The following is a 57,671-nucleotide window of genomic DNA, read 5'->3' as shown; positions in this document are numbered from 1 at the left end:
GCAGGTGCCGGGCGCTATTTTTTGATGGGGAGAGAGCAATGCCGTGTGTAGAACCTGAACTGGTCTGGGATTATATCAAAGCGGAAGCGCGGGCTCTGGCTGACTGCGAACCGATGCTGGCCAGTTTTTACCACGCTACGCTACTCAAGCATGATGACCTGGGCAGTGCGCTGAGCTATATGCTCGCCAACAAACTGGCCAATCCAATCATGCCCGCTATCGCTATCCGTGAGATTGTGCAGGAAGCGTATAAGCAGGACCCTTCAATGATCCAGTCCGCTGCCTGTGATATTCAGGCGGTACGTCTGCGTGACCCCGCCATTGATAAATACTCAACGCCACTGCTCTATCTTAAAGGCTTTCACGCGCTTCAGGCTTACCGTATTGGCCACTGGTTGTGGAATGAAGGTCGTCGCGCGCTGGCTGTCTATCTGCAGAATGAAGTCTCCGTCTCCTTTGCCGTAGATATCCATCCGGCAGCCACCATTGGCCGTGGCATTATGCTGGATCACGCCACCGGAATTGTGGTGGGTGAAACCGCAGTGATCGAGGATGACGTTTCTATCCTGCAATCCGTCACCCTGGGCGGCACCGGAAAAACCAGCGGCGATCGCCATCCTAAAATTCGTGAAGGCGTAATGATCGGCGCTGGAGCAAAAATTCTGGGTAATATTGAAGTGGGGCGCGGAGCAAAAATTGGTGCCGGGTCAGTGGTTCTGCATCCTGTGCCACCTCATACCACTGCTGCTGGCGTGCCCGCACGCATTGTCGGCAAACCCAACAGTGACAAGCCCTCGATGGAAATGGATCAGCACTTCAATGGTATGGTACCCGGCTTCGAGTTTGGCGACGGGATCTGATCAGCTTTTTACTACTGCGCCAGCATAGTCCAGCTGGCGCCAGGCCTCGTACACCACCACTGAAACAGCATTAGAGAGATTCATGCTGCGGCTGTCCGGCTGCATCGGAATGCGTATCTTTTGCTGCGCAGGCAGCGCCTCAAGGATCTCTTTCGGTAACCCACGCGTCTCAGGCCCAAACAACAGATAATCTCCCGGCTGATAGCTCACCGCGCTGTGCGCAGGCGTGCCTTTGGTTGTCAGGGCGAACAGGCGTTGTGGCGCTTCTGAGGCCAGGAAGGCGGCATAGTCCGCATGATGTTTGATTGCGGTGAATTCGTGATAATCAAGTCCGGCACGACGCAGGCGCTTATCATCCCAGGCAAAGCCAAGCGGCTCGATCAGGTGCAACTGAAAGCCCGTGTTGGCACAGAGGCGAATGATATTCCCGGTATTAGGGGGGATTTCTGGTTCAAATAAAACAATATTCAGCATCGGCTTCGGCCCTCATTAACGAGGGCCGAAGCATAGCAAACAATCAGGCTTTGCTGGAATAGAGCGGCAGCCAGATTGTCAGCCGCAGTCCACCCAGTGGGCTGTCATCCGCTCTGACCCAGCCCCGATGCTGCTGAATGGCGGTTTCAACAATCGCCAGCCCCAGCCCGGTGCCACCGGATTCCCTGTCGCGTGCTTCATCAGTGCGATAGAAAGGGCGGAAAATCTGTTCGCGATCTTCTTCGCTCACACCCGGACCATCATCATCAACATGAACTGTAATACCCTGTTTATCCACTGAAAAACTGACCGAAATTTTCGAGTAAGAGTAGCGCAGGGCGTTACGCACGATATTTTCCAGCGCGCTGTCCAGAGCACTTGGATTGCCATACAGCGGCCAGGGACCCGGTGGGTAAGGGACTTCCAGCGTTTTCCCCATCTGCTCGGCTTCAAACTTCGCATCATCCAGCACGCCAGACCAGAGTTGATTGGCTTTCATTGCCTCACTGACCAGCGCATTTTTATGCTGGGTCCGTGAGAGCACCAGCAGATCGTTGATCATGCCATCCAGACGCTGGGCTTCCATCTCAATGCGCTGCAGCTCCTTGCCTTCGCCCTGACGTCGCCGCATCAGCGCGGTGGCGAGCTGCAGACGGGTCAGAGGCGTACGCAGCTCATGGGAGATATCCGACAGCAGGCGCTGCTGGCCGGTCATCATCCTTTCCAGCGCGCTGACCATCTGGTTAAAGCTGGCTCCGGCGGCCAGGAACTCCTGGGGTCCGGCTTCCAGTTCAGGACGCTGGCGCAGATTACCAGCTGCCACATCATCGGCGGCATGTTTGAGTTTACGGGCTGGTTTAGCCAGGCTCCAGGCGAGCCACAACAGCAGCGGGGAGCTGATCAGCATGGTGACTATCAGCAGCAGCAGCGGACGGTCAAAGAGCAGATTGATAAAGTCCAGCTGCGAACTGCCAGCCGGGCGAATCAGGTAGAGCTGGTAATTATCTTCCCCGTCGCGTACCGAGAAAGGCCCCACCATTTCGACCCGGCCATACTTCTTTTTCTGCGGATGATCGGAGTTATCGGACTGGCCGATAAAATTACGGATCACCTGCATTTCATTGTGCTGTGCGCCGATCACCCGTCCTTCGCTGGTGACCAGCAAGAGACGCTGACCGGGCGGTGCCCATTTGTCGATGGCACGGAACAGCCTGCGCCACCACATCAGGTCGTTGGGCGGATCCTGCGTCAGTTCCGCCTCAACGTGCTGCTCAATCATGGTGCCCTGCCGCTGCTCGTTATCCAGCAGCGGCGTCATCTGGCGCGTATCCAGTTTTGGCACCATCAATACCAGCATCAACACCAGCGCCAGGGTGAGCCAGAAAATGGCGAAGATGCGGGTTGTCAGGCTTGAGATCATGTAGCAGAAACCATCAGATAGCCGCGGCCACGCAGGGTTTTAAACCAGGGGTGACCATCTTTGCGATCCGGCAGTTTCCGGCGCAGGTTAGAAATATGCATATCGATAGCGCGGTCAAACGGCGTCAAACGTTTCCCCAATACTTCCTGGCTGAGATGCTCACGGGAGACCACCTGTCCAAGATGCTGGGCGAGCAGATAGAGCAGAGTGAACTCGGTGCCGGTCAGGTCGAGCGTCAGACTGTCAAAGCTGGCTTCCTGACGGCCAGGGTTCAGCCGCAGATGATCCACTTCCAGCGTCGGTGAACTGTTGTCATGCTGTTGCTGCTGCTCGCTCCAGTTTGAACGACGTAAAATAGCGCGTATACGGGCCACCAGCTCACGATCGTTAAAAGGTTTAGGCAGGTAGTCATCTGCACCCAGTTCCAGCCCCAGAACGCGATCCAGCTCGCTTCCTCTTGCGGTTAACATGATAACCGGGGTCTGATGCTGCTGACGCAGCTCTTTCAAAGTATCAATGCCATTTTTCTTTGGCATCATCACGTCAAGTAACAGGAGATCGATTGTATTATCCAACACAGCCAGAGCCTGTTCACCGTCACCGGCGACCAGTACATCAAAGCCTTCCATTTCGAGTAATTCTTTCAGCAGCGAAGTCAATTCGCGGTCATCGTCAACCAACAGGATTTTATTCATTTTTATTGCCCTCCGCAGGCAAAATACCGTGAACGAATGCTGTCATTCCATGACTTTACGTAGTTTTACACCGCCTGACGCATGTTTGCAGCTGGCCCCGTAGACTGGCTCTCGTTGAATCAAAAAATGGAAACCAACCTGGGAGTTAACGATGCGCAAAGTTACCGCCGTCGTTGTGGTTCCGGCGCTGATACTCAGTTTCTCCGCCGCATGGGCTGCAGAGGTGACGACGACTGACGAGATGCATCAAGATAACGCGGCGACACGCAGTATGGCGCAAATTCCGCAGAGTCACATGTTTGATGGCATCAATCTCACCGAACAGCAGCGTCAACAAATGCGAGATCTGATGCAGCAGGCACGACATGAGCGTTCTCCCATAAGTATTAACGATTTAGAACAACTGCATGAACTGATTATTGCAGACAAATTTGATGAAGCGGCCTACAAATCGGAGCTGGAAAGAATTGCACAGGCGGAAGTGGCGCGGCAGATTGAGATGGCCCGCGTACGCAACCAGATGTATCACCTGTTAACACCAGCCCAGCAGGACGTTTTGAACGAGAAACATCAGCAGCGCATGAGTGAAATGCGCAAGCTAACGAACATGCAGCAGGCGTCATCGCTGCAGGCAGTGAGTAGTACCGGCAGTAACCAGTAACATAGTATCCCTGTTTTTCCTTGCCATAGACACCATCCCTGTCTTCCCCGCCATGATGGCGGGGTTTTTTTTGCCTGAAATCCAGTATACTTACGCTCTCAACTAAGAGGAGCGGGGCATGGAACAACACTATGCACGCCTGGTCAACCGGGCTGCGCTGGCGGCAACCATGCTGGCATCACTACTGCTTCTGGTGAAAATTTTTGCCTGGTGGTACACCGGATCGGTCAGTCTTCTGGCGGCGCTGGTTGACTCACTGGTTGATATTGCGGCCTCTCTCACTAATCTTTTCGTTGTCCGCTATTCCCTGCAGCCTGCCGATGCAGAGCACACGTTTGGCCATGGCAAAGCAGAATCTCTCGCTGCGCTGGCGCAAAGCATGTTTATCTCAGGCTCGGCTCTGTTTCTGTTTCTTACCGGCTTACAGCATCTGGCCTCTCCCAATGAGTTGCGTGCCCCAATGGTCGGAGTTGTGGTCACTCTTATCGCCCTGTTCTCCACTCTGGTATTGGTGGCTTTCCAGCGATGGGTAGTAAAACGAACCCGCAGTGTGGCAATTCGCGCTGATATGCTTCACTACCAGTCCGATGTGATCATGAACGGCGCAATATTGCTGGCGCTGGGGCTGAGCTGGTACGGTTTCAAACGGGCAGACGCGATGTTTGCGTTGGGGATCGGAGTGTGGATTCTGTACAGTGCGCTAAGAATGGGATACGAAGCGGTTCAGGCGCTGTTGGATCGGGCTCTGCCCGACGAGGACCGGCAGATTATCATTGATATCGCCTCCAACTGGCCTGGCGTTCAGGGAGCCCACGATATCCGCACTCGTCAGTCCGGGCCGACCCGTTTTATCCAACTCCATCTGGAAATGGATGATGACTTACCGCTTTATCAGGCACACAGGATGGCAGATGAAGTCGAGAAGGCGTTGCTGGCCCGCTTCCCAGGTTCGGACGTCATCATTCATCAGGACCCCTGCTCGGTTGTGCCGCTGGAGCGTCAAAACAGCGTTAAGCTATAATTCCTGCCTGAAATAAAGGCGTTAGCATAATCATTGTAAAAAACGTGACAGGGCGCAAAAAAAATAGCTGAATGAGCAGTGACCTGAATCAATTCAGCCCAGAGGCTTTGATATACTATTGCCATCATTAGTCGGTAAGCTCGCCCTCATGCGTCGACCTTCCACGGCGTCGAAAATTCCTAATTTGCATCAACAAGTTCAGAGGTTGTCATGATTAAAAAAATCGGTGTACTGACAAGTGGCGGTGACGCTCCGGGTATGAACGCAGCCATCCGGGGCGTGGTACGTGCCGCTCTCAGTGAAGGCCTGGAAGTGTGTGGCGTTTATGATGGATATCTGGGTTTGTACGAAGATCGCATGGCTAACCTGGATCGCTATAGCGTGTCCGATATGATCAACCGGGGCGGCACTTTCCTGGGCTCAGCGCGTTTCCCTGAATTCCGCGAAGAGTCGGTGCGGTCCGTCGCCATTGATAATATGAAAAAGCGCGGTATTGATGCGCTGGTTGTCATTGGCGGTGACGGCTCCTATATGGGCGCCAAACGCCTGACCGAAATGGGTTTCCCCTGTATCGGTCTGCCGGGCACCATTGATAACGACGTAGCCGGAACTGACTACACCATCGGTTACTTCACCGCGCTGGAAACCGTTGTTGAAGCCATTGACCGCCTGCGTGATACCTCTTCTTCTCACCAGCGCATCTCGATTGTGGAAGTGATGGGACGTTACTGTGGCGATCTGACGCTGGCAGCGGCCATTGCCGGAGGCTGTGAGTTTATTGTCCTGCCTGAAATTCCTTATACCCGTGAAGAGCTGGTGGAAGAGATTAAAGCGGGCATAGCTAAAGGTAAAAAGCACGCAATCGTGGCAATTACCGAGCACATCTGTGATATCGACGAACTGGCCAAATATATCGAAGCGGAAACCAAACGCGAAACCCGTTCTACGGTGCTGGGGCATATCCAACGTGGTGGCGCGCCAGTAGCCTATGACCGTATTCTGGCCTCCCGCATGGGCGCCTACTCAATTGAGTTGCTGTTGCAGGGCTACGGTGGACGTTGTGTCGGCATCCAGAATGAGAAGATGGTGCATCACGACATCATTGATGCCATTGAAAATATGAAGCGTCCTTTCAAAGGTGACTGGCTGGATACCGCCAAAAAACTCTACTGATTATAAAAGGCTGTAGAGCTTTAATGATTAAAAACAAGGCGCTGCAATCCAGCGCCTGTTTTATGCAAGGCTATATTCCATACGGTTATTAAAGCTGTTTTTTAATTCTTTAATTCACGATTCACTTTGTGTCAGGCTCTCTTACAGCGAAAAACCTTTGGGAGAGTGTGATGAAGAAGTGGAGTGTGGGATTAACCTTATTACTGGCATCAACCAGCGTGCTGGCGAAAGATATTCAGTTGCTGAACGTCTCTTACGATCCGACCCGCGAGCTGTATGAACAGTATAACAAAGCCTTCAGCGCGCATTACAAGCAGGAAACCGGTGATAACGTGGTCGTTCGTCAGTCTCATGGTGGCTCCGGCAAACAGGCCACTTCTGTGATTAATGGCATTCGTGCTGATGTGGTTACGCTGGCGCTGGAATCCGATGTGGATGCCATTGCTCAACGTGGCCGTATCGACAAAGACTGGATCAAACGTCTCCCTGATAACTCCGCGCCCTACACTTCGACTATTGTTTTCCTGGTACGTAAAGGTAATCCGAAACAAATCCATGACTGGGGTGATTTAATTAAACCAGGCGTGTCCGTGATCACTCCTAATCCTAAAACCTCCGGTGGCGCTCGCTGGAACTACCTTGCAGCCTGGGGCTGGGCGTTGGATCACAACAACGGCGATCAGGCAAAAGCTCAGGCCTATGTGAAAGCGCTGTTTAAAAACGTTGAAGTGCAGGATTCAGGCGCGCGTGGTGCTACCAACACCTTTGTTGAGCGGGGATTGGGCGATGTACTGATTGCATGGGAAAACGAAGCCTATCTTGCCGTGAATAAACTGGGTAAAGATAAGTTTGATATCGTTACGCCAAGTGAATCGATCCTGGCTGAGCCTACGGTGTCCGTAGTGGATAAAGTGGTGGACGAGCGTGACAGCCGTAAAGCGGCCGATGCTTACCTGAAATATCTTTATTCTCCCGAGGGGCAAACCATCGCCGCACAGAACTACTATCGCCCTCGCGATCCCGCTGTAGCGAAGAAATTCGCCAGCACCTTCGCGCCGGTAAAATTGTTTACCATCGAAAACAAGTTTGGTGGCTGGGCTAAGGCGCAGAAAACCCACTTCACGGATGGCGGCACCTACGATCAGGTGATGAAGCCTGAGTAATAAGATCGACCTGACTGATAACAGATGAACACTGAACTGCACTTTCAAATGTCGGACGAATGTCGGGCACTGAGGGTGCAGTTTTTTTTGACGGAAGGAATGCAGGCCCACGCCCAGGCAGAAGAATGGCGACTTAACCGCGATTTAACAGAAAGTATGCTGAATGATCGCCAGGATGGATGAATTGACATGATTTTCATCACCTGTTCGTCTACATTACGAGCACTTGATGTCCAGAGGTTTCGATCATGCAGGGGCGAAAGCGTATCCTGATTGTAGTTGCGGTAATTGGGATAATTGTGACGGCCGGTTGTGCCTCAATGGCGTTAAATTACCAAAAAAATTCAGAGGCACTGTGGAAGACTGTCAGTGAAAAATGTGTGCCTGACCAGATGCAGAACAATGATCCGACACCCTGCCGTCAGGTTGACCTGCGCAATGGCTATGTGGTCCTGAAAGATCGTAATGGTCCGCTGCAGTTTTTATTGCTGCCCGTTGAAAAAATCACCGGTATTGAAAGCCCCGCCTTGCTGAATCCTGCCACGCCGAATTTCATGGCTGAGGCCTGGCGTTCACGCCATTTTATGGAAAATAAGCGCGGTAAGCCGATTGAAGATAGCGCCTATGCTCTGACCATCAATTCCCGGTGGGGAAGAACGCAAAATCAACTGCACATTCACATCTCCTGCCTGCGGCCCGATATCCGCAGGCAGCTGGATGGCATGGCCCATTCACTGACTTCGTTATGGCAATCTGAGCAGCTTGGGAAACATGAATATCTGGTGCGTGCAGCAACGCGGGATGACATTAAAAAAATGAGCCCGTTTATCCGGATTGCCAACGAATTGCCGGGCGCGCGCGAAGAGATGGGCAATTACGGTGTAGCGGTTGCGGCGTTACCAGATGGCCGCCGTGCGTTGATGGTGATTAAACGTAATTTGCTGCTGCTGAACCGCGGCTCTGCCGAAGAATTGCAGGATCACAGCTGTAGTATTCTGAAATCGTAAAGGGCAACAGGTGTTGCCCTTACGGTCATTGCCCTAAGGCGTGGGAGGAATCTGCTGTTGGTCAGTCTTTGAATTGACAGGTTTATCATCCTTGTACTTCGCTGTGGCAATCCAGGCCGCACAAAACAGCGTCAGCCGCGCGAAGAAGTAGAAAAATGCCATCAGTCCCAGTACCGAACCAAATGCGGCTCCGGACGGGGAGGAGGCGAGTTTCGGCAGCGTCAGCGTCATAATAAATTTAATTACTTCGAAGCCAATAGCCGCCAGCAGAGTGCCACGGAACAGCGCTTTTTTGCGCGGCTTATGGCGCGGTAATATCCAGAAAATCCACAGGAACAGGAGATAGTTGGCCATGATTGAAATCGACAGCGCAATCAGCGTCATTGCCGGTCTCAGCCATTCAATGCCTTCAAGCCCCAATGCCCGGACTATCGAAGCCTGAGCGGCCCCCGCTATCGAGGTCAGTGAAAGCGTGATAATCAGCGCCAGCACCAGCCCCATCAGGGAGATCAGATCGCGGGAGTATTTGAACCAGATTTTCTCTTTGTCCTGTTTGTTACGCTCCCAGACATCGCGGAACTGGGCACGGATGGCCTCACGCAGATTTCCCATCCAGCTGATGCCGGAATAGAGAGCGATAAACAATCCGGTCAGGCCTACGGTAGTGCGCTGTTGAACTGCCGTGTTCACGGTGTTTTTAAGCGTTGAAGCCAGCGTGGGATCGCTGATGTTATTAACGATCTTATTGATCAGCTCCGTCAGCAAATCCTGATTTGAAGCCAGCACAAAACCCACGGCAGCAAACGACACCATCAGAATGGGGATCAGCGAGAGAAATGAGAAATAGGTAATGGCCGCGCCAAACTGGCTCCCCAGACGGTCATTGAAGCGTTCGCCGGCGCGGAGAAAATGCGCCACCGTCGGAATCGCCTGGAACCAGCTTATCAGCCGTGAAACCCTGGTGATGGATTTATCGACGGTGTGATTGCCTGTTTTAATGTTGATCAGAGGTTTTTCAGTTTCGCGTTGAGCTTCAGCTGGTTGATTTTCCTTCATGCACCCTTCTTTATGTCCTTTGAATGAATGTACCTGTCTGAAATTATAGCCACGCACTCAGGCTATGTACTTTTTCATTGCCTGAGTGAGCCATTCCATAAAAACATGCACGCGACGCGCAAGGTTGCGGCGGTGCGGATAGATGAGCGAAACGGGCATAGGTCTGGCCCGGAAATGCGGCAGAATCTCAACCAGGGTTCTCTCTGCCAGAAGCTGTTTCATTCCGGACAAAGGGACCTGGATGATACCCAGTCCTGCCGTACAGGCCGCCCGGTAAGTCTCGGTATTGTTGACGGTAATGGTCCCCCCGGTCTGAATTAAGCGGGCCGTTTTACCGTCCCAGAATTCGAAACCTTCCGGGTGGCCGCCCAATTGCTGGCTGTAATGAACCATAGCGTGCTGAGCCAAATCGTCCAGGGTGACAGGCGTGCCAAAACGCTCCAGATAAGCCGGACTGGCGCAGTTAATCAACGTCAGCATGCCCAGAGGCCTGGCGATCAATCCGGAATCTTCCAGCACGCCAGCGCGAACCACACAGTCAAATCCTTCGCGGATGACATCGACACGCCGGTCACTGCTACTCAGTTCCAGCTCTATACCGGGATACTGCTGCAAAAAATCGGGTAACAGGGGCAGGATATAATTGCAGGCGAGGCTGACGGACATATCTACACGCAGCCTGCCGCTCAGCGTGGCAGGATCGTGCTGAAATAATGAGTCCATCTCCTCCAGCGTAGCCAGCACATCCCTACAACGTTCGTAATAGACCAGACCATCCTGCGTGAGCTGTACCCGACGTGTCGTGCGGTGTAGTAAACGGGTACCCATGGCATTTTCCAGGGCCTGTAGCTGCCGTGAAAGACTGCCTTTAGGCAAGCCTAAATTTTCTGCAGCCCGGGTAAAACTGTGGAGTTCAGCTACCCTGACAAAAACCTGCATTGCTTGAATTTTATCCATTTAAGCGGCCATTGTTGTTTGTAATGAAACAGTGAAGCGTCTTTGAAGACATTTATAGATGATGATGAAGGTAATATCCTGTTTTTTGTCCACAACAAACAGTCAGGAGAAGCAAATGAGCCATAAAATCGCACTTATCACCGGCGCAAGCCGTGGTTTAGGGGAAAATGCCGCCCTGAAGCTGGCAGCCAGAGGCGTAGACGTTATTTTGACTTACCGCAGTAAGCAGTCGGAAGCCGAGCAGGTCGTGAAGCGCATTGAAGAGCTGGGTGCCCGTGCGGTGGCCCTGCCGCTGGATGTTGGCGACAGTCATTCCTTTGATTCTTTTGCCGCGGAACTTAAGACGCAGCTAAAAGATCTCTGGCAGCGTGATACCTTTGATTATTTAGTAAACAATGCGGGCACCGGTCTGCATGCGAATTTTGATGAGACTACGGAAGCGCAGTTTGATGAGATGGTGAATATCCATTTCAAGGGCCCTTTTTTCCTGACCCAGAAGCTGTTGCCATTATTGGTCAACGGCGGACGTATCCTCAATATCTCCAGCGGACTTGCCCGCTTCAGCCTGCCAGGCTCCAGCGCCTATGCATCGGTCAAGGGAGCTATGGAAGTGCTGACCCGCTATCAGGCCAAAGAGCTGGGCGCGCGGGGAATTTCAGTCAATATCCTGGCGCCGGGTGCGATTGAAACAGATTTCAGCGGCGGGATGGTACGGGATAACCCGCAGGTGAATGCCTTTGTAGCCTCGCAGACGGCGTTGGGCAGGGTAGGGTTGCCGGATGATATCGGCAATGCGGTGGCACAAATCCTCAGCGACGAAAGCGGCTGGATCAACGGCCAGCGCATTGAAGCTTCAGGCGGTATGTACCTCTGAACCCATTCACCTGCAGGCTCCAACGGGTGAACGGATGCCCACCCGGAAGATTCACCTGTTGATACGGGTGATGACGCTGATAAGTAGCAAAGAAATCTGGCAACAGCCCTGAACGCGTCAGACGTTCAGGGTGCCGTCGATGACCGTCACCGTCTGGCCGCCAATCCATACGCCACCGGCGCTATAGGTCACGCTGAGGCGACCTGCACGCTGCATGGCGGTGCCCTGACGGACGCGGTAGTCCAGCTCAACACCCTGAGCCTGGAGATAACGGGCCAGGCAGGCATTAGCGCTACCGGTAACGGGGTCTTCAGTGAAGGAGCCCTGTTCAATTAGCAGGCCGCGCACTTCATATTGTTCTTCCTGGCCATCAAGCGGGCCAAAAGGCATGACGCCATTGACCTGCGCTTTGTTTAGCAGCCGCTCAAACTCGACAATATTGGGTTTGATGGCCAGCACCGCTTCGGCAGATTTCATCGGCACCAGCAGCCAGCGAATACCCATATCAGCAATCATCACCGGCAGCTTCGTTTCCAACTCATCGCTGTTTAAGGCGCTGCTGAGCGGAGCATCGCTGAACCCGGTCAGCGTCGCTTCCGGAGCAGCGAAAGCCAGAGCACCCTCCGCGGAACGTTTAATTTTTACCAGCCCCAGCCCACACTCCTGCACCATATGTCCGGCATTTTTCGGCGTAAGGCCGTTTTCAAGCAGAGCATGCGCGGTGCCTAACGTGGGATGGCCGGCAAAAGGTAACTCAATATCAGGCGTAAAAATGCGAACTCTGTAGTCGGCCTGCGGATCCTCAGCGGGCAGGACAAAAGTGGTTTCCGAAAGATTAGTCCAGCGTGCAATGGCCTTCATCTGTTCATCGCTGAGGCCACTGGCGTCCAGAATCACCGCCAGAGGATTGCCGTTAAGCGCGGATGAGGTAAAAACATCAACCTGTTTAAAAGAACGTAGTTTAGTCATAGCGAAAGTCCCTCCTGTTATGCTCCCTTCAGCGTACCCGGAATTTTTCCAGCTGAAGCGGCTGCTGCTCACAATGTTCAGGCTGGCACGGTTTAGCCATTGTCAGCCTGGCAGAATATCGGTATTAATAGGCCAGACCTGACCAAAAAAGTGACGTAATTATGCTGAAAATATTGGGAAGAGCCTCGTCGATTAACGTCAGAAAAGTACTCTGGGTTTGTGACGAGCTGGATATTGCCTTTCACCGTGAAGACTGGGGCGATGGGTTCAAATCTCCTAAAGAAGCGGCGTTTAAAAGACTGAACCCGAATGCCCTGATCCCGGTTATTCAGGAAGGGGATTTCATCATGTGGGAGTCCAACGCCATCATTCGCTACCTGGCAAATGCCTGGGGCGGCGGCTGGCTTTATCCCGAAGATCCCCGTGCCCGTGCGCCTGTCGACCAGTGGATTGACTGGCAGGCTACCGAACTGAACACCTCCTGGCGTTATGCGTTTATGTCGCTGGTTCGTCACTCTCCGGCGCATCAGGATCCCCGCCTGCTCGCCGCCGCCTGTAAAGGCTGGTCGCACACGATGGGCATCCTGAATACACAGCTTGAAAGCACAGGGGGATATGTTGCCGGGAGCGCTTTCTCTCTGGCGGACATTCCGGTAGGGCTTTCGGTGAACCGCTGGTATGAAACCCCCTGGATCACCCCGATCTTCCGGCAGTGCGCGCCTATTATGAGCGGCTTACCGAACGTAAGGGTTATGCCACCTGGGGACGAAACGGTACGCCTTAATTTCATGCCATCCCGGCTTCGGTACCGCTGATTTCACAGGCCAGTGCGCCGGTTCTTTTCAGTGCGTAGGTGTAGCGTTCGTTAAACGGGTAGCAGCAGGAGAGCCGGAGTGCGCTGTTACCCCGCTCGCTGAGGGTATAAAGCGCGCCTGGCGTCAGGCAAATTTTCTCCTGCAGCAGCCGGTGAAACAACGCCACGGTGTCGACGCTGGCAGGCAGTTCGACCCAGAACACAAACCCACCGCTGGGTTGAGTAGCCTGAGTCCCTTCAGGGAAGTGACGGGCAATGATGCCACGGGCCTCATCCAGTTGAGCTGCATAGCGTCGGCGCAGCGTACGCAGATGATGATCGTAGCCTCCCGACTCCAGAAAGTGCCCGAGAGTTTCTGAAAGCAGACGAGATTCTGCCAGCGATGAGACGGATTTGAGCCTCGCCAGCGCCTCGCTGAAACGCCCTGCGGCTATCCAGCCGAGATGAAAATCGGGCGTCACCGTTTTCGTAAAGCTTGAGCAGTACAATACCCAGCCTTCCGTATCGAATGCCTTAACCGCCGGAGAGAGCGGCCAGCAGAATTGCAGTTCCCCGTACAGGCCATCCTCAAGCAGCGGGACCTGATAGCGGTTAACCAGCTTCGCCAGCCGTTTTTTATCCTCCAGCCTCATACTGCACCCCAACGGGTTCTGCACGTTAGGCATGGCAATCAGCGCCTGTACCCTTTTTTCCTGCAATAACAGCTCCAGGGCATCCAGAGAAAGCCCGTGCTGCGGGTCAGTGGGGATCTCCAGCACTTTCAGGCCCAGGCTTGCCAGCAGAGGGAAAAGGTAAAAATAGGTGGGCGTTTCAAGCCCCACGCAGTCACCCGGTTTCGTGACCGCCCGCAGCGCAAGCTGGAGAGCTTCCATGCAGCCGTGGGTCAGGGTGATGTTGTCAGCCGTCAGTGCCATGCCCAAATCCATCGAGCGACGGGCAATCTCCCGGCGTAGTCGCTGGCTACCGGGCGGCAGGGCATAACTGGCAATCAGATCCGGCTCGCGTCGCAGCAGCGAAGCCATAATCCGGCTGATTTTGGCGCTGGGGAAGAAGTCACTGTTTTGCGGACAGGCCAGCGAGATATTGGTGTAATCGGGGTGATTCTGAGCGGCAAAGACTGCCTCAATCAACTCCAGCTTTTCACTCCCTGGAGAACGCACTTTTGCCAGGCGATCGCCGCTGGTCTTGACCGATGGCAATACGCTCCGCACGTAGTAACCCGATTGCGGGCGGGCTTCGATCAGCCCCCGATCCTCCAGGATCCCGTAGGCCGTCAGCACAGTATTGATGCTGACGTTATGCAGGGTGGCGCAGCGTCGCAACGCGGGAAGGCGTTTACCCGGCGCAAAAGTGCCGTTATGAATAGCTTCTGCCAGCGTTTCGGCCAGCTGGTGGTAAAGCGTGCTCTCTTGCGGTTCAACAATGGACACAGTCGCCTGCCTGGGTGATGGGTACAATAATTGTTATTACTACTTTGTACTCATAACAATAGTGCATTTCTGAATCTGTTACCATTGTCCTGTCGGTTCTACTATGAAGGTCTTATCCGCTAACAGGAAGCCGACCATGCTTGATCCCTCTTTCTTCAGTTATGTCACCGTTATGTCTATCACACCAGGTCCGAATAACCTGATGCTGGCGACCTCCGGGGTGAATTTTGGCATACGTCGTACTATGCCAATGATGCTGGGCATCATGGTGGGTTGTGCCATTCAGACCGCCATTGCGGGGCTGCTGCTTGAGGTTTTGCTGCAATGGATGAGTGCCATCCGCCTGCCGTTAACCTTGCTGGGCGGCGCATATTTGCTGTGGCTCTCCTGGAAGATTTTTCGCGCTGGTGCGCCGGAACTGCGTGAAAAAGCTCAGCCGATGACGCTGGTGGGGGGCGCACTGTTTCAGGCTGTGAACCCGAAGGCCTGGCTGATGGCAACCAATGTGGCGCTGATGTATACCGCCAGCAGCGGCATCCTGACGGTGATGATCGGCTTTATGGCGTTGAATCTGCCCTGCATTCTGGTCTGGGCCGCTATGGGCGACCGGTTGGGGAAACATTTGCAGACGGCCTGGAAGCTGCGGGCATTCAACGCCGTCATGGCGCTGTCGCTGGTGGCGACAACGCTGTGGATGCTGATTGAGGCTTTCCAGATGTAAGCAGGCCGGGCGGCACTCTTCCGCCCGGCTGCTACGCAGGTATCAATCCGGGCTTGCTGACCATTTCCAGTTAAGTACTTCAGGCATATCTTCGCCGTGTTCCCTGACCCAACTGTGATGTTCTGCCAGTTTGTCTTTAAGCATTTGCAACACTTCGGGTGCTTTTTCCGCCAGACCCGGCACGCGCATAACGGCTTCCTGCGCCAGGTGGTAGCGATCCAGCTCATTCAATACGGTCATATCAAAAGGTGTGGTGGTGGTCCCTTCCTCAATAAAGCCCCGCACGTGGAAATTACGGTGGTTATTTCGCTGATAGGTCAGACGATGGATCAGCGCCGGATAGCCGTGGAAGGCGAAGACCACAGGTTTATCAGGCGTAAACATCTCATCAAAAACCGGGTCTTCAAGCCCATGCGGATGTTGATCCCGAGGTTGCAGCGCCAGTAAATCGACCACGTTCACTACCCGGACCTGCAAATCGGGCAGCCATTTTCTCAGCAGGTCAACCGCCGCCATCGTCTCCAGCGTCGGGACATCACCGGCGCATGCCATCACCACATCCGGTGAACGTCCAGCCTGTTCATTTCCAGCCCACGGCCAGATCCCCATCCCTTTTTCGCAATGCACCACGGCCTCATCAAGGGTCAGCCATTGTGGCTCAGGCTGTTTGCCGGCAATGATCACATTGATGCGGTCCCAGGTGCGCAGACAGTGATCGCCAACCCAGAGCAGCGTATTGGCATCGGGTGGCAGATAGATCCGCACAATGTCGGCTTTCTTGTTGGCAACATGATCGATAAAGCCCGGATCCTGATGGCTGAAACCGTTGTGGTCTTGCCGCCAGACATGGGAAGAAAGCAGGTAGTTCAGCGAAGATACCGGTTTACGCCAGGGAAGTTTTCGCGACACCTTGAGCCATTTTGCGTGCTGATTAAACATTGAGTCGACAATGTGAATGAAAGCCTCATAGCAGGTAAACAGACCGTGCCTGCCGGTCAGCAGATAGCCCTCAAGCCAGCCCTGACACTGATGCTCACTCAGCACTTCCATTACCCGGCCATCGGGTGACAGCTGCTCATCATACTCTTTGATCTCTTCCATCCAGCTGCGGTCAGTGGTCTCGAAAACTTTCCCCAACCGGTTCGAAGCGGTTTCATCCGGGCCAAACAGACGGAAGTTGTCCGGGTTGCTGCGGAAAATGTCACCAAGATAGCTGGCAAACACCGCCGTGGACTGTTCTTCCGTCTCGCCGGGTTTTTTAACCTCAACGGCAAACTGCCGGATTTCCGGAACAACCAGCTCTTTACGCAGGCGACCTCCGTTGGCATAGGGGCTGGCACCCATCCGTTTATCACCTTCCGGGGCCAGAGCCTGCAATTCAGGCATCAGCCTGCCCTGGTCATCAAACAGATCATCTGGCCGGTAGCTTCTCAGCCAGGCCTCAAGAATATGCCGGTGGCTTTCATCTTCACGGCAGGAAGAGACCGGCACCTGATGCGCGCGCCAGAAGCCTTCCACGCGCTTACCATCAACAATTTTCGGTCCGGTCCAGCCTTTGGGGCTGCGAAGAATAATCATTGGCCAGCGTGGGACATTTTTCGCTGCTACCTCACTCCGGGCTTCCTGCTGGAGCTGTTGAATGCGGTCAAATACCCGATCAAATGCCGCCGCCATCTGCACATGCATCAGCTGTGGGTCGTCACCGGTAACAAAAAGAGGATCGTAGCCGTAGCCGTTGAACAGCTGGCGAAGGTCATCATCGCTGGTGCGGCCATGCAGGGTGGGACTGGCAATTTTGTAGCCGTTGAGATGCAGGATCGGCAACACCGCGCCGTCGCGGGCGGCATTAAGGAATTTTATGCCGTGCCAGCTGGCTGACAAGGGGCCGGTTTCAGCTTCACCATCACCAACCACGCAGGGCACAATCAGATCGGGATTATCGAACGCGGCCCCAAAAGCATGGACCAGGGAGTAACCCAGTTCGCCCCCTTCATGAATAGAGCCCGGTGTTTCGGGTGCGGCATGGCTGGGGATGCCGCCGGGAAAGGAGAACTGCCTGAAGAGCCTGCGCATTCCTTCTGCGTCAGGGCTTATCTGCGGATAAATGTCACTGTAGCTGCCTTCAAGCCAGGTATTGGCTACCATCCCTGGCCCGCCGTGTCCTGGCCCACAAATATAAAGCAGATTGAGATCGCGTTGACGGATAAGACGGTTCAGGTGCACATAGATGAAATTTAAGCCGGGCGTGGTTCCCCAGTGGCCCAGCAGACGTGGTTTGATGTGCTCCGGCAGAAGAGGTTCTCTGAGCAGCGGGTTATCCATCAGGTAAATCTGTCCGACCGAAAGATAGTTAGCTGCCCGCCAGTAACGGTCCAGTAATGACAGCTCGGGCTCAGTAATCGGCTGCGGTGATGATGTTTCCATCCTGCTCCTCCTTAACAACGGGTCAGCTAAAAGCATAGACCCTTGCAAAGATCTGGAGGTCACTTACCGATAACTGACGCCTCTGCATCCGCTGCTTCATCGTTAGCCGCGGAGACTGGCAGGTAATCCAGCTTCAGGATCCGGCTGGTTTCGGCCAGTTCTTTCTCGGTGGCGGCTACATTGCCATTGAGCTTTTGACCATACGAAGGAATGATGGTTTTCAGCTTCGACTGCCATTCAGAAGTGACAAATTTTTCCTGGAACACTTTGCTCATCAGTTCGATCATGATTGGCGCAGCGGTTGAGGCTCCTGGAGAAGCGCCGAGCAGCGCCGAAATGGTGCCGTCCTGCGAGGTCACCACTTCTGTCCCCAGCTTCAGCACGCCCCCTTTATCCGCATCTTTCTTGATGATCTGCACACGCTGGCCCGCTTTCACCAGGCGCCAGTCTTCTTTTCTGGCTTCAGGAAAGTATTCCTGCAATGCCTTGAGCCGGTCATCATCGGTCAGCATTACCTGGCCGATCAGATATTTCACCAGATCGAAGTTTTTCAGGCCGACATGGACCATTGGCAATACGTTGGAGGAGGTCATTGAGCCAAACATATCCCACACAGAACCCTGCTTCAGATATTTGGTGGAGAAGGTGGCGAACGGCCCAAACAGCAGCGTCTGTTTGCCATCAAGCATCCGCGTATCCAGATGAGGAACGGACATAGGCGGTGCGCCAACCGAGGCTTTGCCATAAACTTTAGCCAGATGGCGTTGCACCACGTCCTGATTTTCAGTGACCAGGAACTCGCCGCCGACCGGGAAGCCCGCATACTCTTTTGCTTCCGGAATGCCGGATTTCTGCAACAGCGTCAGGCCTGCACCGCCCGCCCCGATAAAGACATATCGGGTGCGAAGCGTTTTTTCCCGACCCTTGTTTTTCAGATCGGCGAGGGTGACGTTCCAGCTGCCATCTTCGTTACGCTTGATGTCGCGCACTTCATGGCTGGTTTTCAGGGTGAACTGTGCGCTCTTCTGCAAAGAAGCCACCAGCTGACGGGTAACTTCACCAAAGTTAACGTCTGTACCTGTGGTGATACGGGTGGCGGCAACGTGTGCTTCGCTGTCACGACCTTCCATCATCAGTGGAACCCACTCTCTGATTTGTTCCGCATCCTGTGAGAATTCCATCCCGCGGAACAGGGTACTTTTCTGCAGCGCGTTATAACGTTTCTTCAGAAACGCCACGTTCTCCTCGCCCCAGACAAAACTCATGTGTGGCACGCTGTTGATAAAGCTGCGCGGGTTATGCATCACCCCTTTCTGCACTTGCCAGGCCCAGAACTGGCGGGAAATCTGGAAAGATTCGTTGATTTCCACGGCCTTGTTGATCTCAACGGAGCCGTCCGCTTTTTCCGGGGTGTAGTTCATTTCCGCCAGTGCGGCATGACCCGTACCGGCGTTGTTCCAGCCGTTTGAACTCTCTTCAGAGACGCTGTCGAGACGTTCAACCATACCGATACGCCAGTCAGGCTCAAGCTCCTGTAAATAGGTGCCGAGCGTGGCGCTCATTATGCCGCCGCCGATCAATAATACATCGAGGGTTTTTTCATCTTCCGCAGCGGCTGATTTCACAAGGCCCATCCTGTCAAGGCAATCAGCCAGTAGTACTGCTAACTTACGCATGAGGCGACATCTCCAAATGTTGAATCAACAACATGTTAAGCAGGTGAAACAGGACAGGCCTCTGTGGAACCCTTCTGCTCCGTTTTCCCGGGGTACTGGTCAAGAAAACCACAGCGGATATGCGTGATAAACACGCATTCAGCGCGTCAGAAATATACCATTGTTAACAGGCAATTAAAAAATTGTTTAAAGATTAAAAGTTAGAATGAAAAATCAAACGAAATTAGCAAGATTGATAGTGAGCCTTTAAGCAAGCTGGCCGGAGAAAAGATATAATCAGATAGTGTATTTTTTTCAGTGAGTTATCAGACAGGCTGAGGGGGTGCTTAAGGATGAGCGTTCAGGCGGGTTTTGCGTATATTTTTGCCAACGAGGTCAGTTTCTGATTGTTAACATGAATTGTGGAGCGCGCTGAGGGAGAATTTTTGGCAGTTGAACCAGAGATCCTGCGCTGGGGTCAGCGCAGGAGAGAGAGCATCAGGCTTTTTTCGCTGCGGCTGCCGCTTTAACGATCGCTGCAAAAGCATCAGCTTTCAGTGATGCGCCGCCAACCAGAGCACCATCAATGTCTGGCTGAGCAAAGAGTTCCGCTGCGTTCTTGTCGTTAACAGAGCCACCGTACTGAATGATGACCTGTGCAGCCACTGTCGCGTCTTTCTTCGCGATATGGTCACGGATAAATTTGTGTACCGCTTGTGCCTGTGCAGGCGTAGCGGATTTACCGGTCCCGATAGCCCAGACTGGCTCGTAAGCGATAACCACGCCGTTGAATGCATCAGCACCCTGGGTGTTCAGCACGGCGTCAATCTGACGTGCACAGACTTCCTCAGTTTTGCCTGCTTCGTTTTCCGCTTCGGTTTCACCGATGCACAGCACAGGGATCAGACCGGCTGCTTTCAGTACGGCAAACTGTTTTGCTACCAGCTCGTCGCTCTCTTTATGGTAAGTCCGGCGCTCAGAGTGGCCGATAATGATGTACTGCGCGCCGACGTCTTTCAGCATCTCTGCAGAAATTTCACCGGTGAAAGCACCCGACAGGTTTACGTCAACATTTTGCGCGCCAAGGACGATATGGCTGCCAGAAATAGCGTGCTTAGCCAGATCCAGATACATCACCGGCGGGGCAATGGCTACGCCGCAGCCGTCAACGCTGCTCAGCTCGTTCCGCAGACCGGCAATCAGCTCGTTGACCATCTTTTTGCTGCCGTTCAGTTTCCAGTTACCCATTACTAACGGATGTCGCATTATATCCTCCACGCTTAGCGCGATGCTGTTGAATTACCCTGCCTTGGCAGCGTTGTCTGCCAGACAGTATAGAGATCAAAACTGTGAAAGGCTTTGCTTTTCGTCATCTTTGCCGGGGGTCAGTTGCTGGCCATGGCCAGTTTGACAGGCTCTATAGCGAAGGTCAGTCCTTTATCGCCATTGTCCGCCACCACGTAGCGTACGGCCCCCTCGTCCTGGGCAAAATAACGCGACCCTTTGCCCTTAGTGAGCAGATCATCCAGCCGTTTCAGACTTTGTGCTTCGTTGAGCGTGGGCTCAAAAAAACGCGCCATCGCAGCCATATAAGCACGGGCTTTATCCCGGGCTGCTTGCTCTTCAGGACCGGGCACTGGCAACCAGGTTATCTGTAAGGTTTTGATCTTACCGGTTCCCTGTTCAAGGGCGGTGGAAGCGTAGAGATTTTCATTGATCTTGCTGGCCGCACGGGTCAAATTACTCTTATCTCCCCGGTTATCGATAGCGCGGTATTCCGCAATCTGTAACGTCGGGTTGATAGCATTATACTTTTCGCGAAACTGGCCGATAGTCATATCAAAGGTGGGCGATCCCGCCTGAAGATAGGGCGCAGCAGGCATGTGCTCAGTACGATCCTGTGGAGCTGGGGCCTCCTCTGCTCTCGCTGTCCCCAGCGTCAACAGCACTGTAATACCCAAAAATAGCGCTTTATTCATTCCGTTGGCCCTGACTAATCAAATCAACTCAAGATTAAAACGGACAATGACCGGCAAAGTCAAAGCCTGACGCTGTTCTGAGGGATAAAAAAATGACCTTACAAGCGTGGTGTTTTTCCTGGCGGGGCAGGCTGGGGCGGCGGGATCTGTGGATCTGGCTGACGCTGTGGCTGACATTGATGGTGGTGCTGTTTACGCTGGCTGACCGCGGCTGGATAAGCCGGCAAACTGCCGCTTACGGCGTGGTATTTCTGTTATGGCCTACCAGTGCCGTAGTGGTTAAGCGTCTGCACGATCGCAATAAAACAGGCTACTGGGCGCTGCTGCTGCTGCTTGCCTGGATTTTGCTGGTCAAAGACTGGGATATGCTGCCTGCTCCCTGGCAGTGGGCGCTGGGGCAGTTTATCCCGATGCTGATTCTGGTCACCCTGACGGTTGAGTTGGGGACCTTCACCGGCACGCCGGGCGGGAACCGCTTCGGTAAAGCGGCCAGCCCGGTGAACTACTTCGGACGCAGGACACCTGATTACCAGTAGTGCTCTGCCGTCATATGGCCCGGTTTACGTTTCAGGTGTTTGCGCATCTCACGCGTTTCTTTCAATAACTGTTGGGTATCCCTGACCATCTGAGGGTTGCCACACAGCATGATATGGCTGCTTTCTGCCTGCATCGGTAGCCCGACAGCGGCTTCCAGCTCGCCATTTTCAATCAGCGCAGGCACGCGCCCGGTTAGCGAACCGGTAATCTCTTCCCGGCTGACTACGGTTTGTATACGTAACTTTCCGTTATAGCGCTGTTGCAGCTGCTGCATCAGGGGCAGATAACTTAAATCCTGCGCGTAACGCGCGGCATGAACCAGAACGATGTTTTCAAACCGTTCCAGCCCCTTGCTTTCCTGAAGAATAGAAAGATAGGGGCCGATTGCTGTGCCGGTTGCCAGCATCCACAGGGTTTTGCAGTCCGGGATCTCATCCAGCACAAAAAATCCGGCCGCTTCTTTGGTGATCATCACTTCATCACCCGGTTTTAAAGCGTGCAGGCGAGGGCTGAGTTTGCCTTCCGGTACGGTCACCAGATAGAACTCAAGATTCTCATCGCTGGGGGCATTGACGTAAGAGTAAGCACGCTGCACGCGCTCACCCTCAATTTCCAGCGCCAGCTTGGCAAACTGGCCCGCTATGAAGGGGTCGACAGGGGCAGTGACGATAATGCTGAACAAGCTGTCGGTCCAGTCATTAACCTGTTTGATCCTGGCGTTTATCCATTCAGCCATAAACAGCTCCTTAATTGGGGGTAAGGCAAGGTGTTAGCCGTATCTTCCTTACTCAGCGGCTGCTTTTCCAGTAGTCACCCGCGAGAAAGCTCAGATCGACAAATTGTCCGGGCCTCATGACACTATAACGTACAGATTGATTTACGGTATTGCCTGCTTTCACTGACAGATTTTCTCAGGGCATTTTCAGCCTTCCTCTCGCTTTGTCACAAAATCCTGATATTTTCCCCGGCTTGCACTTATTCCTGCTGGCCTGTCCCGCTGATTTATCGGGATAGCGCCGACACTTATGCTGATTAAAAAATGAAAAAAATTGAGAACGGGCATCTGCTGGTGATGCTGATTGCGCTGGTTGCCGTGGGCCAGATGGCGCAAACCATCTACGTCCCGGCGATGGCGACAATTGCTGAGGCGTTCAGCGTGCGCGATGGTGCCGTCCAGCGCGTAATGGCGGCGTATCTGATGACTTATGGCGGCTCACAGTTGCTGTACGGACCCTTGTCCGACAATGTTGGCCGCCGCCCGGTTATTCTGGCCGGTTTAGCCATTTTCTGCGTGGGGACGCTGATTGCGCTTGGTGCGCCAACCTTCGACATGCTGGTACTGGGCAGTGCAGTTCAGGGGCTGGGAACCGGTGTGGCTGGCGTTATGGCCCGCACTATGCCGCGCGACCTCTATGCCGGCGGGGCGCTGAGACTGGCGAACAGCCTGCTGAATATGGGGATTCTGGTCAGTCCGCTGGTGGCTCCGGTGATTGGGGCACTGCTGACGCATTTTCTGGGCTGGCAGGCCTGTTTTGCTTTCCTGCTGCTGCTTTGCTTCTGTGTGGGTATGGCGATGCTGCGCTGGTTACCGGAGACGCGGCCTGCCCCAGCCGAAAAACGCGCGCTGTTTTCACGTTATCGCCCATTGCTGGCTGACGGCACCTTTATCCGTTACCTGGTGATGCTGATGGGCGCGCTGGGTGGCATTGCCGTGTTTGAGGCCAGCTGTGGCGTACTGATGGGCGGTGTGCTGGGGTTGAACAGCCTTACTGTCAGCCTGCTGTTTATTTTGCCGATTCCGGCTGCCTTCTTCGGTGCCTGGTTTGCCGGGCGTGAAAATCGGGCGTTCCCGCAGCTGGTGTGGTGGTCAGTCAACAGCTGTCTGCTGGCCGGGGCTTTGATGTGGATCCCCGCCTGGTTTGGCATGATGACCATCTGGACATTGGTCGTGCCTGCCTCGCTGTTTTTCTTTGGTGCCGGGATGCTGTTTCCTCTGGCTACCACGGGCGCGATGGAACCCTGGCCCTATATGGCTGGCACAGCGGGGGCATTACTGGGGGGATTGCAGAACCTGGGATCGGGGTTGGCCGCATGGCTCTCTGCGTTGTTGCCGCAGACCGGGCAGTTCAGCCTGGGAATGCTGATGTTTGCGATGGCTTTGCTGATCCTGCTCTGCTGGCTGCCGCTGTCACGGCGACCTGAACCGCAGGCTGTATAACTCCGCCCACCAAAGCCGTCAGCCTGACGTAAAACGGCCCCGGAAGGAACAACGTTCCCCGGGGCCGTTTTCATCTCTGGCAAACCATGCGTTACAGAATAAACGGGTGCAGGTTTTCGTCTTTGCGGTCGAGGTAATGAATCGACTGAATGCGGCGGATGGTGCGGGATTTACCGCGTACCAGTAGCGTTTCGGTGGTGGCGATATTACCGTTACGGGTGATGCCCTTCAGTAAATCGCCGGTGGTGATGCCGGTGGCGGAAAAGATGACGTTATCGTTGCGGGCCATCTCATCCAGTTTCAGCACTTTTCCGGCCTCAATACCCATCTGCTGACAGCGCTTCAACTCCTGCTCACCCATCAGACGGTTCTCCGGCGTATCGCCTTTCACCTCATGGCGTGCCAGCAGTCTGGCCTGCATATCGCCATCCATCGCGCGGATTACCGCTGCCGATACCACGCCCTCTGGTGCGCCACCAATGCCATAAAGCACGTCCACTTCGCTGTCTGGCATACAGGTCAGAATGGAGGCGGCGACATCGCCATCAGGAAAAGCAAAAATCCGCACGCCCAAAGTCTGCAGGGCAGCGATCACCTTATCGTGACGGGGTTTAGCCAGCAGGGTTACAGTGAGTTCAGACAGCGGTTTTTTCAGCGCCTGCGCCACACGCCTGAGGTTTTCCTCCAGCGGTAAATTCAGGTCAATAACGCCTTTCGCTCCTGGCCCCACAATCAGTTTTTCCATATACATATCTGGCGCATTCAGGAAGGTGCCTTTATCGCCCACAGCCAGTACAGCCAGCGCGTTTGCCTGACCCATGGCGGTCATGCGCGTCCCTTCGATAGGGTCGACGGCAATATCCACGGCATCGCCTTCGCCGGTACCTACTTTTTCACCGATATATAACATCGGGGCTTCATCAATCTCCCCCTCGCCAATGACGATCTCGCCGTCAATGTTCACTTTGTTCAGCATGATGCGCATAGCGTGGACGGCGGCACCGTCGGCTGCGTTTTTATCGCCGCGTCCGAGCCATTTGTAGCCTGCCAGCGCTGCGGCTTCCGTTACGCGTGAAAATTCAATGGCGAGTTCTCGTTTCATGATTTGCCCCGGGAAAAGTAGAGGCGGAAAGTTTATCACAGCGGGGAGGAGAGAGAGGGGAAAAGCCCAGGGTCAGGGTGACCCTGGGCCGGTTCAGACTTATGAATCGTCTTCTTCTTCCCAGGCTTTTGCGCGGGAAACCGCTTTCTTCCAGCCAGCATAACGGTAATTACGCTCGGTGGTTTCAATGCCAGGGCGGAATTCACGCTCAATCACTGCTTTAGCACGGACTTCGTCCAGATCTTTCCAGAAGCCCACGGCCAGACCAGCCAGGTAAGCTGAACCCAGTGCGGTCACTTCCAGCACTTCCGGACGCTCCACGCGGGTACCCAGAATGTCGGACTGGAACTGCATCAGGAAGTTGTTAGCCACGGCACCACCATCCACGCGCAGAGACTGCAGGCGGGTATTAGCATCGTTCTGCATCGCTTCCAGTACGTCACGGGTCTGATAAGCAATCGACTCCAGCGTGGCGCGGATAATGTGGTTAGCATTTGCACCACGCGTGAGGCCGAAAATCGCGCCGCGGGCATACGGGTCCCAGTAAGGCGCACCCAGACCGGTAAAGGCTGGCACCATATAGACGCCGTTGCTGTCTTTCACTTTGGTGGCGAAATATTCTGAGTCGGTGGCATCACCAATCAGTTTCATCTCATCACGCAGCCACTGAATAGAAGCACCCCCAATAAATACGGCGCCTTCAAGGGCGTAGTTCACTTCACCACGCGGACCACAGGCAATGGTGGTCAACAGGCCGTTGGTAGAAGTTACCGCTTCGGTGCCGGTGTTCATCAGCATAAAGCAGCCGGTACCGTAGGTGTTCTTCGCCATGCCAGGCTTAACGCAGAGCTGACCATAAAGCGCAGCCTGCTGGTCACCAGCGATCCCGGCGATGGGAATACGGGTACCGCCTTTACCGCCGATGTTGGTCTGGCCGTACACTTCAGAAGAGGATTTCACTTCTGGCAGCATTTCACGCGGGATATCGAGGATATCCAGCATACGCTGATCCCACTCCAGCTTGTGGATGTTGAACATCATGGTACGTGAGGCGTTGGTGTAATCGGTGATATGCACCCGTCCCTGAGTCATTTTCCAGACCAGCCAGGTATCAACAGTACCGAACAGCAGTTCGCCACGTTTTGCACGGTCGCGTGCGCCCTCAACGTGGTCCAGGATCCACTTCACTTTGGTACCGGAGAAGTAAGGGTTAATCACCAGGCCAGTGGTGTGCTGGATATACTCTTCCAGACCCTCTTTTTTCAATTTTGCACAGTAGTCAGCGGTACGTGGATCCTGCCAGACGATAGCGTTATAAATGGGCTTGCCGGTCTCTTTTTCCCAGACAATGGCGGTTTCACGCTGGTTGGTGATACCGATTGCCGCAATCTCATCGGAGTTAATGTCGGCATGCGCCAGCACTTCTACCAGCGTGGAGCTTTGAGAAGCCCAGATATCCATCGGGTCATGCTCAACCCAGCCTGGCTTAGGATAGAGCTGCTGAAATTCGCGCTGGGAGACTGCAACGATGTTGGAGTCATGATCCAGGATTACCGCACGGGAGCTGGTAGTGCCCTGGTCGAGCGCGACAATGTATTTTTTTTCTGTGGTCATAATTCATTCCTGATGTGTAAAGGGTTAGCAATTACGCTTTACGCTGTTCAGCACGCGCTATGGTCTTCTCGTCTTTCTTAACCGCAGCGACGCCAGGCAAATTGCGGGCGATCAGAGAGCGGTAGCCAAATGCACCGATGCTGGCGCCAACGATCGGGCCAAAAATCGGCACGAGGAAATAAGGGATGTCGCGGCCACCTGTAAAGGCAACGTTACCCCAACCTGCAAGCAAGGCAAAGATCTTGGGTCCGAAATCACGGGCCGGGTTAAGGGCGAAGCCGGTCAGTGGGCCCATTGAACCACCGATAACCGCAATCAGCAGGCCAATCAGCAGGGGCGCCATCGGGCCGCGAGGCAAACCGTTACCGTCATCGGTCAGAGCCATAATCAGACCCATCATTACGGCAGTGATCACTGCTTCAACCAGGAAAGCCTGACCAACACCGATGTGCGGATTAGGGTAGGTTGAGAAGATCCCTGCCAGGTCCAGGCTTTCTATGCTGCCACGAACCATCTGATGCGATTGTTCATAGTCAAAGAACAAATTGTAGTAGAGACCGTAAACCAGTGCTGCGGAGCAGAAAGCACCGGCAATCTGTGCCAGTATGTACGGCAACACTTTACGGCGTTCGAAATTAGCAAACAGACAAAGCGCAAGGGTTACAGCCGGATTCAGATGCGCGCCGGAGATGGCGGCACTGAGATACACTGCCATGGCTACGGCAATACCCCAGATGATACTGATTTCCCACTGACCAAAACTTGCGCCTGCCAGTTTCATGGCGGCGACACAGCCAGCACCAAAGAAGATGATGGTGGCGACACCCAGAAATTCGGCGATGCACTGCCCTTTAAGCGTGCTTGTTGCTGTCTGACTCATGATGTCGTTTCCTGAAGGCGAGGTTAAATGTTGTACAGCGTTCTGTTCTCTTTCCCTGAGCCGCCCAAATCTTTTGTAGGGCTGTTGTGAATTTATCGTTAACGAGCATAAACGAGAAATAGCGAAATCAAAAGTTGTGTGCTGTGTCATAAAAATGAGCGTTTTCGCGTCTTTTAGCTTTCCTGAAACAACATTTCAATTTTCGTTTTTGCGTTTTTTGTCCCATTTCGTTAACTCAGGCCTTACTTTGGCAGCGGGTAATGTTACAGATTCCAGGTCTATGCTGAAAATTGTTACAGACTGCACCCTGTGCGGGTTCGCTGCTGGACTTGACGGGCGCGTCTACTTACAATCGGGGAATCGTTGTTATCCGCGGAATGCTGGCTTATTCCTGATGCTCTGCGGTGGCAATATCAACGCCTTGCAATTAGGAGAGGTCATTTACAATGTCATTTGAAGTGTTTGAGAAACTGGAAGCGAAAGTACAGCAGGCGATTGATACCATCACCCTGCTGCAGATGGAAATCGAAGAACTGAAAGAACAGAATAACAACCTGAATCAACAGGTTCAGCAGGCTTCAGGCAACAGTGAGTCACTGGTGCGTGAAAACCAGCATCTGAAAGAAGAACAGCATGTCTGGCAGGAGCGTCTGCGTGCGCTGCTGGGAAAAATGGAAGAAGTCTGATTTAACGATCGGGCTGGTGGAAACGGGTGCCGATGGCACCCGTTTTTATTATTCGATATCGAGCGGGTCTTCGGAAAGGATGATGCCAGTGTTGTCGGCATAGAGATGATCGCCGGAGAAAAAGGTGACGCCACCGAAATTCACCCGGATGTCGCTCTCTCCCACGCCTTCGCCTGCAGCGCCTACTGGAATGGCGGCAATAGCCTGAATACCAATATCCAGCTCTTCCAGATCGTCAACCTGACGAACTGAACCATATACTACAATGCCTTCCCATTCGTTCTGCAACGCCAGTCTGGCCAGCGCGGCATCGATCAGGGCACGACGTACTGAACCGCCGCCGTCAACGAGCAGCACACGACCCCGCCCATTCTCCTCCAGCAGATCGTATAACAGCCCGTTATCCTCGAAACATTTTACCGTGATGATTTGCCCGCCAAACGACGTACGGCCACCGAAGTTTGAAAAGAGCGGTTCAACGACATTTACATCTTCATGATAGATGTCGCAGAGTTCAGAAGTATCATATTTCATAAGGGTTTCGTCTGTTTGCCACAGGAATACTAAGTATATCGCTTTCCCGGCGCTGTTGGCAAAATCATCAATTGTTAAAAGTTGCGATGAGTCAACTACATCACACTTAATTAAGGACCAGGCCGAGTGAGAAAAGCAGGTTTAGCAGCAGCGCTGATTTGACCGTTTTCTCCAGCATCGGGCGCATGGCAACGGCTGAGGTTTCCTGCACGATATAGCGTAACTGTTTGATTAGCAGCGGCGCTGTCAGCAAAAATAACCAGCCCGCAGAATTCAGAGAAGTCAGCAGGGCAAACAGGGCACAGCACAGCAGGGAACCCGCCAGCAGCAGAGAGTGATAACGCCTGGCGTTAATGGCGCCTAAGCGTACTGCCAGCGTGTATTTGCCACTTTGCCGGTCGCTTTCAATATCGCGCATATTATTGACGTTGAGTACGGCCACAGCCATCAGGCCGCAGGCGGTGGCAGGTAAAAACAGCATGGCAGGCAAATTATGCGCCTGGAGGTAATAGCTTCCCGTAACGCCCAGCCAGCCAAAGAAAATCAGCACCGATGCGTCGCCCAACCCCAGATAACCATAGGGTTTTTTACCCACCGTATAGGCAATGGCCGCCACGATAGCTATGGCACCCAGGGCTATAAACCCCAGAATATCGTTCAGTGACTGGCAGGCGCGGATAATCAGCGAGATGCCAGAGAAAAGGGTCAGTATCAGGGTAATCAGCAGTGCTATGCGCATCTGCTGAGGGCTGATTGCGCCTTTTTGCATACCGCGAAGGGGACCCAGACGTGCTGGCGTGTCGCTGCCTTTCAGCGCGTCACCATAATCATTGGCCAGGTTGGAGAGGATTTGTAGCAATGCGGTGGTCAGCAAGGCCAGCAAAGCGATGCCCGGACTGAAATGTCCCTGCCACCAGGCCAGGGCAGAACCGGTGATGACTGAGGCACAGGCCAGCGGAAGAGTACGGAGCCGAAGGCTTTCGATCCAGGCACGTGAAGCAGAGAGGGGAGGAGTCAGGCGAAGGTGATCCGTCATAACGGCAATGGCCTTTACTGAGGAGAGAACGTGCGGCTATTTTAGCGGCGGGCCGGCTTTATTGAATTATTCCACATCAAGGATGCTGCCTGCCCTGAGCGATTTTCTGGCATAAAAAAAGGAGGCCGGAGCCTCCTGAAGTAAGATGTTAGCGCTGTTTACAGAATAAAGCGGCTCAAATCTTCGTCCGCGACCAGCTCATCCAGATGCTTGCCAACGTACTCTGCATCAATGGTGAAGGACTGGCCGTGAAGATCGCTGGCGTCATAGGAAATATCTTCCATCAGACGCTCAAGCACCGTGTGCAGACGGCGGGCACCGATATTTTCAGCGGTCTCGTTCACCTGCCAGGCGGCGGCGGCAATCTTAGAGATGCCATCTTCGGTGAAGTCGATATCCACGCCTTCCGTTTTCATCAAGGCTTTGTACTGCACGGTAACGGAAGCGTTAGGCTCGGTCAGAATGCGTTCAAAGTCGTGGGTAGTCAGCGCCTGAAGCTCAACGCGGATCGGCAGACGACCCTGAAGTTCCGGAATCAAATCTGACGGGCTGGCAACCTGGAAAGCACCTGAGGCGATAAACAGAATATGATCGGTTTTCACCATACCGTGCTTGGTATTGACGGTGCAGCCTTCCACCAGCGGCAGCAGGTCGCGCTGTACGCCTTCGCGTGACACGTCCGGGCCGGAGCTTTCGCCACGCTTACAGACTTTGTCGATCTCATCGATAAAGACGATACCGTGCTGTTCAACCGCATCAATCGCTTCCTGCTTCAGCTCTTCAGGGTTAACCAGCTTAGCGGCTTCTTCTTCGATCAACAGCTTCATCGCGTCTTTGATCTTCAGCTTACGCGGTTTCTGCTTCTGGTTGCCCAGGTTCTGGAACATAGACTGCAACTGGTTGGTCATCTCTTCCATGCCCGGTGGGGACATGATTTCCACGCCCATTGAGGCACTGGCCAGATCGATCTCAATCTCTTTATCATCCAGCTGGCCTTCACGCAGTTTTTTACGGAAAGACTGGCGGGCAGCAGAAGGTTCAGCCTTCTCTTCGGACTGGCCCCAGTTGTTTTTAGCCGGCGGGATGAGCACATCAAGGATGCGCTCCTCTGCCATCTCTTCAGCGCGATAACGATTTTTTTCAATCGCCTGAGAGCGGACCATTTTCAGTGCAGAATCGGTCAGGTCACGGATGATGGAGTCCACTTCTTTCCCAACATAGCCCACTTCTGTGAACTTGGTCGCTTCCACTTTGATAAAGGGTGCGTTAGCCAGCTTGGCCAGACGGCGGGCAATTTCGGTTTTACCTACCCCTGTTGGACCGATCATCAGGATATTTTTTGGAGTTACTTCCTGGCGCAGCTCTTCATCGAGCTGCATACGGCGCCAGCGGTTACGCAAGGCGATCGCCACGGCGCGCTTGGCGTTATCCTGGCCAATGATAAATCTGTTCAGCTCGCTGACGATCTCGCGCGGAGTCATTTCGGACATAGTTGGGATCCTTACGCTTTAGACGGTAATTCTTCGATGGTGAGATTGTGGTTGGTATAGATGCAGATATCGCCTGCAATACCCAGCGCTTTTTCCACGATATCGCGTGCGCCGATCTCGGTGTTTTCCAACAGCGCACGGGCGGCTGCCTGTGCGTAAGGACCACCTGAACCAATGGCAATCAAATCGTTTTCAGGCTGAATAACATCGCCGTTACCGGTGATGATCAACGAGGCATTTTCATCGGCAACCGCCAGCAGCGCTTCAAGCTTGCGCAGCATGCGGTCGGTTCGCCAGTCTTTGGCCAGCTCAACGGCGGCTTTAACCAGATGACCCTGATGCATTTCCAGCTTGCGTTCAAAGAGTTCAAACAGGGTGAAGGCATCTGCAGTACCGCCAGCAAAACCGGCAATGACTTTGTCATTATAGAGACGACGAACTTTTTTGACGTTGCCTTTCATTACGGTATTGCCGAGGGTAGCCTGGCCATCACCGCCAATTACTACCTGGCCGTTGCGTCGTACACTTACAATTGTTGTCACGGGCAGACCCCTTGTTGCAGTCAGAAGGTATCCCCGCAGTTTGTCTGCGGGGCATTGATGCAACCAGATATGGGGTAGCTTTAGGGGGTTTCAACCCCCGACAGCGAGAGGAATACAATTTGAATGGCCAGAACTGCGCAGGCGTTTAAGCGTGCCGTCAGCCGAAGAGCGGGCGTTATAAGGGCCGATGACCACACGATTCCAGCCGCCGCCAGTCGTAATCCGGCTCTCAAAACCTTCAAATGCCAACTGCGCGCGAATCGACTCGGCCTGATCGGTTCCTTTGAATGAACCACACTGCACCATCCAGCGTTGAGACTTCTCCGCTTCTTTCGGTTTTGCCTCTGCTTTTGGCTGCTGAACCGTCTGGACCGGGGCCTGAGCCTGCGGCTGTTTCACTGGCTCACGTGTGACCGGCGCGGGGCGCGTAGTCTGAGGCTGTTGCTGCGTGACACGAGGTTGCTGCTGCTGCGTAACATGAGGTTGCTGCTGTTGCGGCATACGCGACTGTTGTTGCAACTGATTTTGCTGCTGCTGACGCTGCAGGGTCTGCTGACGTTGTGCAGGAGTCTGTTCATTCCACGGCACTTCATTGAGTTGCGTCGGTTGCTGACGCATATCGGACTGCATTTGTTCCAGTAGCTGACGTTGTTCATCGGTCAACTGAGTCTGGGAATGCACCTCGCCACCCGCAGAAGGTTCAACAGGCGTGGGGACGGTAATCTGACGATTTTCAAGCTCTTTGATGTAGCGCCAGCGCTCTTCCGGCTTTGGCGGCAGGCCGTTTCCGGCGGCTTTATGATCGGGAATAACCGGGATTTCTTCTTTTTTATGATGGGCAATAAACCACAGTCCGCCGACAAAGGTTACCAGTACGGCAACTGCAAGCACTACCATGATCTTTGAAACCCCTGAAGCCCCACCGCGCTTTTTGCTGCGACTGTTGGTCTTTTTGCGACGCGTCCCTGTCGAACGCCCGCGGCCTACATAATCTTTTTGTGCCACTATCGTTCCGCTAATAATCAATGAAAGGTGAGGCCGGACAAATAATCAGAGTTGGCGCGCCCGGCTATCAGCTCGCCATGTTACTCAAGGGCCGGAAGTTTGACCAGCGGGGATACCTCTAAGAATCTGCTGATTCTCATTTTTGCGACTGCTCTGAATGCCGTTTTTACCCGTCAGCCCTTTTCCCGCAGGGAAGGAGCCGTACTGCCACGGATTTTTAATTCAAAATCCAGCAGGCGGGAACCACTGTTTACTAATTTACCCTGCAGCTGCTCCAGCAGCAGAAGCATGGCTTCACGGCCAATATTGAACCTTGGCTGGGCGACGGTAGTTAACTGGGGATCGCTGTAGCGTGAAAGTTCAATGTCATCAAAGCCAATCAGCGAAAGATCCTTCGGGACACGAAGGCCCATAATTTTAGCCTGAGACATGGCACCCAGCGCCATTATGTCACTGTGGCAGAACAGGGCATCAGGGGGCTGGGGTAAGGCCATCAGCTGTTTCAGCGCGCGTGAACCGGCATCAAAAGTAAAGTCACCCCGCACAATATAGTGGGGATCCACGGTCATGCCGTTACGCCTTAATGCCTGAATATATCCCTGCAGGCGATACTGGCACAGCGGCATATCCTGCGGTCCTGCGATGCAGGCAATACGACTGTGGCCCAGCTTCAGCAGATGGTTTACCGCTTCAAACGCGGCCGTCAGGTTATCAATATGGACGGTAGGTAATTCCAGTTCAGGGGCAAATTCGTTAGCCATTACCATCGGGGGAAGGTTGCGCTGCTCTTCGATGCCGGTCTCGAAAGGCACCTGAGAACCCAGCAGAACCATGCCATCGATCTGGCGGGTCATCACCAGATTAAGGAAAGACTTTTCCTGCCTGTTTTGATGGGCGCAGTCACCGATCAACACCAGGTAGCCCTGATCGGCAGCCACCACTTCGATCCCACGGATCATCTCACTGAAAAAGGGGTCGCAGATATCCGGCACAATCACCAGGATAGTCCGGGATTCACTGCGTTTGGCGCTACGGGCCATTGCATGGGGGGAGTAGCCTACGGCAATCACCGCCTGTTCGACTTTTTTACGGGTGGCTGCAGAGACCTTTTCCGGGTTCATCAGGGCGCGCGAAACAGTCGCCGTTGATACGCCTGCTTGCTCAGCCACGTCCTTCATGGTCGCGCCGGTTGTCTCTTGATTCTGCTCCAACACTCTTCTCCTCACGCCAGCCTCAGCTGACCTGACTTTTGGGGACATTCTGATGATAAAGCGGCTGCTACCCGTTCCGTTACAGGTCGTATACCCATGTGTATCAGATGAATCCACGGGCCGTTACTTAATTTGCATAAAAATTGTGACTTGTGCGACTTTTTTCGATGTCGCCCGCAACCTCTGCCCGGTTTACCCTTCGGTTGGATCCACATCCAGCGTCCATTTTACTTTTCGCGACTGAGGCAGAGTGTTGATAAGCGGCAGCGTATTTTTTATCAGTCGCTGAAGCACGCTTCGGGAAGGATGCTGTAATAACAGTTGCCACCGGAACCGGCCTCCGCGTTTGGGTTGCAGAGCAGGAAGTGGCCCCATTACCCAGAAGGCCTCGTCTTTCAACGGGCTGGCTTCAAGCAGATTACGTAACTGCTGCAGGAACAGGGCAGATTGCTGATTATCATGATCGTCTGACCTGAACAGGGCGTGACTGGTAAAGGGCGGCAGGAAGACTGTTTTCCGCTCAATCAATGCCTGTTGAGCAAAGGCGTCATAACCCTGATGTAAAAGAGTTTGCAGCAGGGGATGATCCGGATGGTGGGTTTGCAACAGTACTTCACCTTGCTTCCCTGCCCGGCCAGCACGCCCGGCAACCTGAGTATAAAGTTGGGCAAACCGTTCAGCAGATCGGAAATCCGCTGAAAACAGGGCACCGTCCACATCCAGTAACGAAACCAGGGTCACATCCGGGAAGTGGTGGCCTTTCGCCAGCATTTGCGTACCGACCAGAATGCGGGCGCCACCACGATGGACATCCGCCAGGTGTTGTTCCAGCGCCCCTTTACGGCTGGTAGTGTCACGGTCAATACGGGAGAGCGGAACGCCGGGGAAGTGCTCGCCAAGATTCTGCTCAAGCTGTTCGGTACCGAGCCCTACAGGCACCAGATGGGTTGATCCGCACTGGGGGCACTGGTTAGGTATAGGGCGCTGACTGTCACAGTGGTGGCAGCGCAGCTGGCGGTGATGCTGGTGCAGCGTGTAATAGCGGTCACAGCGCTGGCATTCTGCGATCCAGCCGCATTCATGGCAGAGCATGGCGGGCGAAAATCCCCGGCGGTTGAGAAACAGCAGTACCTGGTTATCGGCCTGAAGATGCTGGCCGATCTTTTTGATCAGCATTGGCGAAAGGCCGCCCTGAAGTTTGACCCCCTTCAGATCAATGAGTTGTTGGGTTGCCTGACGTGCATTGCCGGCACGTTTACTGAGATTCAACTGCCGGTATTTGCCCATCTGAACGTTGTGTAACGTCTCCAGTGCTGGCGTGGCAGTGCCCATGACGATGGGAATATCTTCCTGCCGGGCGCGGAACACGGCCAAATCTCTTGCCTGATAGCGCCAGCCTTCCTGCTGTTTATAAGAGCTGTCATGCTCTTCATCAATAATGATCACCCCAAGTCGGGCGAAAGGGGTGAACAGCGCGGAACGGGTACCGATGACAATGGCCGTTTCGCCATGCCGCGCACGAAGCCAGACGGCCAGCCGCTCACTGTCATTAAGCGCAGAGTGCAGAACATCTACCGGTGCATCAAAGCGTTCTCTGAAGCGGGCGATGGTTTGCGGCGTAAGACCAATTTCTGGTACCAGCACCAGCGCCTGGCCGCCGCTGGCCAGCACATTCTCCAGCACGCTGAGATAGACTTCGGTTTTGCCAGAACCGGTGATGCCAGCCAGCAGCCAGGCGGCAAAGCGATCGTCTTCACTGCGGATAGCGCCGACGGCGGTAGCCTGCTCGGTATTAAGCCTTAACCTCTCACCTTTAACCGAATAGCTGGTACGCCAGTCCTGCTGTGCGCGTTGTTGTGCCCGCAAATCGCAGAGCCCTTTAGCCCGCAGCGCCTGCAAAGTGGCATCAGTAATCTCATGCTGGCTGATTTCATGGCGATACAGGCCTCGCTGGCGAAGGGCGGCCAGCGCCTGCTGCTGTTTTGGCGCGCGCTTCAGGCTTTCAGGCGCCGTCTCTTTGCCTGTCTCGCTGATATGCCACTGATAAATAGGTGCTTCCTGCGCAGGTTTGCCCTGACGCAGCAGCACGGGCATGGCATGGGCCAGCACTTCACCCAGCGGATAGTGGTAATAGTCCGCAGCCCAAAGCAAGATTCGCCAAAGCGAAGGGGGAAAAGGGATTCGCTGTCCAGCACTTCATGCACGGCCTTTAACTGATCAACCGGGAAGTCGCTGCTCTCTGAAGTTGCCACGACGACGCCGATAGCTTTGCGCTTGCCAAAAGGCACGCTGACTCTGGCCCCCGCTACCGGTACGGGCAGGTGAGAGGGCAACGCATAGTCGAAGTTGCGGAGAAGAGGGACGGGCAGCGCGACCTGAACAACGGGCATGAAATCATCCGGATGAAATTGTGAGCGAGATAGTGTACACTGTGTGTTCTGAAATGTGCGGATTCGATTGCAGTGGCTGGTTATATTCTGTATAGTTCGCCGCCGTTGATACGGCATTTTGGTATCAAAACACCTGAAATATTAATCTTCGTGTGGTGCCTGTGCAGGAATAATCCTGGCATGGGAGAGCGACACGGCCTTAACTGAGGTTTCCCATGAAAAAAGGTATTCACCCTAATTACGCTGAAGTTACTGCTAAATGTTCTTGCGGTAACGAAATCAAAACCCGCTCAACCGTGGGTCACGACCTGAACCTGGACGTATGTGGTAACTGCCACCCGTTCTACACCGGCAAGCAGCGTGATGTTGCAAGCGGTGGTCGTGTTGACCGCTTCAACAAGCGTTTCAGCATCCCAGGCGCTAAATAAGCACCCTGAACGAAACGGTCTCCGTTTCGGATGCAACGAAAAAACCCAGCCTCGGCTGGGTTTTTTTATGCGTGTCGATCGGGTAGAAGGCTCTTTTTCTCTGTCTGCGCATCACCAGAGGAAACGAACTGGCCGGGCATGTAGCCCAGGCCATTACTCGTCTAGTACTCCCAGGTGTCAGGATCGACGCCCATTTCGCGCATGATAGCTTTCGCTTCTTCCGGGATCTCATCACTGCGTTCTTTACGCAGATCAACATCATCTGGTAAAGGCTGGCCGGTGAAAGCGTGCAGAAACGCCTCGCACAGCAGCTCGCTGTTGGTGGCGTGACGCAAGTTGTTAACCTGACGACGGGTACGCTCATCGGTCAGGATTTTCAATACTTTCAACGGAATGGATACCGTGATTTTCTTAACCTGTTCGCTCTTCTTGCCGTGCTCAGCGTACGGGCTGATATATTCGCCGTTCCATTCAGCCATGGGTTACCTTAGTCATCATTAAATTGAAATTACCCTTTATTCCTGACGTAAGCGTCAATGGCATCAGGGTTTATACCGAAATTCGGCTAATTATGCCCGAAGTTGGTGTCCATCACACTGCGGTATAACCACTTTCTGCGGGCTATAACGACATAATATTAACGGTTATTGTCGGTTTGCTCAATCTATACGCAAAGACATTTAGATGTCCAGATGTATTGACGTCCATCCATGCCCTGTTATGCTAGACGCTCTTCTCTCTTCTTCAGTCAGGAATTTATGCCCCATGACGCGTAAACAGGCAACCATCGCAGTACGCAGCGGTTTGAATGATGACGAGCAGTATGGCTGCGTTGTCCCGCCGATCCACCTTTCCAGTACCTATAACTTTACGGATTTTAACGAGCCGCGCGCTCACGACTACTCGCGCCGGGGTAACCCAACGCGTGATGTGGTGCAGCGTGCTCTGGCTGATTTGGAAGGGGGAGCCGGTGCGGTGATGACCAATACTGGCATGTCAGCCATTCATCTGGTCTGTACGGTTTTCCTGAAGCCTGGCGATCTGCTGGTGGCCCCTCATGATTGCTATGGTGGCAGCTATCGTCTGTTCGACAGCCTGAGCAAGCGAGGCGCGTATCGTGTGAAGTTTGTTGACCAGGGCGATGAAGAAGCGCTTAAAGCCGCGCTGGCGGAACAGCCAAAACTGGTGCTGATTGAAAGCCCCAGTAATCCTTTGTTGCGCGTGGTGGATATCGCGGCAATCTGCAAGGCCACCCGTGAAGCCGGTGCCATTAGCGTCGTGGATAACACCTTCCTCAGCCCGGCTTTGCAAAACCCTCTGGCGCTGGGTGCCGATCTGGTGTTGCACTCCTGTACTAAATATCTGAACGGCCACTCTGATGTCGTGGCCGGGGCCGTGATTGCCAAAGATCCTGCGCTGGTGACTGAACTGGCATGGTGGGCAAACAATATTGGTGTGACCGGAGGCGCTTTCGACAGCTATTTACTGCTGCGTGGCATGCGTACGCTGGCACCTCGTATGGCTGCCGCACAACGTAATGCTCTGGCGATTGTTGATTACCTGAAGCAACAACCCCTGGTCAAAAAGCTGTATCATCCTTCTCTGCCTGAAAATGCCGGACACCAGTTTGCGGTGCGTCAGCAAAAAGGCTTTGGTGCCATGCTAAGTTTCGAACTGGAGGGGGACGAGCAAAAACTGCGTCGCTTCCTGAAAGCGCTGGAACTGTTCACGCTGGCCGAATCGCTGGGTGGGGTAGAGAGCCTGATTTCTCATACCGCTACCATGACCCATGCAGGCATGTCAGCAGAAGCACGTGCAGCAGCTGGAATTTCTGAGACCCTGCTTCGGGTGTCAGTGGGAATTGAAGATCACGAAGATTTAATCGCCGATCTGGATAATGCATTCCGGATAGCGGCTGAGAGGTAAGCATGAGTCAGTCAGCAGTGGCAGCAGGTTCACGGCAGTTGCATAAATTTGGTGGCAGCAGTCTTGCTGATGCCAAATGTTACCAGCGTGTAGCGGGGATTATGGCGGAGTACAGCCATCCCGGTGATGTGATGGTGGTCTCCGCAGCGGGGAGCACGACTAACCAGTTAATCAGCTGGCTTAAACTGAGCCAGAGCGATCGGTTATCGGCTCACCAGGTTCAACAGGCGCTGCGACGTTACCAGAGCGAGCTGATAGCAAGCCTGCTTCCGCCTGAGAAAGCTGACGATCTGATATCGGCGTTTATTCACGATCTGGAAAAGCTGGCGGCGCTGCTGGACGGTAAGATCACCGACGCCGTCTATGCCGAAGTTGTGGGCCACGGTGAAATCTGGTCTGCCCGTCTGATGGCCGCCGTACTGACTTTGCGTGATATTAAGGCCTGCTGGCTGGATGCCCGTGATTTTCTGCGGGCTGAGCGGGCTGCACAGCCGGAAGTGGACGAAGGGAAATCCTGGCCGCTTTTACAGCAGTTAATCGCCCAGCACCCTAATCAGCGTCTGGTGGTGACCGGGTTCATCTCCCGTAATGATGCTGGCGAAACGGTGCTGCTTGGCCGTAACGGCAGCGACTATTCCGCCACGCAGATCGGGGCGCTGGCTGGCGTTTCCCGCGTGACCATCTGGAGCGATGTCGCGGGTGTCTACAGTGCCGATCCGCGCAAAGTAAAAGATGCCTGCCTGTTGCCCTTGCTGCGTCTGGATGAAGCCAGTGAGCTGGCGCGTCTGGCCGCACCGGTACTGCATACCCGTACTCTTCAGCCCGTTTCCGGCAGTGATATTGATCTGCAATTACGCTGCAGCTATCAGCCTGAACAGGGGTCGACCCGCATTGAGCGGGTGCTGGCTTCCGGTACAGGCGCGCGTATCGTGACCAGTCACGACGATGTCTGTCTTATTGAGTTCCAGGTACCGCCTCAGCACGATTTTGCTTCCCTGCATAAAGAAATCGATCATCTGTTAAAGCGCGCTCAACTGCGTCCTCTGGCAACCGGTGTGCACCCCGACCGGAATCTTCTGCAGCTCTGCTACACCTCTGAAGTGGTCAGCAGCGCGTTGGATCTGCTACAGGACGCGGCTATTCCGGGCCGTCTGCAACTGCGTGAAGGCATGGCACTGGTAGCGATGGTGGGCGCCGGCGTTTGCCGTAATCCACTGCACAGCCACCGCTTCTGGCAGCAGCTGAAAGATCAGCCGGTAGAATTTATCTGGCAGTCCGAAGAGGGCATCAGTCTGGTTGCGATATTACGCGTTGGCCCCACTGAAAGCCTGATCCAGGGCCTGCACCACTCCCTGTTCCGCGCAGAGAAGCGTATTGGACTGATGCTCTTCGGCAAGGGGAATATCGGTTCTCGCTGGCTGGAGCTTTTCGGACGCGAGCAGGAAACGATCTCGGCCCGTACCGGTTTTGAGTTCCTGCTGGCCGGAGTGGTGGACAGCCGCCGCAGCCTGCTGAGCTATGACGGGCTGGATGCCAGCCGCGCCCTTGCCTTTTTTGAAGAGGAAGCGGTGGCGCAGGATGAAGAATCCCTGTTCCTGTGGATGAGAGCGCACCCGTTTGATGACCTTGTGGTGCTGGATGTGACGGCCAGTGAAACGCTCGCCGATCAGTATCTGGACTTTGCCAGCCACGGTTTCCATGTGGTCAGTGCCAATAAAGTGGCAGGGGCTTCCAGCAGCGATCGTTATCGCCAGATCCGCGATGCCTTTGCCAAAACAGGCCGCCACTGGTTATACAATGCCACGGTAGGTGCCGGATTGCCGGTCAACCATACCGTGCGAGATCTGCGTGAAAGCGGCGACAGTATTCTCTCCATCAGCGGTATTTTCTCAGGCACGCTTTCATGGTTGTTCCTGCAGTACGATGGCACTGTGCCCTTCACGGAGCTGGTGGACCAGGCGTGGCAGCAGGGGCTGACAGAACCGGATCCCCGCGTGGACCTCTCTGGTCAGGACGTGATGCGTAAGCTGGTGATTCTGGCTCGTGAAGCGGGCTATGACATTGAGCCGGGCCAGGTTCGGGTTGAGTCGCTGGTGCCAAAATGCTGTGAAGGCGAGTCGGTCGATCACTTCTTTGAAAATGGTGATGTGCTTAACGACCAGATGCAGCAGCGCTTTGAAGCGGCTCAGGAGATGGGGCTGGTATTACGTTACGTCGCCCGATTTGATGCAAATGGCAGAGCGCGGGTAGGTGTGGAAGCCGTACGGGGAGAGCATCCGTTAGCCTCGTTGCTACCCTGCGATAACGTGTTCGCCATTGAAAGCCGCTGGTATCGCGATAATCCATTGGTGATCCGTGGACCGGGCGCAGGCCGTGACGTGACGGCGGGGGCTATTCAGTCCGATCTGAATCGCCTGGCGCAGTTACTTTAATTTCCTCTTCCGGGCCGGCTCTCGCTGGCCCTTTGATTTTATTATGGTCTTGCTGATAACGTGAATTTTCTTCAGCTTGATTGATAATTTGTCACGCCTGTACACCATTTAACTGTTGACTGAATAACCAGAATCCGTCATTTTGAATGTCTGGACGTCTAAACGTATGGATGTTCAGTACGGATTAGCCATTTAACAGCAGCGATTGATGAGGTAAGCAGGTATGAGTTTTTTCCACGCCAATCAGCGCGAAGCGCTGAATCAAAGTCTGGCCGAACTGAACGGGCAAATTAACGTCTCCTTCGAGTTTTTTCCGCCTCGTACCAGTGAAATGGAACAGACCCTGTGGAACTCTATCGATCGTCTCAGCAGCCTGAAACCCAAATTTGTCTCGGTAACCTACGGAGCTAACTCCGGCGAGCGTGACCGTACGCACAGCATCATCAAAGGCATTAAGGATCGCACCGGTCTGGAAGCTGCCCCACACCTGACATGCGTGGATGCGACTCGTGACGAACTGCGTACTATTGCTCAGGATTACTGGAACAACGGCATCCGTCATATCGTTGCACTGCGTGGCGACCTGCCGCCGGGCAGCGGCAAGCCAGAGATGTACGGTGCCGATCTTGTCGGGTTGCTGAAAGAAGTGGGCGATTTTGATATCTCGGTAGCGGCCTATCCCGAAGTCCATCCGGAAGCCAAAAGTGCTCAGTCCGATCTGATTAACCTGAAGCGTAAAATTGATGCCGGTGCAAACCGCGCTATTACCCAGTTTTTCTTTGATGTGGAAAGCTATCTTCGCTTCCGTGACCGCTGCGTGGCCGCCGGGATTGACGTGGAAATTGTGCCTGGCATCCTGCCAGTTTCTAACTTTAAACAGCTACAGCGTTTTGCCACCATGACTAACGTCCGGGTGCCGGGGTGGATGACCAGCATGTTTGAAGGGCTGGATGAAGATCCGGAAACCCGCAAAATGGTTGGCGCCAATGTGGCGATGGATATGGTAAAAATCCTTAGCCGTGAAGGCGTAAAAGATTTCCACTTCTATACGCTGAACCGTGCTGAAATGAGCTACGCCATCTGCCATACGCTGGGTGTTCGCCCTGCGGTAGCCGTAGCCTGAAGAAACTGCTGAATTAAAAAAAGACGCCTGAGGGCGTCTTTTTTATGGCTAAAACCGCAGAGTTCAGACCATCTTTTGCTGACCTGCTGACCTGCTGACCTGCTGACCTGCTGACCTGCTGACCTGCTCATATCCGGGAAGCGAGGCTTCCCGGCACGATAATTAGCCGGTATTACGCATTCCGGCGGCCACGCCAGCGATAGTCACCATCAGCGCCTGTTCAACGCCAGCGTCAGGAGCTTCGCCTTTGGCTTCCAGCTGACGCGAACGATGCAACAGTTCAGCCTGCAGCACGTTTAGCGGATCGGTGTAGACGTTGCGCAGGGCAATCGACTCGGCAATCCACGGCTGGTCAGCCATCAGATGGGCATCGTTGGCAATGGTCAGGACAGCTTTGATGTCAGAATCCAGCTGATCGCGCAGCTGTTTGCCCAGTGGCCAGAGTTGCGGTTCTACCAGACGCTGATCGTAATACTCTGCCAGCCACAAATCAGCTTTGGAGAACACCATCTCCAGCATGCCCAGACGAGTTGAGAAGAAGGGCCAGTCACGGCACATTGTTTCCAGCACATCCTGATGACCGGCTTCCATCGCCTTTTGCAGGCCTGCTCCGGCACCCAGCCAGGCTGGCAGCATCAGGCGGTTCTGCGTCCAGGCAAAAATCCATGGAATAGCACGTAACGACTCCACTCCGCCACTTGCACGACGTTTGGCCGGACGTGAACCCAGAGGTAATTTGCCAAGCTCCTGCTCCGGGGTGGCCGAACGGAAGTAAGGCACAAAATCCTTGTTCTCACGCACATAGCCGCGATACATCTCGCAGGAATCCGCGGACAGCTGATCCATGATGCCGCACCACTCTTTCTTAGGCTCTGGCGGTGGCAGCAGGTTAGCTTCCAGAATTGCGCCCGTGTAGAGTGACAGGCTGCTGATAGTGACTTCAGGCAGGCCGTATTTAAAGCGGATCATCTCGCCCTGTTCAGTGACACGCAGGCCGCCTTTCAGGCTGCCCGGAGGCTGGGACAGCAACGCGGCATGTGCCGGTGCGCCGCCACGCCCAATCGAGCCGCCACGTCCGTGGAACAGCGTCAGCGCGATGCCCGCTTTCTCACAGGTTTTGATCAACGCATCCTGAGCCTGATACTGCGCCCAGCTTGCTGCCATCACGCCCGCATCTTTAGCGGAATCTGAATAGCCAATCATCACCATCTGCTTGCCCTGGATGATGCCGCGATACCAGTCGATGTTGAGCAACTGGCTCATCACGTCATTGGCATTGTTCAGGTCATCCAGCGTTTCAAACAGCGGTGCTACTGGCATGGTGAAAGGAATGCCGGCTTCTTTCAGCAGCAGGTGTACGGCCAGCACATCTGACGGCACTTTCGCCATAGAGATAACGTAAGCAGCAATCGAACCTTTAGGCACTTCAGCCGCTACACGGCAGGTATCCAGCACTTCTTTGGTTTCTGCACTTGGCTCCCACTGACGCGGCAGCAGCGGACGTTTTGAACTCAGCTCGCGGATCAGGAAGGCCTGTTTGTCGGCTTCTGACCAGCTTTCGTAATCGCCCAGTCCCAGGAAACGGGTAATCTCGGCAATGGCTTCGGTGTGACGGGTGCTTTCCTGACGAATATCGATTCGCACCAGTGGCACACCAAAGCACTTCACGCGGCGCAGGGTGTCAAGCAGTTGACCATTAGCAATAATGCCCATGCCGCATGCCTGCAGTGACTGATAGCAGGTATAAAGCGGGTCCCAAAGCTGGTCATTGGAGATCAGCAGGTCGGCAGGACGTGGCAGACGCTCGCCCTTCAGACGGCGCTCCAGATAGGCCTGGGTGCTCATCAGCTGACCACGCAGGTTTTTCATGATCTCGCGATAGGGCTCCAGCGCTTCCGGATTACCGCAAAGCTCACGAACTTCTGGCGTACATTCAGACATGGAGAGTTCAGAAACCAGCACGGCAATATCGCGCAGGAACAGATCGGTGGCCTTCCAGCGGCTGAGTTGCAGCACATGGCGGGTAATATCCGCCGTGACGTTCGGGTTACCGTCGCGGTCGCCGCCCATCCATGAAGTAAACTGCACGGGCACAAAATCGACCGGCAGCTTAACGCCAAATGAGGCTTCAACCTGCTCATTCAGCTCGCGCAGGAAGTTTGGCACGCCTTCCCACAGGCTGTTTTCCACCACCGCGAAGCCCCACTTGGCTTCATCCACCGGGGAAGGACGGTACTTACGGATTTCATCGGTATGCCAGGCTTGCGCAACCAGCTGGCGCAAACGACGCATAATCTGGGATCGATCGTAATCAGAAAGATCGTTGTGATCGAGCTGTTTAAGGCAGCTGTTAACTTCAACCAGCTTGTGGATCAGCGTACGACGAGTGATTTCAGTCGGGTGAGCGGTCAGCACCAGCTCCAGTGAGAGCGACTCAATGGCCTGACGGATCGACGCTTCGCTCAGGTCGGGCTGCTGCTTAAGACGGTCGAAAACTTTGGTCAGCATCTCCGGGTGGTTAGCCCCTTCGCCTTTCGGGGAGATGGTGTGATATTGCTCGGCGACATTGGTCAGATTCAAAAACTGACTGAAGGCGCGTGCCACGGGCAGCAGCTCGTCATTTGACAAGTTTTGCAGCGTTGACAGCAATTCTTTACGGTGGGCGTCATTTCCCGCACGTGATGACTTAGAGAGCTTACGGATGGTTTCCACCCGCTCAAGGATGTTCTCTCCAAGCGCATCCTTAATCGTATCCCCGAGCAGTTTGCCGAGCATACTGACATTACTTCGCATTGCGGAATATTGTTCGTTCATATGACCCCTGACACCCTTCTTGTTTTTGTCACTTTATTTCACCGTCGCCGGCATAACTTCGCCTTTTATCTAGCCACGTTCGTTACCATTCGTCAATTGGCTAAAATCTGGCAAGTTCAGCGGCTAAATTACGGTTATTTATGAAATTTAATTACAACAAAGTGAGATAAGTTATTCTTATCATGAAAGACGGAACAAATCAGGGGCAACTCGCTGTTTAACTAGTGAATTGCCCCGAATGTCATTTAGTGGTGGCAAAAATGATGCACAACCTGAGCGATCAATTCGCGGGTTGGTTTAATAAATGCGGTATCGATGTATTCATCAGGCTGGTGCGCCTGATTGATTGATCCGGGTCCTAGAACCAGGGTCGGGCACAATTCCTGGATAAATGGCGCTTCCGTACAGTAATTCACCACTTCTGTCTCTGTTCCCAGCAGTTTTTCAACAACCTGGACCAGTTTATGGTCGCGCGGGCATTCATATCCCGGGATCGGAGGATGCAACTCAGCGATCGTCACACGGCCAGGCCAGCGTTCGCTAACCGGTGCCAGCGCATCATTCAGCAACCCTTCCAGTTCGTTCAACGACAGTCCCGGCAGCGGACGAATATCCATATACATTTCACAACAGGCACAGATACGATTTGGTGCATCGCCGCCGTTGATATAGCCAAAGTTCATGGTTGGATAGGGGATCGCAAAACCGTCATGGTGGTAGCGTTCTTTCAGCGTATTACGCAGACCCATCAGATGCGTAATGGATTCATGCATCAGCTCAATGGCATTAACCCCGCGTGCAGGATCGCTGGAATGTCCCGACTGGCCCTGAATGCGGATTGACTGAGACAAATGGCCCTTGTGAGCACGAACGGGTTTCAGCGAGGTCGGCTCACCGATGATCGCGCAATCCGGTCGGATGGTTGTGTTTTCAGAGAAATACTTCGCCCCGGCCATCGTGGTTTCTTCATCGGCGGTGGCCAGGATATAGAGCGGCTTTTCCAGCTTTGTCACGTCAATGTCGCGCAGGGTATCCAGAATGAAAGCAAAGAAGCCTTTCATGTCAGCAGTACCCAGGCCGTACAGCTTATTATCGTGTTCGGTCAGCGTGAACGGATCGCGGGTCCAGCGGCCATCGTCATAGGGAACGGTATCGGTATGACCTGCCAGTAGCAATCCACCCGCACCCTTGCCGGTTTTGGCCAGCATGTTGAATTTATGGCGGGTGCCCGGCACCGGTTGGACCTCAACGCTGAAGCCCAGGTCGCGGAACCAGCCGGCCAGCAAATTGATTAAAGTTTCATTACTCTGATCGATGGCAATGTCGGTTGCGCTGATTGAAGGAGTGGCAATCAACTCACGGTAGAGCTCAATAAAAGGCGGTAATTTTGTCTTCACTGTTGACAGTCCTTGAGTTAGGATAGTATCAATATTCATGCATTAATAGTGAATAAAAATACATTAATGGCGTACGGATGGAAACCGGAAAATCTTCCAAAGTCCAGCGCCGCTCGCGTGGGTACACAGCTTCAAACCGCTGCAACCCGAAATTTTGAGACCAGATAAGGTAGTCAGTCTGATGTTGAATACGCTGATTGTTGGTGCCAGTGGCTATGCTGGCGTAGAGCTTGCGACTTACCTGAATCGTCACCCACAGGTGAACATAACCGCTTTGGCGGTTTCAGCGCAAAGCCCGGACGCAGGAAAATTACTTTCCGATCTTCATCCACAGTTAAAAGGCATCCTTGATATGCCGTTGCAGCCTCTGAGCAGCGCTTCGCAATATGCGGATAAAGTGGATGTTGTTTTCCTGGCGACTGCCCATGAGGTCAGCCATGACCTCGCGCCTGAATTCCTCGCTGCTGGCTGTGTGGTATTCGATCTTTCCGCAGCCTTCCGCGTTAACGATCAACGTTTTTTCACTGACTATTATGGCTTCTCTCATCAGCATCAGGCGTGGCTGGATAAAGCCGTTTACGGCCTGGCTGAGTGGCAGCACGATAAAATTAAAGAGGCTCAGCTGATTGCTGTGCCTGGTTGTTATCCTACTGCGGCGCAGCTGGCTTTGAAGCCGCTGGTCGAAGGTGGCTTATTAAATGACGCGCAATGGCCGGTGATCAATGCCACCAGCGGTGTGAGCGGCGCGGGCCGTAAAGCGGCGGTGGGCACCAGCTTCTGCGAGGTCAGCCTCCAGCCTTACGGCATCTTCACCCATCGCCATCATCCTGAAATTGTTGCGCATCTTGGCGTACCGGTGATCTTTACGCCGCACCTGGGAAATTTCCCTCGCGGTATTCTGGCCACTACCACCTGCCGGTTAAAAGCAGGGGTAACGCGTGATGATGTGGCTGAGGCCTTCCACACTGCCTATCATGATAAGCCGCTTGTGCGGGTCTATGATAAAGGTGTGCCTTCCATTAAAGGCGTGGTCGGCCTGCCTTTTTGTGACATCGGCTTTGCCGTTCAGGGCGAGCACCTGATTGTCGTTTCAGCGGAGGATAACCTGCTGAAAGGGGCTTCGTCACAGGCGGTGCAATGCCTGAATATACGTTTCGGTTTCCCGGAAACGCAGTCACTTATTTAATCAGTGAGTAAGGTTATGAATCCCTTAATTATTAAACTCGGTGGCGTGCTGCTGGATAGCGAAGAGGCGCTGGAGCGTCTGTTTGATGCGCTGGTCACTTACCGTACCGCTCACCAACGGCCATTAGTGATTGTTCACGGCGGCGGTTGCCTGGTCGATGAGCTGATGAGCAAGCTCGCGCTGCCGGTGAAAAAGAAGAATGGCCTTCGCGTCACGCCAGCCGATCAGATCGATATTATCACCGGAGCGCTGGCCGGAACCGCCAACAAAACCCTGCTTGCCTGGTCTAAAAAACACGGCATAGAGGCGGTAGGTCTGTGCCTGGGTGATGGCAGTAGCGTCAACGTTGAGGCCTTCGATGAAGAGCTGGGGCACGTTGGCCTGGCTACGCCAGGATCGCCAGTATTGATTAATACGCTCCTGACGGCGGGTTTTCTGCCGGTAATCAGCTCTATCGGTATCACTCAGGACGGCAAGTTGATGAACGTCAATGCCGATCAGGCCGCTACCGCGCTGGCTTCAACTCTTGGCGCTGACCTGATCCTGCTGTCAGATGTCAGCGGTATTCTGGATGGTAACGGTCAGCGTATTGAAGAGATGACCGCCGGGATGGCTGAGCAGTTGATCGCTGAAGGCGTTATTACCGATGGCATGATCGTGAAAGTTAATGCTGCCCTCGACGCTGCTCGCACGCTGGGCCGCCCGGTAGATATTGCCAGCTGGCGGCATGCTGAACAGCTGCCAACCCTTTTCAACGGCGTGTCTGTAGGCACCCGGATCCTCGCTTAACAAAGTTTTCAAGGAAATGACAATGCAAGACAAGAGCATCAAGAAAATCGTACTGGCTTACTCCGGTGGTCTGGATACTTCGGCAATCATTCCATGGCTGAAAGAGAACTACGGCGGTTGTGAAGTGGTGGCGTTTGTGGCCGATATTGGTCAGGAGCGCGGCGATCTGGAAGGTGTTGAGCAGAAAGCTCTGCAGTCCGGTGCCTCTGAATGCCACGTTGTAGACCTGCGTGAAGAGTTCATTAGCGACTACGTCTATCCTGTACTGCAAACTGGTGCATTGTATGAAGGCACCTACCTGCTGGGTACTTCCATGGCGCGCCCGATTATCGCTAAAGCCCAGGTTGAACTGGCGCTGAAAGTAGGCGCAGACGCGCTGTGTCACGGAGCGACAGGCAAAGGAAACGACCAGGTGCGTTTCGAAACTACCTATACCGCTCTGGCTCCGCAGCTGAAAGTCGTTGCGCCGTGGCGTGAGTGGGATCTGCGTTCCCGTGAAGCGCTGCTCGATTACCTGAAAGAGCGCAATATCCCGACTACCGCTTCGCTGGAGAAGATTTACAGCCGTGATGAAAACGCCTGGCACATCTCTACCGAAGGCGGCGTGCTGGAAAGCCCGTGGAATGCCCCGAACAAAGATTGCTGGGTGTGGACCGTGGATCCGCTGGAAGCGCCAGACCAGCCTGAAGAGGTTACCGTATCCGTTGAGAAAGGCCGCGTGGTTGCCGTTAACGGTAAAGCCCTGAGCCCGTTCCAGTGTCTTGAGGCGCTGAATGTGTTGGGTGCTAAACATGGCGTGGGCCGTATTGATATCGTGGAAAACCGTCTGGTGGGTATCAAATCCCGCGGCTGCTACGAAACTCCCGGCGGCACCATCATGGTTAACGCGCTGCGTGCAGTAGAGCAGCTGGTTCTGGATCGTGACAGCTTCAAATGGCGTGAGCAGTTGGGCCATGAGATGTCTTATGTGGTTTACGATGGTCGCTGGTTCGCGCCGCTGCGTAAGTCCATTCAGGCTGCGGCTGAGTCGCTGGCTGAAGACGTTAACGGCGAAGTTGTGCTGCAGCTCTACAAAGGCCAGGTTACCGCGACCCAGAAGAAATCCGCTAACAGCCTCTACTCAGAAGAGTTCGCTACCTTCGGCGAAGATGAAGTTTATGACCACCGTCATGCTGGTGGCTTCATCCGTCTCTTCTCCCTTTCTTCACGCATTCGTGCGCTGAACGAAAAGAAATAGGCCTCGCCTGAACGACCGGGGCAGAACACCCCGGTCGTTATTTGAAATGACTTTTACCAAACAAATTAATGGAGCACTGACATGGCACTTTGGGGTGGACGATTTACTCAGGCAGCAGATCAACGTTTCAAACAATTTAATGACTCGCTGCGCTTTGACTATCGTCTGGCAGAGCAGGATATCGTTGGATCCGTGGCCTGGTCCAAAGCGCTGGTAACCGTCAATGTTCTGACGGCAGAAGAGCAGCAGCAGCTGGAAAGCGCGCTGACCGTTTTACTGGAAGAGGTGCGTGCCAATCCGCAGCAGATTCTGGAAAGCGATGCCGAAGATATTCACAGCTATGTTGAGGGGCGCCTGATTGAGAAGGTCGGGGCACTCGGCAAAAAGCTTCATACCGGACGCAGCCGTAACGACCAGGTGGCGACCGATCTGAAATTGTGGTGTAAAGCTCAGGTCAGTGAACTGCTCATCGCTACCCGTCAGCTTCAGCAGGCGCTGGTGGCTACCGCAGAAGCGAACCAGGATGCAGTGATGCCGGGTTATACCCACCTGCAGCGCGCGCAGCCCGTCACCTTTGCTCACTGGTGCCTGGCCTATGTGGAGATGCTGGCGCGGGACGAAAGTCGCCTGCAGGACACGCTTAAGCGTCTGGACGTCAGCCCGCTGGGCTGCGGCGCTCTGGCCGGTACCGCTTATGAAATTGACCGTGAGCAACTGGCTGGCTGGTTAGGTTTTGCCTCCGCCACCCGCAACAGTCTGGATACTGTTTCTGACCGCGATCATGTGCTGGAGCTGCTGTCCGATGCCTCAATCGGCATGGTTCATCTTTCCCGGTTTGCAGAAGATCTGATTTTCTTTAATACCGGTGAATCCGGGTTCGTGGAGTTGTCCGATCGCGTGACTTCAGGGTCTTCCCTGATGCCGCAGAAGAAAAACCCGGATGCGCTGGAGCTGATCCGTGGTAAATGTGGCCGCGTGCAGGGTGCGCTGACCGGCATGATGATGACTCTGAAAGGTCTGCCGCTGGCGTACAACAAAGATATGCAGGAAGACAAAGAGGGACTCTTCGACGCGCTGGATACCTGGTCAGACTGCCTGCATATGGCTGCGCTGGTACTGGATGGTATTCAGGTGAAGCGTCCGCGCTGCCAGGAAGCGGCTGAGCAGGGATATGCTAACGCTACGGAGCTGGCTGATTACCTGGTAGGCAAAGGCATGCCATTCCGCGAAGCACACCACATTGTGGGCGAAGTCGTTGTGGCTGCAATCAAAAAAGGCGTGGCGCTGGAAGCGCTTAAGCTGGAAGAGCTGCAAGTTTTCAGCAACGTGATTGCTGATGATGTCTATCCGTTCCTGTCGCTGCAATCATGCCTCGATAAACGTAATGCTAAAGGCGGCGTTTCACCTCATCAGGTGTCGCTGGCGATTACCGACGCGAAAAACCGTCTGGCTTAACGCAGGCAGATCTGGCAGGGCCAACTGACAGGCAAAAAAAGGGCGGGCCTAAGGCCCGCCCAAAAAGGTTTCGACTTTATTCTACGTTATTGGCACATAAGAGGGTGGGGCGATCGTGGTCTCACCCCTCCTGCTTATCCTTCAGACTACAAAAAACTTTTCCAGATCGTCGCTGCCGCCGATATGGCGCCCACCGATAAAGACCTGAGGAACCGTCGCACGACCTGTCACTGCCCGCAGGCTGACGGTGGTGGCGTCCTGTCCCAGTACAATCTCTTCATACTGAATTCCGCGATCCTGCAACATCTGCTTGGCTTTGGCGCAGAATGAGCAACCCGGCTTGGTGAACAGGGAAACAGACTCCTGCACTTTAAATTCGGGTGCCAGGTAGCGAAGCATGGTATCAGCATCAGACACTTCAAACGGGTCGCCCGGCTTGTTTGGCTCTACAAACATTTTTTCCACCACGCCGTTACGTACCAGCATGGAATAACGCCATGAGCGGGGCCCAAAGCCCAGATCCACTTTCTCAACCAGCATCTCCATGCCACGGGTAAAATCACCGTTGCCGTCTGGAATAAAAGTAATGTTCGCCGCATGCTGATCGGCCTTCCAGGCGTTCATCACGAAGGTGTCATTGACCGACACACAAAGGATGTTATCCACGCCATGTTTTTTAAAAACGTCAGACAGCTCGTTATAACGTGGGAGATGGCTGGATGAACAGGTCGGTGTAAAAGCACCCGGTAATGAAAAAAGAATCACAGTTTTGTCTTTAAACAGCTCATCAGTCGTTACGTCGACCCAATTGTCGCCCTGACGCGTGTGAAAAGTGACTTGTGGGACGGACTTACCTTCCTGACCAGCAAACATAAACGACCTCTTCAGAAGTAAAAAAATTGATTCAAATCCCGAACGGCTCACATTATTACTTTCTAAGCTTGATAGGGCTAATCGCTGATTGCTATCCTATCTATCGCCATGAACTATCGTGGCCTGGAGGATAAAATGAATATTCGTGATCTTGAATACCTGGTAGCGTTGGCCGAACACCGTCATTTTCGACGTGCAGCAGACTCCTGCCATGTCAGCCAACCCACCCTGAGCGGTCAGATCCGCAAGCTTGAGGATGAGCTTGGCGTGATGTTACTAGAACGAACCAGTCGTAAGGTGCTGTTTACCCAGGCTGGTCTGCTTCTGGTCGATCAGGCGCGTACGGTTTTACGCGAAGTGAAAGTGCTAAAGGAGATGGCCAGCCAGCAAGGTGAAGCGATGTCCGGGCCACTGCATATTGGCTTAATCCCAACGGTTGGGCCTTATCTGCTTCCACAGATTGTGCCTTCGTTGCATAAAACTTTTCCCAAACTGGAAATGTATCTGCATGAAGCTCAGACCCAGCAATTGCTCGCGCAGCTGGACAGCGGCAAGCTGGATTGTGCCATCCTGGCGTTGGTTAAAGAGTCCGAAGCGTTTATTGAAGTGCCATTGTTTGACGAGCCGATGAAGCTGGCGGTTTATCAGGACCATCCGTGGCACGATCGCGAGCGTGTACCCATGTCTGATTTGGCGGGTGAGAAACTGCTGATGCTGGAAGATGGGCACTGTTTGCGCGATCAGGCTATGGGCTTTTGCTTCCAGGCGGGTGCAGATGAAGATACACATTTCCGTGCGACGAGTCTGGAAACCCTGCGCAATATGGTCGCTGCCGGTAGCGGTATCACGCTGCTGCCTTCATTAGCCGTGCCTAAAGAGAGGGTACGGGATGGAGTCTGCTATCTGACCTGTTATAAACCTGTGCCGCAGCGCACTATTGCACTGGTCTATCGTCCGGGATCGCCACTGCGCAGCCGCTATGAGCAGCTGGCAGAGGCAATTCGATCCCATATGCAAAATTACATGAGTAACGATTTAAAACAGGCGGTTTAAGCCGTTCAGCGCCGCAACGCGATAGGCTTCGGCCATTGTCGGATAGTTAAAGGTGGTATTCACGAAGTACTCAATCGTGTTGCCACCGTTTTTCTGCTCCATAATGGCCTGACCGATATGGATAATCTCCGCCGCACGTTCGCCAAAGCAGTGGATCCCCAGGATCTCTTTGGTTTCACGGTGGAAGAGGATTTTCAGGCTTCCCACATTCATCCCGACAATCTGTGCACGCGCCAGATGTTTAAACTGGGCACGGCCCACTTCATAAGGCACTTTCATTGCGGTCAGCTGCTGTTCGGTTTTGCCCACAGAACTGATTTCAGGAATGGTATAAATCCCGGTAGGAATATCTTCAATCAGGTGCGCATTCGCCTCGCCTTTGATCAGTGCCTGTGCCGCTATACGGCCCTGATCGTAAGCCGCTGATGCCAGACTTGGATAGCCAATCACATCCCCTACGGCATAAATGTGCGGCTGTGCGGTCTGGTACATGCTGTTAACTTTTAACAAGCCACGACCATCTGCTTCCAGCCCAACGTTTTCCAGCGTCAGCGAATCGGTATTCCCGGTACGGCCATTGGCATAAAGCAGGCAATCGGCTTTTACCTTTTTCCCTGACTTCAGATGCATGATCACGCCGTCGCTGAGACCTTCAATCTTCTCAAACTCTTCATTGTGACGAATGACCACGCCGTTGTTCCAGAAATGGTAAGAGAGCGAATCTGAAATTTCCTGATCGAGGAATGCCAGCAGATGATCACGGGTATTAATCAGGTCGACCTTCACATTCAGCCCACGGAAGATGGAGGCATATTCGCACCCAATCACCCCGGCACCGTAGATGATGACGTGACCAGGCTCGTGATGCAGATTGAGAATGGAATCGCTGTCGTAAATGCGTGGGTGGGTAAAGTCGACATCCGCGGGATGATAGGGCCTTGAACCACAGGCGATCACGAACTTCTCTGCGGTCAGGCGTTCTACGGTGCCGTCGTGGCTCACAATCTCAAGCGTGTTTGCATCGACAAATCGGGCATCGCCCTGATAAATCTGGCAACGATTACGTTCGTAAAAACCCTGACGCATACGGGTTTGCTGGCTAATCACGTTTTCGGTGTGGTTGAGGATGTCAGCAAAAGAAGAACGTAGCAGGCGAGTGTGGTCACTGTAGAGCGGGTTCTGGTTGAACTCGATAATTCGACTGACAGCATGGCGCAGTGCTTTTGATGGGATGGTGCCCCAATGGGTACAACCGCCGCCGATGTTGTGATAGCGCTCAATAACCGCTATTCGGGCGCCCTGTTTTACCAGTCCCATCGCGGCACCTTCACCGCCCGGACCGGAGCCAATCACGATGGCGTCATAATCATAAGACTGTTGCATACCGATACGTCCTATATTCTTATACAATTTTTCAACGATATTCTAACATCCTCATGACCACTTCCCAATTCTTACCGGCTTTTATGCCATCAATTGACAAAACATGAGGTTAACAGGCATACACAAAGTAGATGCCACTGTACGCTGAAATTTTTGTTATAGTGCCGATCAGGCAAGTAAAACAGGCACAAACATGACTACCATGGGCGTCAGAGCGCAGCAGAAAGAACGAACCAGACGTTCGCTGATTGAAGCAGCATTTAGTCAGCTAAGTGCTGAGCGGAGTTTTGCCAGCCTGAGCCTGAGGGAAGTTGCCAGGGAAGCCGGGATTGCCCCCACGTCATTCTATCGTCACTTTCGTGATGTGGATGAATTAGGGTTAACTATGGTGGATGAAAGTGGACTGATGCTTCGTCAGCTGATGCGTCAGGCGCGTCAGCGTATTGCCAAAGGCGGCAGCGTTATCCGTACTTCTGTCTCCACCTTTATGGAGTTCATCGGCAATAATCCCAACGCTTTTCGCCTGCTGTTACGTGAACGTTCAGGGACATCAGCCGCGTTTCGTGCCGCAGTCGCCCGTGAGATTCAGCATTTTATCGCCGAACTGGCGGATTATCTTGAGATCGAAAACCGCATGCCGCGCAGCTTTACGGAGGCGCAGGCTGAAGCCATGGTTATTATTGTCTTTAACGCGGGTGCAGAAGCGCTGGATATCGATATCGGCCAGCGTCGTCAGCTTGAAGAGCGGCTGGTTCTCCAGTTGCGGATGATTTCCAAGGGTGCTTATTACTGGTATCGTCGTGAACAGGAGAGGCTGGCGGTCACGCTGGAATCCCATGACTAAAGGAAAGTGACATGAGCTTAGCCCCGGGCCGTGACAGAGGTACGCTGTTGTTGGCATTTCTCACCGGACTTTCGATCAACGGATCGTTTTCGGTGTTATTCAGTTCTCTTGTGCCGTTCTCCGTTTTCCCCCTTATTGCACTTGGCCTTTCCGCCTGGTGCCTGCATCAACGTTACCTTAACCGTTCGATGCCGGAGGGGATGCCCTCCCTGGCTGCCGCCTTTTTCCTGCTGGGCATCCTGCTTTACAGCGCCATTATTCGCGCGGAATACCCGGATATCGGCTCTAATTTTGTGCCGACCATTCTGATGGTGGCCCTGGTATTCTGGATTGGCCTTAAATTGCGTAGCCGCAAGAGCGAATAACAGGTTGGGCGACGGGTCTGTCGCCCTGTAATTAACGGCGTGTCAGCAGGACGCCACACTCCATATGATGGGTATAGGGGAACTGGTCAAACAGCGCCAGTTTCTCAACGACATGTGTTTCTGAAAGCGTCGCCAGGTTATCGCACAGCGTTTCCGGGTTGCAGGAGATATAAAGGATGCGGGGATAAGCCTGCACCATTTTCACTGTTTCCGCATCAAGTCCGCTGCGCGGCGGATCGACAAATATCGTCTCACACTGGTAGCTCTGCAAATCAATACCCTCCAGCCTGTTGAACTGACGGGTACCGTTCATCGCTTGCGTAAACTCTTCCGCAGCCATACGAATTATCTGTACGTTCTCAATGTTGTTCACGGCAATGTTGTATTGCGCTGACGCGACGGAAGGCTTGGCAATTTCGGTTGCCAGCACGCGGTTAAAATTGCGAGCCAGAGCTAATGAGAAGTTACCGTTACCGCAGTACAACTCCAGCAGATCGCCAGTAGACTCTTTCGTCACTTCCAGCGCCCATTCCAGCATCTGAATATTCATCGCCGCATTCGGCTGGGTAAAGCTGTTTTCAACCTGACGGTAAACGATCTCTTTACCGGCTACCGGTAAGCACTCATCCACATAATCCCTGTCGAGGCAGATTTTGGTTTTGGTCGCGCGGCCTATTAAATGCAGATCAAACCCTTCTGCGCGCAGAGCATCCCGCAGGGCTTCTGCTTCCCGCTGCCACTCTTCGGTCAGGGCGCGATGATAGAGGAGGGAGACAACAATCTGATTACTCATTGTGGAGAGGTAATCGACCTGGAACAGCTTATGACGCAGCGCCTTGTTATCGCGAACCGCCTCAATCAGGCGTGGCATCACATCATTGATCAACTGGCTGGCTGCCGGGAAGCTATCCACACGTATACGCTGGCGAGTTTGCTGATCGAAAATGATGTGGTACAGGTCATCCCCTTCGTGCCAGAGACGAAATTCCGCCCGCATACGGTAATGGCTGACCGGTGAACGGAAAACCTCAACTTCCGGAGCGGCATAGGGAGTCATCAGCGTCTGCAGACGGGTGACCTTTTCCTCAAGTTGGGCATCGTACTGTTCAATGGGCAGCTGTTCGGGCGTCATGCTAATTCCTGGGTTGAAGGGCCTTTATTGCCGGGCGATTGTAGGGATCTGTCACTCAATGTCCAGCGTTGTCCTTTGCAGACCGTTATGGATGGCTGGATATCTGGACTTCTTCAGATGTTGAACATAAGATGCGTTTCCGGCCTTTTTAATGAGTTAAAAGGGAATCCAGTGCAAAGCTGGAGCTGACGCGCAGCGGTAGGGAATGTCATGACGATTGCCAGGCAGACACTGTCGAAAGATGGGAAGTCTTCGTCATTTAATGATTCCGAGCCCGAAGACCTGCCGGTAATACGTCGCAATTCCTGCCATCATCGCGTGCTATCGATGGCTGGCCTGCGGCATCCTGCTCGTATTTTTGGATGCTTTGTCAAAAATGATAATGAATAAATCTCCCCTGTTAGCTTTCAGCTTAACGGCGATTCCCCTCTGGGCGCAGAATGGCTTTGCTCAGGATTCGGATACCACTCTTGTTACTACAGCCAGCCGCTTTGCTCAGCCCGTTTCTTCTGTGCTGGCCCCTACTACTGTTGTCACCCGTGAAGAGATCGATCGCTGGCAGTCTAAAAGCTTGACGGATGTGATGCGGCGTCTGCCCGGTGTGGATATTGCGCAGACTGGCGGGTTAGGCCAGCA

50 protein-coding genes, 2 pseudogenes and 1 riboswitch (1 of these 53 only partly in view) are annotated in these 57,671 nt (G+C 53.8%); of the genes and pseudogenes, 24 read left to right on the top strand and 28 right to left on the bottom strand.

The genetic code is table 11. The annotated features are described in order from the left end of the window. Positions 1-38 precede the first annotated feature (38 nt). Positions 39-860, top strand: coding sequence for a serine O-acetyltransferase (gene cysE / locus VRC33_RS21610; RefSeq protein ID WP_338559339.1), 822 nt, complete (start codon positions 39-41; stop codon positions 858-860). Here the strand turns inward: cysE and trmL are convergent, their stop codons facing one another. Genes trmL through cpxR form a run of 3 tightly spaced genes read right to left on the bottom strand, consistent with a single transcriptional unit; the run spans position 861 to position 3,449 of the window. Further along, entirely contained in the window at positions 861-1,334 is a 474-nt protein-coding gene (gene trmL / locus VRC33_RS21605) for a tRNA (uridine(34)/cytosine(34)/5-carboxymethylaminomethyluridine(34)-2'-O)-methyltransferase TrmL (protein WP_338559337.1), read from the bottom strand. Between the two features lie 43 nt (positions 1,335-1,377). Continuing rightward, the gene (cpxA, locus tag VRC33_RS21600; RefSeq protein ID WP_338559335.1) at positions 1,378-2,754 is read right to left on the bottom strand and encodes an envelope stress sensor histidine kinase CpxA; all 1,377 of its coding nucleotides are present in this window, start codon (positions 2,752-2,754) and stop codon (positions 1,378-1,380) included. Further along, positions 2,751-3,449, bottom strand: coding sequence for an envelope stress response regulator transcription factor CpxR (cpxR, locus tag VRC33_RS21595; protein ID WP_338559333.1), 699 nt, complete (start codon positions 3,447-3,449; stop codon positions 2,751-2,753). The genes cpxA and cpxR overlap by 4 nt, the downstream gene beginning before the upstream one ends. Before the next feature lie 151 nt (positions 3,450-3,600). Here cpxR and cpxP point away from each other — a divergent pair, with 151 nt between their 5' ends. The 5 genes from cpxP to VRC33_RS21570 all read left to right on the top strand — a co-directional run bounded on the left by cpxP (position 3,601) and on the right by VRC33_RS21570 (position 8,474). After that, positions 3,601-4,110: a cell-envelope stress modulator CpxP gene (cpxP, locus tag VRC33_RS21590; RefSeq protein WP_338559330.1), complete on the top strand. Its 510-nt coding sequence runs from the start codon at positions 3,601-3,603 to the stop codon at positions 4,108-4,110. A gap of 118 nt (positions 4,111-4,228) precedes the next feature. Then, entirely contained in the window at positions 4,229-5,131 is a 903-nt protein-coding gene (gene fieF / locus VRC33_RS21585) for a CDF family cation-efflux transporter FieF (RefSeq protein WP_338559327.1), read from the top strand. Between the two features lie 210 nt (positions 5,132-5,341). Further along, positions 5,342-6,304: a 6-phosphofructokinase gene (gene pfkA / locus VRC33_RS21580; RefSeq protein ID WP_338559326.1), complete on the top strand. Its 963-nt coding sequence runs from the start codon at positions 5,342-5,344 to the stop codon at positions 6,302-6,304. 170 nt (positions 6,305-6,474) lie between these two features. Then, entirely contained in the window at positions 6,475-7,467 is a 993-nt protein-coding gene (locus VRC33_RS21575) for a sulfate ABC transporter substrate-binding protein (RefSeq protein WP_338559324.1), read from the top strand. A 248-nt stretch (positions 7,468-7,715) separates the two neighbouring features. Continuing rightward, a complete protein-coding gene (locus VRC33_RS21570; protein WP_338559322.1) occupies positions 7,716-8,474 on the top strand; it encodes a CDP-diacylglycerol diphosphatase in 759 nt (252 codons plus the stop codon). A 33-nt stretch (positions 8,475-8,507) separates the two neighbouring features. Here VRC33_RS21570 and yhjD read toward each other — a convergent pair whose 3' ends face one another. Next, on the bottom strand, positions 8,508-9,530 hold the full coding sequence (gene yhjD / locus VRC33_RS21565) for an inner membrane protein YhjD (protein ID WP_338559320.1): 1,023 nt from the start codon (positions 9,528-9,530) through the stop codon (positions 8,508-8,510). Between the two features lie 57 nt (positions 9,531-9,587). Beyond that, a complete protein-coding gene (locus VRC33_RS21560; RefSeq protein WP_338559317.1) occupies positions 9,588-10,487 on the bottom strand; it encodes a LysR family transcriptional regulator in 900 nt (299 codons plus the stop codon). 115 nt (positions 10,488-10,602) lie between these two features. Here VRC33_RS21560 and VRC33_RS21555 point away from each other — a divergent pair, with 115 nt between their 5' ends. Then, on the top strand, positions 10,603-11,361 hold the full coding sequence (locus VRC33_RS21555) for an SDR family oxidoreductase (protein ID WP_338559315.1): 759 nt from the start codon (positions 10,603-10,605) through the stop codon (positions 11,359-11,361). A 117-nt stretch (positions 11,362-11,478) separates the two neighbouring features. Here VRC33_RS21555 and VRC33_RS21550 read toward each other — a convergent pair whose 3' ends face one another. Further along, positions 11,479-12,330 (bottom strand): PhzF family phenazine biosynthesis protein, encoded by an 852-nt coding sequence (locus VRC33_RS21550; protein WP_338559313.1) that lies wholly within the window; start codon positions 12,328-12,330, stop codon positions 11,479-11,481. A 161-nt stretch (positions 12,331-12,491) separates the two neighbouring features. Here VRC33_RS21550 and VRC33_RS21545 point away from each other — a divergent pair. Further along, positions 12,492-13,114 (top strand): annotated as a pseudogene (locus VRC33_RS21545) (glutathione S-transferase). Positions 13,115-13,116: 2 nt separating this feature from the next. Here VRC33_RS21545 and VRC33_RS21540 read toward each other — a convergent pair. Then, positions 13,117-14,574 (bottom strand): PLP-dependent aminotransferase family protein, encoded by a 1,458-nt coding sequence (locus tag VRC33_RS21540; protein WP_338559309.1) that lies wholly within the window; start codon positions 14,572-14,574, stop codon positions 13,117-13,119. A 136-nt stretch (positions 14,575-14,710) separates the two neighbouring features. On the opposite strand from VRC33_RS21540, the gene VRC33_RS21535 reads away from it, so the two are divergent. Beyond that, the gene (locus tag VRC33_RS21535) at positions 14,711-15,295 is read left to right on the top strand and encodes a LysE family translocator (protein ID WP_338559306.1); all 585 of its coding nucleotides are present in this window, start codon (positions 14,711-14,713) and stop codon (positions 15,293-15,295) included. Between the two features lie 42 nt (positions 15,296-15,337). On the opposite strand, the gene VRC33_RS21530 is transcribed toward VRC33_RS21535, so the two are convergent. The 4 genes from VRC33_RS21530 to VRC33_RS21515 form a co-directional block, all read right to left on the bottom strand. Then, on the bottom strand, positions 15,338-17,719 hold the full coding sequence (locus VRC33_RS21530) for a phosphoketolase family protein (protein ID WP_338559303.1): 2,382 nt from the start codon (positions 17,717-17,719) through the stop codon (positions 15,338-15,340). Positions 17,720-17,778: 59 nt separating this feature from the next. Next, on the bottom strand, positions 17,779-19,353 hold the full coding sequence (gene mqo, locus VRC33_RS21525; RefSeq protein ID WP_338564382.1) for a malate dehydrogenase (quinone): 1,575 nt from the start codon (positions 19,351-19,353) through the stop codon (positions 17,779-17,781). Positions 19,354-19,872: 519 nt separating this feature from the next. Beyond that, on the bottom strand, positions 19,873-20,640 hold the full coding sequence (gene tpiA, locus VRC33_RS21520; RefSeq protein ID WP_338559301.1) for a triose-phosphate isomerase: 768 nt from the start codon (positions 20,638-20,640) through the stop codon (positions 19,873-19,875). A 119-nt stretch (positions 20,641-20,759) separates the two neighbouring features. After that, complete coding sequence (locus VRC33_RS21515) at positions 20,760-21,353, bottom strand: DUF1454 family protein (protein ID WP_338559299.1); 594 nt, start codon at positions 21,351-21,353, stop codon at positions 20,760-20,762. Between the two features lie 92 nt (positions 21,354-21,445). On the opposite strand from VRC33_RS21515, the gene VRC33_RS21510 reads away from it, so the two are divergent. Then, the gene (locus tag VRC33_RS21510) at positions 21,446-21,889 is read left to right on the top strand and encodes a DUF805 domain-containing protein (RefSeq protein WP_338559298.1); all 444 of its coding nucleotides are present in this window, start codon (positions 21,446-21,448) and stop codon (positions 21,887-21,889) included. On the opposite strand, the gene fpr is transcribed toward VRC33_RS21510, so the two are convergent. Further along, a complete protein-coding gene (gene fpr / locus VRC33_RS21505) occupies positions 21,880-22,626 on the bottom strand; it encodes a ferredoxin--NADP(+) reductase (protein ID WP_338559296.1) in 747 nt (248 codons plus the stop codon). The genes VRC33_RS21510 and fpr overlap by 10 nt on opposite strands. 303 nt (positions 22,627-22,929) lie before the next feature. On the opposite strand from fpr, the gene emrD reads away from it, so the two are divergent. After that, positions 22,930-24,108, top strand: a complete 1,179-nt coding sequence (gene emrD, locus VRC33_RS21500) for a multidrug efflux MFS transporter EmrD (protein ID WP_338559295.1) — start codon at positions 22,930-22,932, stop codon at positions 24,106-24,108. Positions 24,109-24,199: 91 nt separating this feature from the next. Here emrD and glpX read toward each other — a convergent pair whose 3' ends face one another. The 3 genes from glpX to VRC33_RS21485 all read right to left on the bottom strand — a co-directional run bounded on the left by glpX (position 24,200) and on the right by VRC33_RS21485 (position 27,704). After that, a complete protein-coding gene (gene glpX, locus VRC33_RS21495; protein ID WP_338559293.1) occupies positions 24,200-25,210 on the bottom strand; it encodes a class II fructose-bisphosphatase in 1,011 nt (336 codons plus the stop codon). Positions 25,211-25,309: 99 nt separating this feature from the next. Next, complete coding sequence (gene glpK / locus VRC33_RS21490; protein WP_338559292.1) at positions 25,310-26,824, bottom strand: glycerol kinase GlpK; 1,515 nt, start codon at positions 26,822-26,824, stop codon at positions 25,310-25,312. Between the two features lie 31 nt (positions 26,825-26,855). After that, entirely contained in the window at positions 26,856-27,704 is an 849-nt protein-coding gene (locus VRC33_RS21485) for an MIP/aquaporin family protein (RefSeq protein ID WP_338559291.1), read from the bottom strand. A 446-nt stretch (positions 27,705-28,150) separates the two neighbouring features. On the opposite strand from VRC33_RS21485, the gene zapB reads away from it, so the two are divergent. Continuing rightward, entirely contained in the window at positions 28,151-28,390 is a 240-nt protein-coding gene (gene zapB / locus VRC33_RS21480; protein WP_338559290.1) for a cell division protein ZapB, read from the top strand. Between the two features lie 48 nt (positions 28,391-28,438). Here zapB and rraA read toward each other — a convergent pair whose 3' ends face one another. From rraA to priA, 7 genes and pseudogenes are all read right to left on the bottom strand, one after another. Further along, positions 28,439-28,924 carry a ribonuclease E activity regulator RraA gene (gene rraA, locus VRC33_RS21475; RefSeq protein ID WP_338559288.1) on the bottom strand — a complete coding sequence of 162 codons (486 nt, stop codon included), beginning with the start codon at positions 28,922-28,924 and terminating at the stop codon, positions 28,439-28,441. 106 nt (positions 28,925-29,030) lie between these two features. Next, positions 29,031-29,960, bottom strand: coding sequence for a 1,4-dihydroxy-2-naphthoate polyprenyltransferase (locus VRC33_RS21470; protein ID WP_338559286.1), 930 nt, complete (start codon positions 29,958-29,960; stop codon positions 29,031-29,033). Positions 29,961-30,118: 158 nt separating this feature from the next. Then, a complete protein-coding gene (gene hslU / locus VRC33_RS21465) occupies positions 30,119-31,450 on the bottom strand; it encodes an HslU--HslV peptidase ATPase subunit (RefSeq protein WP_338559284.1) in 1,332 nt (443 codons plus the stop codon). Positions 31,451-31,461: 11 nt separating this feature from the next. Beyond that, complete coding sequence (gene hslV / locus VRC33_RS21460; protein WP_147200319.1) at positions 31,462-31,992, bottom strand: ATP-dependent protease subunit HslV; 531 nt, start codon at positions 31,990-31,992, stop codon at positions 31,462-31,464. Positions 31,993-32,082: 90 nt separating this feature from the next. Then, positions 32,083-32,997, bottom strand: coding sequence for a cell division protein FtsN (ftsN, locus tag VRC33_RS21455; RefSeq protein ID WP_338559279.1), 915 nt, complete (start codon positions 32,995-32,997; stop codon positions 32,083-32,085). Positions 32,998-33,170: 173 nt separating this feature from the next. After that, positions 33,171-34,208, bottom strand: a complete 1,038-nt coding sequence (gene cytR, locus VRC33_RS21450) for a DNA-binding transcriptional regulator CytR (protein WP_338567452.1) — start codon at positions 34,206-34,208, stop codon at positions 33,171-33,173. 192 nt (positions 34,209-34,400) lie between these two features. Next, positions 34,401-36,598, bottom strand: a pseudogene (priA, locus tag VRC33_RS21445) (primosomal protein N'). Positions 36,599-36,813: 215 nt separating this feature from the next. On the opposite strand from priA, the gene rpmE reads away from it, so the two are divergent. Next, complete coding sequence (gene rpmE, locus VRC33_RS21440; protein ID WP_133846351.1) at positions 36,814-37,026, top strand: 50S ribosomal protein L31; 213 nt, start codon at positions 36,814-36,816, stop codon at positions 37,024-37,026. A gap of 161 nt (positions 37,027-37,187) precedes the next feature. On the opposite strand, the gene metJ is transcribed toward rpmE, so the two are convergent. Further along, the gene (gene metJ / locus VRC33_RS21435) at positions 37,188-37,505 is read right to left on the bottom strand and encodes a met regulon transcriptional regulator MetJ (protein WP_013200201.1); all 318 of its coding nucleotides are present in this window, start codon (positions 37,503-37,505) and stop codon (positions 37,188-37,190) included. 286 nt (positions 37,506-37,791) lie between these two features. Here metJ and metB point away from each other — a divergent pair, with 286 nt between their 5' ends. From metB to metF, 3 genes are all read left to right on the top strand, one after another. Continuing rightward, the gene (gene metB, locus VRC33_RS21430) at positions 37,792-38,952 is read left to right on the top strand and encodes a cystathionine gamma-synthase (protein ID WP_338559272.1); all 1,161 of its coding nucleotides are present in this window, start codon (positions 37,792-37,794) and stop codon (positions 38,950-38,952) included. Between the two features lie 2 nt (positions 38,953-38,954). Continuing rightward, positions 38,955-41,384 carry a bifunctional aspartate kinase/homoserine dehydrogenase II gene (locus VRC33_RS21425; protein ID WP_338559270.1) on the top strand — a complete coding sequence of 810 codons (2,430 nt, stop codon included), beginning with the start codon at positions 38,955-38,957 and terminating at the stop codon, positions 41,382-41,384. A 223-nt stretch (positions 41,385-41,607) separates the two neighbouring features. Further along, positions 41,608-42,507, top strand: coding sequence for a methylenetetrahydrofolate reductase (gene metF, locus VRC33_RS21420; RefSeq protein ID WP_338559268.1), 900 nt, complete (start codon positions 41,608-41,610; stop codon positions 42,505-42,507). Between the two features lie 162 nt (positions 42,508-42,669). On the opposite strand, the gene ppc is transcribed toward metF, so the two are convergent. Both ppc and argE read right to left on the bottom strand, forming a co-directional pair. Further along, on the bottom strand, positions 42,670-45,321 hold the full coding sequence (gene ppc / locus VRC33_RS21415; RefSeq protein ID WP_338559266.1) for a phosphoenolpyruvate carboxylase: 2,652 nt from the start codon (positions 45,319-45,321) through the stop codon (positions 42,670-42,672). Between the two features lie 245 nt (positions 45,322-45,566). Next, positions 45,567-46,718 (bottom strand): acetylornithine deacetylase, encoded by a 1,152-nt coding sequence (gene argE / locus VRC33_RS21410; RefSeq protein WP_338559263.1) that lies wholly within the window; start codon positions 46,716-46,718, stop codon positions 45,567-45,569. Positions 46,719-46,899: 181 nt separating this feature from the next. Here argE and argC point away from each other — a divergent pair, with 181 nt between their 5' ends. The 4 genes from argC to argH all read left to right on the top strand — a co-directional run bounded on the left by argC (position 46,900) and on the right by argH (position 51,385). Next, the gene (gene argC, locus VRC33_RS21405) at positions 46,900-47,904 is read left to right on the top strand and encodes an N-acetyl-gamma-glutamyl-phosphate reductase (protein WP_338559260.1); all 1,005 of its coding nucleotides are present in this window, start codon (positions 46,900-46,902) and stop codon (positions 47,902-47,904) included. A gap of 15 nt (positions 47,905-47,919) precedes the next feature. Next, positions 47,920-48,693 carry an acetylglutamate kinase gene (argB, locus tag VRC33_RS21400; RefSeq protein WP_338559257.1) on the top strand — a complete coding sequence of 258 codons (774 nt, stop codon included), beginning with the start codon at positions 47,920-47,922 and terminating at the stop codon, positions 48,691-48,693. 22 nt (positions 48,694-48,715) lie between these two features. Then, positions 48,716-49,930 carry an argininosuccinate synthase gene (locus VRC33_RS21395; protein ID WP_338559255.1) on the top strand — a complete coding sequence of 405 codons (1,215 nt, stop codon included), beginning with the start codon at positions 48,716-48,718 and terminating at the stop codon, positions 49,928-49,930. An 81-nt stretch (positions 49,931-50,011) separates the two neighbouring features. Next, on the top strand, positions 50,012-51,385 hold the full coding sequence (gene argH / locus VRC33_RS21390; protein WP_338559253.1) for an argininosuccinate lyase: 1,374 nt from the start codon (positions 50,012-50,014) through the stop codon (positions 51,383-51,385). Between the two features lie 141 nt (positions 51,386-51,526). Here the strand turns inward: argH and VRC33_RS21385 are convergent, their stop codons facing one another. Further along, positions 51,527-52,258, bottom strand: coding sequence for a redoxin family protein (locus VRC33_RS21385; protein ID WP_338559251.1), 732 nt, complete (start codon positions 52,256-52,258; stop codon positions 51,527-51,529). 135 nt (positions 52,259-52,393) lie between these two features. Between VRC33_RS21385 and oxyR the strand changes: the two genes are divergently transcribed. Continuing rightward, entirely contained in the window at positions 52,394-53,311 is a 918-nt protein-coding gene (gene oxyR, locus VRC33_RS21380) for a DNA-binding transcriptional regulator OxyR (protein ID WP_338559249.1), read from the top strand. Here the strand turns inward: oxyR and sthA are convergent. Beyond that, complete coding sequence (sthA, locus tag VRC33_RS21375; protein ID WP_338559246.1) at positions 53,294-54,694, bottom strand: Si-specific NAD(P)(+) transhydrogenase; 1,401 nt, start codon at positions 54,692-54,694, stop codon at positions 53,294-53,296. The two genes, oxyR and sthA, sit on opposite strands and share 18 nt — an antisense overlap. A gap of 202 nt (positions 54,695-54,896) precedes the next feature. Here sthA and fabR point away from each other — a divergent pair, with 202 nt between their 5' ends. Continuing rightward, positions 54,897-55,538: an HTH-type transcriptional repressor FabR gene (fabR, locus tag VRC33_RS21370; RefSeq protein ID WP_338564381.1), complete on the top strand. Its 642-nt coding sequence runs from the start codon at positions 54,897-54,899 to the stop codon at positions 55,536-55,538. A gap of 11 nt (positions 55,539-55,549) precedes the next feature. After that, positions 55,550-55,903: a YijD family membrane protein gene (locus VRC33_RS21365; RefSeq protein WP_338559244.1), complete on the top strand. Its 354-nt coding sequence runs from the start codon at positions 55,550-55,552 to the stop codon at positions 55,901-55,903. Between the two features lie 31 nt (positions 55,904-55,934). On the opposite strand, the gene trmA is transcribed toward VRC33_RS21365, so the two are convergent. Continuing rightward, complete coding sequence (gene trmA / locus VRC33_RS21360; protein ID WP_338559242.1) at positions 55,935-57,035, bottom strand: tRNA (uridine(54)-C5)-methyltransferase TrmA; 1,101 nt, start codon at positions 57,033-57,035, stop codon at positions 55,935-55,937. A gap of 123 nt (positions 57,036-57,158) precedes the next feature. Then, positions 57,159-57,340: riboswitch (cobalamin riboswitch) on the top strand. A gap of 71 nt (positions 57,341-57,411) precedes the next feature. Between trmA and btuB the strand changes: the two genes are divergently transcribed. Then, positions 57,412-57,671 carry the start of a TonB-dependent vitamin B12 receptor BtuB gene (btuB, locus tag VRC33_RS21355; RefSeq protein ID WP_338559240.1) on the top strand. It continues 1,615 nt past the right edge of the window, so only the first 260 of its 1,875 coding nucleotides appear in the window; the start codon lies at positions 57,412-57,414; its stop codon lies off the right edge, out of view.

It is taken from the genome of Erwinia sp. E_sp_B01_1 (genome assembly GCF_036865545.1).
Lineage (GTDB): Bacteria > Pseudomonadota > Gammaproteobacteria > Enterobacterales > Enterobacteriaceae > Erwinia.
The sequence above is the reverse complement of the archived record's forward strand: the minus strand, read 5'-3'. Positions and strand labels throughout refer to the sequence as shown.

Excerpts from the sequence above, each read along its gene's own strand:
- cysE (WP_338559339.1), top strand. The coding sequence starts at position 39 with ATGCCGTGTGTAGAACCTGAACTGGTCTGGGATTATATCAAAGCGGAA.
- trmL (WP_338559337.1), bottom strand. The coding sequence starts at position 1,334 with ATGCTGAATATTGTTTTATTTGAACCAGAAATCCCCCCTAATACCGGG.
- cpxA (WP_338559335.1), bottom strand. The coding sequence starts at position 2,754 with ATGATCTCAAGCCTGACAACCCGCATCTTCGCCATTTTCTGGCTCACC.
- cpxR (WP_338559333.1), bottom strand. The coding sequence starts at position 3,449 with ATGAATAAAATCCTGTTGGTTGACGATGACCGCGAATTGACTTCGCTG.
- cpxP (WP_338559330.1), top strand. The coding sequence starts at position 3,601 with ATGCGCAAAGTTACCGCCGTCGTTGTGGTTCCGGCGCTGATACTCAGT.
- fieF (WP_338559327.1), top strand. The coding sequence starts at position 4,229 with ATGGAACAACACTATGCACGCCTGGTCAACCGGGCTGCGCTGGCGGCA.
- pfkA (WP_338559326.1), top strand. The coding sequence starts at position 5,342 with ATGATTAAAAAAATCGGTGTACTGACAAGTGGCGGTGACGCTCCGGGT.
- VRC33_RS21575 (WP_338559324.1), top strand. The coding sequence starts at position 6,475 with ATGAAGAAGTGGAGTGTGGGATTAACCTTATTACTGGCATCAACCAGC.
- VRC33_RS21570 (WP_338559322.1), top strand. The coding sequence starts at position 7,716 with ATGCAGGGGCGAAAGCGTATCCTGATTGTAGTTGCGGTAATTGGGATA.
- yhjD (WP_338559320.1), bottom strand. The coding sequence starts at position 9,530 with ATGAAGGAAAATCAACCAGCTGAAGCTCAACGCGAAACTGAAAAACCT.
- VRC33_RS21560 (WP_338559317.1), bottom strand. The coding sequence starts at position 10,487 with ATGGATAAAATTCAAGCAATGCAGGTTTTTGTCAGGGTAGCTGAACTC.
- VRC33_RS21555 (WP_338559315.1), top strand. The coding sequence starts at position 10,603 with ATGAGCCATAAAATCGCACTTATCACCGGCGCAAGCCGTGGTTTAGGG.
- VRC33_RS21550 (WP_338559313.1), bottom strand. The coding sequence starts at position 12,330 with ATGACTAAACTACGTTCTTTTAAACAGGTTGATGTTTTTACCTCATCC.
- VRC33_RS21535 (WP_338559306.1), top strand. The coding sequence starts at position 14,711 with ATGCTTGATCCCTCTTTCTTCAGTTATGTCACCGTTATGTCTATCACA.
- VRC33_RS21530 (WP_338559303.1), bottom strand. The coding sequence starts at position 17,719 with ATGGAAACATCATCACCGCAGCCGATTACTGAGCCCGAGCTGTCATTA.
- mqo (WP_338564382.1), bottom strand. The coding sequence starts at position 19,353 with ATGGGCCTTGTGAAATCAGCCGCTGCGGAAGATGAAAAAACCCTCGAT.
- tpiA (WP_338559301.1), bottom strand. The coding sequence starts at position 20,640 with ATGCGACATCCGTTAGTAATGGGTAACTGGAAACTGAACGGCAGCAAA.
- VRC33_RS21515 (WP_338559299.1), bottom strand. The coding sequence starts at position 21,353 with ATGAATAAAGCGCTATTTTTGGGTATTACAGTGCTGTTGACGCTGGGG.
- VRC33_RS21510 (WP_338559298.1), top strand. The coding sequence starts at position 21,446 with ATGACCTTACAAGCGTGGTGTTTTTCCTGGCGGGGCAGGCTGGGGCGG.
- fpr (WP_338559296.1), bottom strand. The coding sequence starts at position 22,626 with ATGGCTGAATGGATAAACGCCAGGATCAAACAGGTTAATGACTGGACC.
- emrD (WP_338559295.1), top strand. The coding sequence starts at position 22,930 with ATGAAAAAAATTGAGAACGGGCATCTGCTGGTGATGCTGATTGCGCTG.
- glpX (WP_338559293.1), bottom strand. The coding sequence starts at position 25,210 with ATGAAACGAGAACTCGCCATTGAATTTTCACGCGTAACGGAAGCCGCA.
- glpK (WP_338559292.1), bottom strand. The coding sequence starts at position 26,824 with ATGACCACAGAAAAAAAATACATTGTCGCGCTCGACCAGGGCACTACC.
- VRC33_RS21485 (WP_338559291.1), bottom strand. The coding sequence starts at position 27,704 with ATGAGTCAGACAGCAACAAGCACGCTTAAAGGGCAGTGCATCGCCGAA.
- zapB (WP_338559290.1), top strand. The coding sequence starts at position 28,151 with ATGTCATTTGAAGTGTTTGAGAAACTGGAAGCGAAAGTACAGCAGGCG.
- rraA (WP_338559288.1), bottom strand. The coding sequence starts at position 28,924 with ATGAAATATGATACTTCTGAACTCTGCGACATCTATCATGAAGATGTA.
- VRC33_RS21470 (WP_338559286.1), bottom strand. The coding sequence starts at position 29,960 with ATGACGGATCACCTTCGCCTGACTCCTCCCCTCTCTGCTTCACGTGCC.
- hslU (WP_338559284.1), bottom strand. The coding sequence starts at position 31,450 with ATGTCCGAAATGACTCCGCGCGAGATCGTCAGCGAGCTGAACAGATTT.
- rpmE (WP_133846351.1), top strand. The coding sequence starts at position 36,814 with ATGAAAAAAGGTATTCACCCTAATTACGCTGAAGTTACTGCTAAATGT.
- metJ (WP_013200201.1), bottom strand. The coding sequence starts at position 37,505 with ATGGCTGAATGGAACGGCGAATATATCAGCCCGTACGCTGAGCACGGC.
- metB (WP_338559272.1), top strand. The coding sequence starts at position 37,792 with ATGACGCGTAAACAGGCAACCATCGCAGTACGCAGCGGTTTGAATGAT.
- VRC33_RS21425 (WP_338559270.1), top strand. The coding sequence starts at position 38,955 with ATGAGTCAGTCAGCAGTGGCAGCAGGTTCACGGCAGTTGCATAAATTT.
- metF (WP_338559268.1), top strand. The coding sequence starts at position 41,608 with ATGAGTTTTTTCCACGCCAATCAGCGCGAAGCGCTGAATCAAAGTCTG.
- ppc (WP_338559266.1), bottom strand. The coding sequence starts at position 45,321 with ATGAACGAACAATATTCCGCAATGCGAAGTAATGTCAGTATGCTCGGC.
- argC (WP_338559260.1), top strand. The coding sequence starts at position 46,900 with ATGTTGAATACGCTGATTGTTGGTGCCAGTGGCTATGCTGGCGTAGAG.
- argB (WP_338559257.1), top strand. The coding sequence starts at position 47,920 with ATGAATCCCTTAATTATTAAACTCGGTGGCGTGCTGCTGGATAGCGAA.
- VRC33_RS21395 (WP_338559255.1), top strand. The coding sequence starts at position 48,716 with ATGCAAGACAAGAGCATCAAGAAAATCGTACTGGCTTACTCCGGTGGT.
- argH (WP_338559253.1), top strand. The coding sequence starts at position 50,012 with ATGGCACTTTGGGGTGGACGATTTACTCAGGCAGCAGATCAACGTTTC.
- VRC33_RS21385 (WP_338559251.1), bottom strand. The coding sequence starts at position 52,258 with ATGTTTGCTGGTCAGGAAGGTAAGTCCGTCCCACAAGTCACTTTTCAC.
- oxyR (WP_338559249.1), top strand. The coding sequence starts at position 52,394 with ATGAATATTCGTGATCTTGAATACCTGGTAGCGTTGGCCGAACACCGT.
- sthA (WP_338559246.1), bottom strand. The coding sequence starts at position 54,694 with ATGCAACAGTCTTATGATTATGACGCCATCGTGATTGGCTCCGGTCCG.
- fabR (WP_338564381.1), top strand. The coding sequence starts at position 54,897 with ATGGGCGTCAGAGCGCAGCAGAAAGAACGAACCAGACGTTCGCTGATT.
- VRC33_RS21365 (WP_338559244.1), top strand. The coding sequence starts at position 55,550 with ATGAGCTTAGCCCCGGGCCGTGACAGAGGTACGCTGTTGTTGGCATTT.
- trmA (WP_338559242.1), bottom strand. The coding sequence starts at position 57,035 with ATGACGCCCGAACAGCTGCCCATTGAACAGTACGATGCCCAACTTGAG.